The 41032-nt window shown below is 51.8% G+C and carries 28 protein-coding genes and 1 pseudogene (1 of these 29 only partly in view); 20 read left to right on the forward strand and 9 right to left on the reverse strand.

Annotation, left to right across the window (positions count from 1 at the left end; genetic code table 11):
* Nucleotides 1-1656, reverse strand: the 5' portion of a protein-coding gene (locus V4U88_RS21910; RefSeq protein ID WP_334075389.1) for a serine hydrolase domain-containing protein. 240 nt of this gene lie to the left of the window's left edge; the window shows 1656 of its 1896 coding nt (coding positions 1-1656); the start codon lies at nt 1654-1656; its stop codon lies off the left edge, out of view.
* Between the two features lie 181 nt (nt 1657-1837).
* Between V4U88_RS21910 and V4U88_RS21915 the strand changes: the two genes are divergently transcribed.
* The gene (locus V4U88_RS21915; RefSeq protein WP_334075390.1) at nt 1838-2563 is read left to right on the forward strand and encodes a response regulator transcription factor; all 726 of its coding nucleotides are present in this window, start codon (nt 1838-1840) and stop codon (nt 2561-2563) included.
* The gene (locus tag V4U88_RS21920; RefSeq protein ID WP_334075391.1) at nt 2560-3609 is read left to right on the forward strand and encodes a HAMP domain-containing sensor histidine kinase; all 1050 of its coding nucleotides are present in this window, start codon (nt 2560-2562) and stop codon (nt 3607-3609) included. Before V4U88_RS21915 ends, V4U88_RS21920 begins: the two co-directional genes overlap by 4 nt.
* 409 nt (nt 3610-4018) lie before the next feature.
* Here V4U88_RS21920 and V4U88_RS21925 read toward each other — a convergent pair whose 3' ends face one another.
* Nucleotides 4019-6025 (reverse strand): serine hydrolase, encoded by a 2007-nt coding sequence (locus V4U88_RS21925; RefSeq protein ID WP_334075392.1) that lies wholly within the window; start codon nt 6023-6025, stop codon nt 4019-4021.
* A gap of 191 nt (nt 6026-6216) precedes the next feature.
* On the opposite strand from V4U88_RS21925, the gene V4U88_RS21930 reads away from it, so the two are divergent.
* Together V4U88_RS21930 and V4U88_RS21935 are read left to right on the forward strand one after the other, a co-directional pair.
* Nucleotides 6217-7707 carry a serine hydrolase domain-containing protein gene (locus V4U88_RS21930; RefSeq protein ID WP_334075393.1) on the forward strand — a complete coding sequence of 497 codons (1491 nt, stop codon included), beginning with the start codon at nt 6217-6219 and terminating at the stop codon, nt 7705-7707.
* A 61-nt stretch (nt 7708-7768) separates the two neighbouring features.
* Nucleotides 7769-9121, forward strand: coding sequence for a hypothetical protein (locus V4U88_RS21935; protein ID WP_334075394.1), 1353 nt, complete (start codon nt 7769-7771; stop codon nt 9119-9121).
* A gap of 24 nt (nt 9122-9145) precedes the next feature.
* Here the strand turns inward: V4U88_RS21935 and V4U88_RS21940 are convergent, their stop codons facing one another.
* The 4 genes from V4U88_RS21940 to V4U88_RS21955 form a co-directional block, all read right to left on the reverse strand.
* Entirely contained in the window at nt 9146-9829 is a 684-nt protein-coding gene (locus tag V4U88_RS21940; protein ID WP_334075395.1) for a DUF1266 domain-containing protein, read from the reverse strand.
* Nucleotides 9830-9849: 20 nt separating this feature from the next.
* Complete coding sequence (locus V4U88_RS21945; protein ID WP_334075396.1) at nt 9850-11118, reverse strand: tetratricopeptide repeat protein; 1269 nt, start codon at nt 11116-11118, stop codon at nt 9850-9852.
* A gap of 620 nt (nt 11119-11738) precedes the next feature.
* Complete coding sequence (locus tag V4U88_RS21950; protein WP_334075397.1) at nt 11739-13370, reverse strand: M14 family metallopeptidase; 1632 nt, start codon at nt 13368-13370, stop codon at nt 11739-11741.
* Between the two features lie 232 nt (nt 13371-13602).
* Nucleotides 13603-14358 (reverse strand): GTP pyrophosphokinase, encoded by a 756-nt coding sequence (locus tag V4U88_RS21955; protein ID WP_334075398.1) that lies wholly within the window; start codon nt 14356-14358, stop codon nt 13603-13605.
* 212 nt (nt 14359-14570) lie between these two features.
* Between V4U88_RS21955 and V4U88_RS21960 the strand changes: the two genes are divergently transcribed.
* From V4U88_RS21960 to V4U88_RS21995, 8 genes are all read left to right on the forward strand, one after another.
* The gene (locus V4U88_RS21960) at nt 14571-16109 is read left to right on the forward strand and encodes a hypothetical protein (RefSeq protein ID WP_334075399.1); all 1539 of its coding nucleotides are present in this window, start codon (nt 14571-14573) and stop codon (nt 16107-16109) included.
* Between the two features lie 100 nt (nt 16110-16209).
* Nucleotides 16210-16521, forward strand: coding sequence for a DUF1806 family protein (locus V4U88_RS21965; RefSeq protein ID WP_334075400.1), 312 nt, complete (start codon nt 16210-16212; stop codon nt 16519-16521).
* On the forward strand, nt 16518-17228 hold the full coding sequence (locus V4U88_RS21970; RefSeq protein WP_334075401.1) for a PIG-L family deacetylase: 711 nt from the start codon (nt 16518-16520) through the stop codon (nt 17226-17228). The genes V4U88_RS21965 and V4U88_RS21970 overlap by 4 nt, the downstream gene beginning before the upstream one ends.
* A gap of 150 nt (nt 17229-17378) precedes the next feature.
* Nucleotides 17379-22247, forward strand: a complete 4869-nt coding sequence (locus V4U88_RS21975; protein ID WP_334075402.1) for a S8 family serine peptidase — start codon at nt 17379-17381, stop codon at nt 22245-22247.
* A gap of 467 nt (nt 22248-22714) precedes the next feature.
* Nucleotides 22715-23317: an RNA polymerase sigma factor gene (locus V4U88_RS21980; protein ID WP_334075403.1), complete on the forward strand. Its 603-nt coding sequence runs from the start codon at nt 22715-22717 to the stop codon at nt 23315-23317.
* Nucleotides 23280-24449, forward strand: coding sequence for a DUF4179 domain-containing protein (locus tag V4U88_RS21985; protein ID WP_334075404.1), 1170 nt, complete (start codon nt 23280-23282; stop codon nt 24447-24449). Before V4U88_RS21980 ends, V4U88_RS21985 begins: the two co-directional genes overlap by 38 nt.
* Nucleotides 24450-24624: 175 nt before the next feature.
* Complete coding sequence (locus tag V4U88_RS21990) at nt 24625-25503, forward strand: SDR family NAD(P)-dependent oxidoreductase (RefSeq protein ID WP_334075405.1); 879 nt, start codon at nt 24625-24627, stop codon at nt 25501-25503.
* An 18-nt stretch (nt 25504-25521) separates the two neighbouring features.
* Entirely contained in the window at nt 25522-26133 is a 612-nt protein-coding gene (locus V4U88_RS21995) for a TetR/AcrR family transcriptional regulator (protein ID WP_334075406.1), read from the forward strand.
* A 62-nt stretch (nt 26134-26195) separates the two neighbouring features.
* Here V4U88_RS21995 and V4U88_RS22000 read toward each other — a convergent pair whose 3' ends face one another.
* The gene (locus tag V4U88_RS22000) at nt 26196-27242 is read right to left on the reverse strand and encodes a LacI family DNA-binding transcriptional regulator (protein WP_334075407.1); all 1047 of its coding nucleotides are present in this window, start codon (nt 27240-27242) and stop codon (nt 26196-26198) included.
* Nucleotides 27243-27752: 510 nt separating this feature from the next.
* On the opposite strand from V4U88_RS22000, the gene V4U88_RS22005 reads away from it, so the two are divergent.
* The 8 genes from V4U88_RS22005 to V4U88_RS22040 all read left to right on the forward strand — a co-directional run bounded on the left by V4U88_RS22005 (nt 27753) and on the right by V4U88_RS22040 (nt 39445).
* Nucleotides 27753-28646, forward strand: a complete 894-nt coding sequence (locus V4U88_RS22005; protein WP_416367277.1) for an ABC transporter permease — start codon at nt 27753-27755, stop codon at nt 28644-28646.
* 17 nt (nt 28647-28663) lie between these two features.
* Complete coding sequence (locus tag V4U88_RS22010; RefSeq protein WP_334075408.1) at nt 28664-29545, forward strand: carbohydrate ABC transporter permease; 882 nt, start codon at nt 28664-28666, stop codon at nt 29543-29545.
* Between the two features lie 50 nt (nt 29546-29595).
* Nucleotides 29596-31206 carry an ABC transporter substrate-binding protein gene (locus V4U88_RS22015; protein WP_334075409.1) on the forward strand — a complete coding sequence of 537 codons (1611 nt, stop codon included), beginning with the start codon at nt 29596-29598 and terminating at the stop codon, nt 31204-31206.
* 49 nt (nt 31207-31255) lie between these two features.
* Nucleotides 31256-32731: a glycoside hydrolase family 32 protein gene (locus tag V4U88_RS22020; RefSeq protein WP_334075410.1), complete on the forward strand. Its 1476-nt coding sequence runs from the start codon at nt 31256-31258 to the stop codon at nt 32729-32731.
* A 27-nt stretch (nt 32732-32758) separates the two neighbouring features.
* On the forward strand, nt 32759-33640 hold the full coding sequence (locus V4U88_RS22025) for an ROK family protein (protein WP_334075411.1): 882 nt from the start codon (nt 32759-32761) through the stop codon (nt 33638-33640).
* Between the two features lie 95 nt (nt 33641-33735).
* Nucleotides 33736-37572 carry a GH32 C-terminal domain-containing protein gene (locus V4U88_RS22030; RefSeq protein ID WP_334075412.1) on the forward strand — a complete coding sequence of 1279 codons (3837 nt, stop codon included), beginning with the start codon at nt 33736-33738 and terminating at the stop codon, nt 37570-37572.
* Between the two features lie 173 nt (nt 37573-37745).
* Nucleotides 37746-39050 (forward strand): HAMP domain-containing sensor histidine kinase, encoded by a 1305-nt coding sequence (locus V4U88_RS22035; RefSeq protein WP_334075413.1) that lies wholly within the window; start codon nt 37746-37748, stop codon nt 39048-39050.
* A 47-nt stretch (nt 39051-39097) separates the two neighbouring features.
* A complete protein-coding gene (locus V4U88_RS22040; protein WP_334075414.1) occupies nt 39098-39445 on the forward strand; it encodes a hypothetical protein in 348 nt (115 codons plus the stop codon).
* Between the two features lie 457 nt (nt 39446-39902).
* Here V4U88_RS22040 and V4U88_RS22045 read toward each other — a convergent pair whose 3' ends face one another.
* Both V4U88_RS22045 and V4U88_RS22050 read right to left on the reverse strand, forming a co-directional pair.
* Nucleotides 39903-40805 (reverse strand): IS3 family transposase, encoded by a 903-nt coding sequence (locus V4U88_RS22045; RefSeq protein ID WP_334074351.1) that lies wholly within the window; start codon nt 40803-40805, stop codon nt 39903-39905.
* Nucleotides 40806-40843: 38 nt separating this feature from the next.
* Nucleotides 40844-41032, reverse strand: a pseudogene (locus V4U88_RS22050) (hypothetical protein); the annotation flags it as partial.

Raw genomic sequence — 41032 nt, forward strand, 5'->3', positions numbered from 1 at the left:
GACCAGAAAAATGGACATCAGCAGCGTGATAGCGGTAATGTGCAAGGAAATGGGCTTCTTTGTTCTCCGGAATAAGCGGACGACGTAACGCACAAGCCAGATGGCCAGCAGGGCGATGAGCAGCAATCCCGAGCCGGCGTATATGCCAAGCAAGAACACGGGACGGTGCAGGAATCCGGGCTGTTCCGCCAGTGTCGTTTCCTGTGCGAGGGTCATTTGCCATCCGTGATCGCCCTGTTCAAACCATAGCTTTCCGCCGCCCCCTTCCTCTTGAAATAGGCCTTCCGCGATCGGCACATAGCTTAGCTCTTTACGCTCGCCGCTCCCATCCGGGAACACGCCCGTCAGGATAAGCCGGCCTTCGGCCGCTTTGACCTCAAAATCTTTGCCTCCGAGAAAATAAAGCCATTTGCCCCATCCCCGCTTCGGCGCGCCCGAGAAGGAGTAAGTACGCTCATACTGCTGCAATTGCTCCCGGGAATATGACAGCGCTTTGCCCATTTTCTCCGGTCCGGCGATCAGTCCGGTAATGGCATCCTCGATTTTTTGATTCATTTGCGTGGATCCTTCGATAACCGCATTGCTGACTACCAGGACGCCAATCCGCTTCGCGGGGATCAGCAGCATTCTGGCGTTAAAGCCTTCTACGTCTCCGGTGTGAGACAGGGTCTCGATCCCGCCGGCCAAGCGTCCCCGGTAAAAACCGTAGCCCATCCCGGGCAAATCCGGATGTTCGGCGAACTGCTGCTCATGCATCGTTTCAATGGTGGAAGGCTCCAAAATCGACGTGCCTTGATATTGTCCGCCATTCAACTGGGCGATCATAAAATGGGCAAACTCATTCGGCGTGGCACTGAGGCCGCCGGCCCCCGGTATACTCAGGAAAGTGTAGGGGACTTCCTCATAATGACCGCTTGTATAATTGTACGATTTGGCCATGTTCGGGTTATTTTCGGGTACCGTCAGATTTGCGCTGGGCATATCCAGCGGCGTAAATAAATGCTTGGACATATAAGTATTAAGGTCGGCGCCCGAGTTCTGTTCGATCAAATTCCCTACCAGTCCGAGTCCGGCGTTGCTGTAGGCGTATTGTTCCCCGGGCTCCCGCACGGGGGGATGGTCGCGGAAGTATTTACTCAAAAATTGTTCCGCCGACAGATGGTTCGATCTGGAGAGCGAGGTGATTTCGTAAACCGCTTCATCCAATCCGGCGGTATGCGTTAGCAGGTGGTGCAGCGTTATCGGTTTTTTTCCGAAAACCGGCACGTTGTAGCCGACCAGAAACCGGTTCAGGTCGTCGTGAAGGGTCAGCTTCCCTTGCTCGACCAATTGCATGGCGGCGGTGGCGGTCACCGTTTTCGTAATCGAGCCAACCCGCATGATCGTTTGCGCGGGATCAACAGACCGCTTGTTGTCCACATCGGCATAGCCATATCCCTTGCTGAACAAAATGCGTTCTCCTTGGGTTACGACTACCGCCGTCCCATGGATATACCCCTTGCTGGTTTCCTCATCCATCATAGGATCAAGGAGTTGTTCCAGCCGCTCCGCTGTGATGGAGAAATCGGACGAGCCGGCCGCCTGGGCGGACGGAACAAAATAGAACATATTGAAGAAAAGAGGGAGAAGCAGCAGTATAGTGATTGTTTTTTTCATATGGAAAAACCTCCAGCGGTATTGGAATCGAAAATATATGTTCCAGAATACAGCCGCGCTCTTTCGCTGAACTTTCGAAAATCTTAAATCCGTCTTAAAAATACCGGAAATTCGGGCGGAAAGTGCTAAACTAAAGGAACGGACGAAAAATGTCGATGAGATGATAGGGGAGCGTGATTTCATGCAAAAGACCATACTGCTGGCGGATGATGATCCGGATATTGTTGCGCTGCTGAAGCTTTTTTTGGAGAAGGAAGATCTGGTTGTTATAGAAGCTTATAATGGCGCGCAGGCGTGGACATGTATCCGGGAGCGCAGGATTGATCTGGCGGTCATTGACATCATGATGCCCGGACTCGACGGCATTCAACTGCTCAAGCAGTTGCGCACGGAATATAAGCTTCCGGTGATTATGATCTCGGCGAAAAATCAGGACAGCGATAAAATTCTCGGCCTGCAATTGGGAGCCGATGACTTCTTGGCGAAGCCTTTTAATCCGCTGGAAGCGGTAGCCCGAGTACAAGCCATGCTCAGACGGACCTATGAGTTCAATGAGCCGCCGACGGATTCCCTGATCGAGGAGATCCAGTCGGAGTCTGTGGTCATCGGAGAACTGAGGCTGTGCAACCGGAACTGTGTTCTGTATAAGCAGGAGGAGGAAATTCAGTTAACCGCCATTGAATATAAGCTGCTGAAGACATTTATGGATGCTCCGGGCCGGGTTTTTACGAAAAAACAGCTGTTTGAGCAGGCTTGGTCGGACTATTATTATGAAGACGCCAATACGATCATGGTACATATCTCCCGGCTGCGGGAGAAGATTGAGGACAATCCCCGGCAACCGGTCTATATCCGAACGATTCGCGGCTTGGGCTACAAGTTCGCCAGGAAAGAGGAGTTCTCATGAAGAAAAACACACTGTACCGCCGATTGGTGAAGAGCCATATTTTTTCCGCCTGTACTTTAGTTGTGACCCTCCTTGTGTTCCTGGGCTTCGCGATGGATATGGAGCGGGAAACCGTCGAGCTTCGCTTGTCCGGGTTGCTGTTCTTGCTGCTATTGTTCGGCGCCAATGTTGCGGTCTACAGCTTGTGGACGGCGAAGCGGATCACCGGACCGTTGGAGCAAATCGCGGGAGCGATGGGGGAGATGCGGCAAGGGCGGTTTGAGGAACGGCTGGATATTCAGGCAACGGACGAGTTTGCGCGGGTGGAGAGGTATTTTAATGCGTTGGCCGAGTCCTTGCAGCAGGCGGAGGCGGAGAACCGCCATCTGCAGGAGAGCAAGCGCCGGATGCTTGTCGATCTCTCCCATGATTTGAAGACGCCCGTCACCTCTATTCTGGGTTATGCCAAAGCGCTTCAGCTTGAAATGATAGACGATGAGACGGACCGGATGAAGGCTTTGCAATTGATTTACAACAAATCCATCCAGGTCGCATCGATGATCGATGACATCTTTGAGTTGTCCAAGCTGGATAGCCCCGATTTTCCGCTGCGCGCCGCCCCGGGCGATCTGGCCGAACTGTTGAGGGAGACCGTGGCCGATTATTATGATCAATTTGAGGAACGCAAATTTGTGTTAAACCTGGACATTCCCGCCGTTCAGGTCACGGTGGCGTATAATGCCGGGTTGCTGCGGAGAGCGGTTTCCAATCTGTTATCCAATGCGCTCCGCTATAATCCGCCGGGTACGGAAATGACCGTACGCCTAACGGATTTCGGAGCTATGGTAAGGCTTGAGGTGATCGATAACGGAGTCGGGATTTCCGATGCCTTGAAAGCCGTCATCTTTGAACCGTTTGTGCGGGGAGATTCAACCCGGAAAGGGGATGGGGGAACCGGGCTCGGTTTGTCGATTACCAAGCAAATTATGGAGCGGCATGGCGGCGAGCTGCGTCTGGACAACGGGAACGGACAAACCTCATTTGAACTTGTGCTGTACCGCCGCTAGTGCCTCATCAGACATCGTAGTGGGGGAAAATGAGCATACGTCGCTGCTTCAACTATGATTTGGAGCGAGGTGCTCGATATACGCAGTCGATAAGTACGCAGTCTCACATCCACAGACATCCAAATCGTTTCTAGCCCACGGCGATCAAGGTGCCTAGCGCACTTTCCAACACACTTCCAACTCCAAAAAGATGCAAATCTGCAGGTATTTAAGCCGATTCACGAGGGGATACGAAAAAAGATGCAAATCTGCAGGAATTCTCTGTTATCAAGTTGTCTGATGGGGCACTACGTTCTTGCGATCGGAAGCCGAGGCCCGGCACCCAACACCCGGCACCCAACACAAAAGAGCCTGTTACCCACTTGGGGTACCGGGCTCTTTTGTGCTGTTCAGTCGGGAATAAGATTATTTAAAGGGTCAGTTTTTTGCAAAAAAGGTTTAACAAAACGGCGGCTTCCTGCCGCAGCAGGGGTTGCTTGGACCGATAGTCGATGCCGGCGGAGTCCTTGGTGATTTCCGGCCCGTACATGCCATGATTCACAATATACTGCACCGCATCCACGGCCCAAGGGTCCGTCTCCCCAAGCAATTGAATGCCCGGGGAATTCGACGTATTCACGCCGGCTGTCATCGCGGCTCTCCAAATCAGGACCGCGGCTTCCTGCCGTGAAATGATTTGACCAGTATCGTAAACCTGTTTGCTTTTCGCGTTTCCTTGAACAAACCCAAGGTCCATGGCTCTTTGCACAAACCCCAAATAAGGAGCATCTCCCGCATCACCCGTTAGCGTTGTTGTTTTTGCCGGGGCCAATCCTGTCATGCGCATAAGTTCCGCAATAAACTCGGCCCGGGTCATTTCTTGCTCAGGGTGAAAAGCGCCATCCGCCGCAGGGTTTAAAAATCCGAGTTGATCCGCTCCATAAATCCATGGCGCATAGGGATGCTGCTTACTAACATCCGTATATTCTTTAGGCTCGGAGGCTTTTTTCGCCCAACTATCTACTTTGTTATAGTACAAATATTGAGTTCCGTTTGAATTCACTTTAATAGCGGCCTTAATCCCTTGTTCATCCTCAAACAACATCGGCTCGATTTCCCGGAGGGTATGCGATCCATAGGGATCCACGATGGTCAGTTGTCCGTCGTCGGTCACCGTAACTTGAAATACCCAAAAGGGGATTCTTAGATCTTGATAAACCCCCGTCAGTTGGCTGAGCTCCGTTTTGGACGTGTTAAGGTACGATTTCTGTTTCGGCGTTTCGGGATAGAAATGATCCATGAAGGCTGCGAAAAAGTTTTCGCGCAAATTCGTGCCGTCACCGTTAACAACGATAAAACCGCCTACTTTCTGTTCGGGCATAAGCCACATCCAGGAGTGGTAACCCGACAAATCCCCGCCTTTGCCGATGACCGACTGACCATTATAGTTGTTGCTGTAAAAGGTTTCAAACCCGTAAGCCGTGCCGGGGATCTGCGGGTGAATCCGATGATGGATTTGCTGCATGTTCTTCACCGATTCTTTGCTTAAAATTCGGGCGTCCGCCAGTTGTCCGCCATTGAGCTGGGCGATCATGAATTTGGCCATATCTCCCCCTGTAGAGAACATCCCACCGTCCGGCGCCTCGGCCGGGTAGGAAAGGTATTCGGGGATCGGCTCCTTCTTCGCCGTGTAAGGGGTAGCCAGATGCTCCCGCAGTTCGGACGTCATTTGGAAGCTGCTGCTCTCCATGCCAAGCGGTTCCAGGATATGTTTTTGCACATATTGACTAAAGGGAACACCGGACAGCCGCTCCACGATATACCCCTGTAGATTAAAGGCGTAATTGTCATACCGGTAAGCTTCACCCGGATCGCGGACAATCGTCGGTACCTGTTGCTTGATAAACTGGTTGTTCGGAACCTCTTTTTCGGAAAGATTCGGACTATCCGTATAATCAAATCCGGTAGTATGCGTCAACAAATGCTCCATCGTGAGCGTTTTATCGGTTTTGTTGGGAATTTTCAAATCGCCCAAATAAGCTTGGACATCTCCCTGCAAATTTATTTTCCCCTGTTCAACGAGCTGCATGACGGCTGTTGCCGTGAACAATTTGGAGATCGAGGCGATCCGAAAGACGGAGTTCTCCGCATCTACCGGCTTTTTGCTTTTGAGGTCGGCATAACCGTAGCCTTTTTGAAACAGAACCCGGTCTCCCTTGACGAGAACGACCGCTGCGCCTGTTAACTGCTCTTTGTTTTGAGGCTGATTAAAGAACTCGTCCACAAAAGCCTCCACTTGTTTAGCTTCCAATGGCACGGCAGCTTGGCGCTCCGTGGCCGAGGCGGATACTTTCGGCTGAAGAGCCGCGGATGCGATGAGCAACCCGCACATTAAGAGCGGGATCATTTTCCGAGGTTTGGATTTAAATAAAAACAATGCGATGACCTCCTGTTTTGACGATTTCTTGTAGCGAACTTGATTTAATCCGCGCGTTCAATCGGCATTAGTGTAACACCTTTTGGCTGACTTTTAACAAATTCGCGTCGATCTTAAGGTAAATGTAAGACTGGGGGAATTTCTCATTTGATATGCTTAAAGTAATTTGTCAATGAGAAGAGGATAAAAGGATGAAATCGAACCGATCAAGAGTTTTTCCGGTCATCATGATTCTAATCTTTGGGATCGTCAATATCTTTGGGCCTAACGCTAAAGTACAAGCAACTGGAGGGTTCCAAGCCTCCGCGGAGGAGACAACCCAAATCGATAAATTTGTCGAGACGATGATGGACAAGCTCCAGCTCCCCGGGGTAGCCATAGGTATAGTCAGGGGGGATCAGCCCCTTTATTTGAAGGGATATGGCGTCGCAGGCCCGCAGGGGCAGCCTGTTACCGCGCAAACTCCCTTTATTTTAGGCTCAAGTTCCAAGTCGTTTACGGCTCTGGCCATCATGCAGTTGGCAGAACAGGGGAAAGTGGACTTGGAAGCGCCGGTTCGGGACTATTTGCCTCAATTTGAATTGGCCGACCGCAAGGCGTCCGGTACAATTCTGGTCAAGCATTTGCTAAATAATAACAGCGGGTTGTCTACTTATACCGGGCGGATTGGTTTTGTCGGCACCGAGCCAACCATTGAAAAACTGATCCAGGGTTTTAAAGATACCCCTCTAAGTGAGCCGGTAGGGACAAAATATCAATACTCCAATGCCAATTACGATATATTGGGCGGGATTGTCCAGAGTGTCTCGGGGATGTCCTATGCGGATTACGTCCGGAAGAATATCTTCGAACCCCTTGATATGAAGAACAGTTTCACTTCAACGTTAGCGGCCAAGAAGCATGGTCTAGCGCAAGGTTACCAATCCTTTTTTGGGTACATGTTCCCCACAGAGCAGCCGGACAACCCTTCCATGCTTGCCTCCGCCTACCTGATTTCCAGTGCGGATGATATGGCCCATTATCTCATGGCACAGCTGAATGATGGAAAATTCGGTGATAGCTCAGTTGCTTCCACCGAGAGCATCCGTCGCATGCATGAACCAGCGGTTCCCGACCCTACGATTGACGGATATTATGGAATGGGATGGGAAATTGCCGATGGGGTAGTCAGGCATCAGGGCGATGTCGAGAACTTTCACTCTTCGATGGTGCTGGACGGCGACACAGGGATCATCGTATTGATTAACGCGCATGATTATCTGGTCCGCGGCGGCAAATTCGAAATGATTACGGACGGGATTCGTGATATTTTACACGGCCGCCAACCGCAGACAGATGTAGGAAATGTTATGGCGACATACATCGTCATTGATCTTGTCGGTCTAGCCGTGGCTGTACTGCTGGGGATATCCATCATGCGCCTATTCAAACGGAAAGTTAGTATTACGCGTACTCCGCTGCGAAACTTGTCGTCTGTCCTGTTTCTCCTAATGTTTAATTTCGCAGTTCCCGTTACGCTGCTTTTCAGAGCGGGCTGTTTTGTAGCCCCATGGCGCGTGCTGTTCTCCTGGTTACCGGGGATTGGCCATCTCGTCTTTCTGTTATGCATCCTCGCACTAGGCATCGGTGTGGTTAAGTTGGTCCTGTTTATCGGAAACTTGAAAAGGGACATTAGGATCTAGTGCTAATTGCGTTATTGTAATAATATCTCCTTATGCGTTTGTTGCATGGGGAGGGGAAAGGATGAAGAAGTTAACGGTTATGATATGTATTATCGGCTTATTGTTTTCGGGATGTTCGACATCCGCAGACAAGAGAAAAGCCAAAGAAAATGAAATCAGCCGGTTGGCCATAAATTATGTGAAGGAAAAGTACGGGATGACGGACGCCGAAGTCATTGAAGTAGCGCTGGCTTCCTCGCCAAACGGGCCTATTCCCAGTTTTAAACGGAAAGTTCCTAATGAGGGTGTAGTTCGTATGGCACAAAATGGCGAGGTTTTTAATGTGCTGGTCAGTACAAATTGGGGGCAACTCACCGGCCAAACCGACCGGCTCATTGCCGATAACTATCAGGCCGCGGAAATCAAACGCGGTATTGAGGAACATATTATAAGAATATACGGCGTCTCCAAACAATACCATATCCGAAAATTTGACTTGTCCAGCCTGATCGGCGAGGGGGAGAAATTGGGGTACTTCTGGATCTCCCATTATTTCAGCCATTACAATTCCGGCGACCGGCATAACAGTTATTTTACGCTCTCGCAAAAATATGAAGGGGATATCGCGAAGTTTTTGAAAGATCAGGATTACAGCATTCAACTGGAGATCTTTTTCAAAGGGGAAGAAAAGAACAGCCGCAAACATGCGGAGCAAAGCAAAGCGTTTTTGGACAAAATGGTCGAGATCTTCGGCAACGGCGAAAGTGAGATTCAGGTGTACGTAAATAAAGAACACAAATTCATGGACGACAAGATGCAGGACATTTTCAGACAGGCGGATGACTACGGCAAAAATATCGATCCCGTTCTTTACGGGCCGGTATACAATTTCTGCAATAGTTCAGTCAAAACGCACAGCGAGGACTACATCGCTTTTAGGAAAAAGCAGTCGCCGCACACCGAACTGGAGCGAGTGGATTTTCATGGAAACCGCTATAGCTTTATTGCGGCCGATCAGGGAATCAGCCTGGCTTCGCTGGCGGAAGACGTTGATTTTGCCGACGAAACGGACTTTATCTATTCAGCCGTACCGATGGACGAGGACGATCCTTTTCGCACGGCCGACTTTAAAGTATTGGACCGCAGAGAGAAGGGGCGTTACGAATACCGTTTGCTGAATGACCGCATCTACCGGGTCGATTATGCCAAACCCGAGCAACAGGGGGATTACGGGAACGAGGCGATAGCCGTAAAAATCGCCAAAAGCCTGGTTCCGCAGCCTACGGATGACCTCCTTATTGTAGAGAAATTAGAAAACGGAAGCCTGGCCGTGGACTATTACACCGAATATGTTATGGAAAGTGAGGACTCGCTGATCGGCGAAGTGCAGGCGGGGAAAGATTTCGCCCTTGTGCGCAGAACAAAGGTAGAGTAGGGAAGGGCCGGTTTTTATCCGGCCTTATCCAGCCTCCTTATCCGGAAGCAGATCCGTATGCCACAGCGCCTTTTTATACAGCAGGGAACTGTGTCTCATCAGATTATGGAGAGGCAAAAGCGTATAACTGGCTGATATGCCCGGCTTTTTTTTGGAAAAATGGGCCCCGCACATATAACCCACATTAAATTCGTTCCAGCTTCGATAGTTTTTTTGCAGCATGTCGGCTGCTTTCAGCTTGATCTCCCACGCTTCATTCTTCGTCAAAAACGTTAAAGCCAATCCGACACGGGCCAGAAGGATGGCCCAGGCTCCATCATATGCCACGACATTTCCGGAAGGAAGCTGGTGCAGGCATTTATGCACGACCCCCCATTTTTCAAAATCCGCCTCATCTTTCACAGACTCGAGAAACCGGCTTCTTCCTTGTTCCGTCAGCGCGGCCAAACAGGCATGTTTGCGGTTGTACTCGGCCCGGACTCCATCCTGAAGCAGCCAGTCGATTTTTTTCTTTAATTCGGAGGCATTCGTAATTCCCCAATGCTCCAACGTGTGTTTGATCAGACCTTTACGAATATAACGATCGATGACCCCGAATTCGTAGGCCACATAATAGTTATTGAGCATCCATTCCTCGCTGCAGGCGGAAATACAGCGAAAATACAATTCCAGCCGCCTGCGTTTCCTGAAACTATAGTGTTTTAACATGCTTGCCGAATCCTCCTTGGTCAGGTACAAAACAATTTGAGCGTTCGCAAAGTCTTCCAGGCGCTCACGCCAAGTATGAAATAGAGTAAGATCATGAATCCCGGCGGATGGAACAGAAGTTGGACGGCCCAAAAAACGATGAGATACAGCCAGCTTAATCGAAGGAAGATGACGCCGCAGGTAAAGCTAAAGAATTTAATAGCGTTTTTTTTCGACAGCTTGTAATAGGGATTATATTTTTGAGAGAAGAGATGCTTGTTCCACAAACTTTGCCCCAGAGAAGCATCAAAAAGGAAATGAACATAACCCGTGGAGTTTACTTGAGTCTCCGCGTTTTCCTTCCAGATTTCCTCGAGGCGTCCCAATTCCAGCTTGGAGGCAAGAGAAACGCTCCAAATATCTTTATCCAGACCGTGATACTCCCGAAGCAATTCGCATTCCCGGATCGCCTCATCATACATCTGCTCTTCGTAATAAATCTGTGCCCTTAGCAGATGAGCCTCATAATCTTTCGGCTTTAGCGCAAGAAGATCATCCAGGCTGGCGAGAGCCTCTTCCTTATTGCCGACTTTCCGCAAATATTTAGCCCTCATCAACTGCAAATCCGGATCATCCTGAAAGAGTTGATGGGCTTCGGCCAAGACGTCCGCGGCTGCTTCCGTTCGATCTTCCATTAACATCGCTTGGGCCTGTTGCCTCAGCGTGAGATAATGTTCGATATCGAAATGAAGCTCCCTGTTGGCAAAGCACTCGTAATCCAGCGCAGTGGTCCCGTAAATTTGCCTGATCAGAAACTCAATCCAGGGTTCGTCATAAATCTCAAGCAAATATTCCTTGTCTTCAACCAAATGAAAGGATCTATCAAGGATTTGCCATACCTCATGCGGTAAATTTTGATGCTTTTCCAAAAATAACATCAGTACGTTCAAGCGTTCTTCCTGATACTCGACTTTCCACAAAAAATCATCCGCCATCAACGCATTCCATTCTTGAGGATCGATCCGACGCGTGAAATCACAATACAACTCTCTCATTTGCCGAAAAAATAGTTGGACCTCGTTCAACGCCTGATGCGGCGCCACATCTACCCAACGGTATGTACTTCTATATCTAATTCCCTGGTTTATGTCGTCGGCAACAACATCAATATCAGTGTCAGTACCATCATTACATTGATAGTCAGCTTCATTTTCCTCTTCCTCTTCGATGGCTATTTTCATGGCCCGGTCGAAAGCCTCTCTAAGTTTTTGATAGCCCTGCGGGTCATCTTCCGGATGATGAATTTTCAAAAGCTTCGCGTATGCCCGTTTTATCGCGGATTTGTCCCCGGTGGGCTCAATCCCGAGGGTTTGCCAAAAGTTCATGAAGTTTGTAGTCCTCCTGTCTCGTAGTTGCGGGCTAAACCCACGCCTGTATGCCATAATTCGACAACTTTATTGGTTCCTCCTTCTATGGGAGTAAAAATAAACCAGGCTCGATTCACAGGAAATGCTCCCGTGAATCGGGCCTGGCAAGTGAATAAGGGCCTTAAACGCCTATGATGTCCGTTAGAGCAGAAGTGGAAGGGACGGTTCACGATTCCCGCCTGACCTCCTGGTTCTAACGGAAACTATAGCCGCTATTTTGGCATTTCGGAGCGGATCGGAATTCTAACGGAAGCCATAGCTGCTATTTCGGCAAAATGAGGCCGCTTTCGAGGTAAAGGGAGCAAATAGGCGCTCATATTTCCGTTAGAATAGGAAGGAAGCGATTTTTCGCAAAATAGCGGCTATGATGTCCGTTAGAGTAGAAAGTGGAAGGGACGATTCATGATTCCCGACTGACCTCCTGCTTGTAACGGAAGCCATAGCCGCTATTTTTGTCATTTTGGAGCAAGCCGTCAACAGATTGAATTGACCGGCTGCTTCATCTACTGAACGATTTCCCCCTCGACTGTCACTACGCCCCGGACCGGTTCCTGCGGGGGTTGCGGTGCGTGATCCGGCGCTTTTTCCGGCGTTGAATCCGCCGGAGAAGGCGGCTGGACCGGTGTAGGCTCCGCGGGAACCTGATTCTCGGTTGTAGGCTCCGCAGGAGCCTGATTCTCGGGTGGGGTCCCCCCCGCAGGGGCCTGATTCTCCGGCGCGGGAGCGGGCCTAGACTCCGGCTCCGAATTTTGAAGCGGTGCCTTCAACTCCAAGCCCTGGCCACGGATCCAAAGCGGGCCCGTTTCCGCCGCGATTTGCAGCCACTCGCCCGATTGACCGGTAACTTGAATCGTTTGCGGCGATACCGCCGGGCCTTTGGGGGCAAAGGCATCCGGATAGCGGTAGGTCCGGATAACCTCCGGCACATGGGCGGAAGCATCGATCGGTTCGACGACCGTCAGCATCCCCGGCGAGGGGTGAATCCAGCCGGTTCCTTCGGCCGCGCTTACCTGAACCCAGTCCCCTTTGCGGGCGGTGATGGTGAGCTTCTGCGGCGCGAGGGAAGCGGTGGCGGTTGCGGCGCCGCCGATGTTAGGGTACAACGGCGTGCCCGCTAGCAGGTCCATCGGCTCCTCGACGTACTGGACCTTTTGCTTCCCGAGCCAAAGGTCGTAGGATTTCTTGGCCGTGTAGAGACCCACCAGCCGGTTTTCGGACCAGATTCCGCCGAATTTGCTCAGCGGAACGCTTCGTTCTCCGACATAATCGGCGATCTCAATCGTAAAGCCCGGACGGCCAAAGGTTTGGACAAACCAGTCCTTATAGCCTCCACCCGACGGATTTTTCTCCGGCTTCACCAGGGAATATCCGGTTAGATTGGCGAGTACGGTGGCGATCGATTGGTCGCGGGCGACGTTTTGGCTTGGCGTCCGGTAATGCCAGAATATAATTTCACCCGAGCTGTGATAGGAGATCGTGATTTCCGGATCAATTTGTTTGGTAAAAGCCATCATCATCTGCACTTCCGCAGCTTGCGCCGGTTGTTTTCCTTTATAGTTCTGATACCAGGGATACGCTCCTGCATTGCGGATCGTGCTCCAGCCGGCCGGGTACTGGCGGTTCAGGTCGATCCCTTCCATCGTGGCTTTCCAACGTGCGAAATGGCTGCTGTTGCCGTTATATCGGTGCAAGGTGTTGGCCAGATTGGCCGGCAATCCGGCCGTTCCCTGTTGAGCAAGGGTGACGCCGTCCGGATTTACCATAGGGACGATCCAAATCGTCACGCTGTCGAGCAAGCTGCGCACTTCATAATTGGAGATCGGGGTATTGGCGGTGTAGGCCAGAGCGTAGGTCTCTATCATTTTCATCAGCAGCGAGGTGGTCATCCATTCCCTGGCGTGATGCGAACCGTTCAGAAAAAGGACGGATTCGCCGCGCCCCAGTTTAACCGCCCACAAATCGCGGCCATATTTTGTTTTACCGAGAGATTGGTAGGAAATGAGGTCGGGATAGACCTCGGCCAGCCGATCGATATCCCGCTGCATCACCTTGTAGGAATAAACCTGATTGGGGTTTACGATGCCGGTGGAAGCATGGGCTGACGAGGGGATGATAAATAGAGGAAGTAAAAGCAAGAAACTCAGGAACGTAAAAACGCATTTTTCTAGGATCTTCTTAGCCTTGGTGGGTCTCATGATGACGGTGCTCTCCCCTATTCTATGTATAAATATGAAATAACTTTAGGGAAGTATAAAGGGAATCTAGTGACTTCGTCAATTCATTTTTCATAGAAAATAGGAAAATAGACATAGGCGAAAAATAGCCATCCTCCAGGACTATATCCAGCCCTGGAGAGCGGCTCTTTTCTCATTCCTTTTCGTCACCTGACAGCAACTGAAGCAGGTTATCGGGAATTTTTAGCTTCTGATTGTCGAACAGCAGTTGAAATTCACCCTCGCCGGCATTTTGATGAGCGAGCTTGATCTCTTCCATTTCATGGTGCAACTGCTCCATCTTCGTGTCCAACTCGTAGGCGGTGTCCGCCGCTGTTTTTAAATCCGCGAGCAGGCGTTCCGGCACGGATTCATTGTACTTGTAGAAGATTTTATGCTCCAGGCTGGCCCAAAAATCCATGGCGATCGTCCGGATCTGAATTTCCACGCAGACGAGTTCCTCCCGGTCTGACATGAAGACCGGCACTTCCACCAGCATATGCAGGCTTTTGTAACCATTGGGCTTCGGATTTTTGATGTAATCCTTGATCGCAATGATGTTCAAGTCTTTTTGCGCCTGAAGCATCCGACTGATCCGGTAAATATCCGAGATAAAGGAACAGGTGATCCGGATACCGGCGATGTCGTGAATCGTGTGTTTGATATCCTCCAGGGACTGGATTCCGCCCTTGCGGTACAGCTTTTTCATGATGCTTTCGGGCGACTTCAGCCTTGACTTGGTATGCTCGATCGGGTTGTAGTCATGCAGCAGTTGGAATTCCTCCTGCAGAATTTCGATCTTCGTCTCCACTTCGTGAAGCGCGAATTTATACATCATCAAGAACCGGGTCAGCTTCTTTTGAATGGTTTTCACTTGTTCCAGTGGATTAGGATTGGAATGATCAATCATAGATACCGTCCTTCGTACATAAGTTGTCTTGTTGTTTGAATCTTTCATACTTTCATTATACCTTAGGTTGCCGGCTTGCTTCCAGAAACGGGGGTTAGGGGCCATGCATTCGCGCATTATCCTGAGAATTTGATAGGATTAAAGTCTCTGGATTGCTATAATAATCTAGTGCAAATGACATATCAAGTGAATGAAACATCAGGAGGGGCAACATGAAACAACAGCTGAAGACGATAAGTGTTATGCTGCTGGCGGCGGCGGTCATGGCGGGTTGCGGCAAGTCCGCAGCCGAGGAGCGGGCGAAAGCGGACGCCGAGCAACGGCAAGAGACCGGAGCGAAGGGGCAAAGCGGGCAAGCCGGGCAGGTTGACCAAGCTGTTCAAGGACAGGAATTCAGTGCCAAGGACTTGCTGTACGTGAAGAATGCGGTGCATTATCAGGCGGAGCTTCTTAACAAAAGCCTGGAGAAGATCAAATTGCCCAGTCTGGAGAAAGGCTTCCGCAATTCTCCGGTTTCCACGGCAACATGGATCGACCAAAAGATCTCTTTGCAGTTGAGACTGGAAGACCGAAGCGGCGGACAAGGAAAATCGGAGGGAACTCCCTTGAACATCCGGGTCGTCCCTAATGACGGGAAAACCTATAAACAGTTTAAGGATGAGGGGTTTAAGGTACAAACGGTAGACGGTAAAGAGTATTTGGTCGGACCGGATTCGGGAAAGGCGCAGCTGGTTTACATAGACGGAGATTTTATTTATGACCTCGATTCAGTCTCCTATGTTATGAATTTTTCGGGTCGCACCTATTCCGTGGAGGAACTTATCAAAATTGCCCGGGGAATGACGGCGGACTCGGAGTATAAGAAATACTTCCAGTTGGATTTGAGCCGGTACAAGGTTCCATCCTATTTTGTGAACGACGGAAAAGAACCTTATTGGATCATGGTCAGCTATCATCATGATGATCAGCCACAAAACTTTGCTGCGGAGGGACAGTCCCTGCAGATCAGCAATGATTCGGCACGGTTTGAACAATGGACACCGCTGAACGAACTGGCGAAGGAAGTGTACGGTGAGGAAATGACCATCGAAGGCCATAAAGTGGTGAAAGATCCGGACTCCAACGTCATTCACCTTTTTAACGGCGGGAAGTTTTATGATTTCTCTCCCAAAACCGAAGCCGACCAGGAAACGGGGAAAGTGATGTATACGGAAATTCCCAATTGGGATGCGGAAATCGCCAAAACGATCAAAACCTTGGGGTTGTCGACGGAGGAAGACAATATCGGTGCGGCTACGCCGAAAGAGTCAAGCAGTGGCGTATCTTCCGAGCAGATAGATAAGGAAAGCCGGATGAGAAGAGAGGCTGTCAAGGCCATCTATTCCGACGCCCTCCTGGATGAATCGGTATTTACGGAAACTTTGCTCAAGTTTACAGTGATGGGCCCGGATATCGATGTGCCGGGGATGCAGGAAGAATTATATTCCCGCTACGCCGCTTTGAACAAGGATTTGAACGAATTGAAGCTTAGCGAATTGCCCGGACTGCAATTGGAGCCGGAAACGGTAAAGCTCTTTAAGGAGCTTGTTCAATTCGGCGGTTTTGAGGACAGCGGGATCTATTATATGAAGGATGAGATTAAGGGTGGGCCGACGCTCTATTGGGTGCTGGCGATGGTGCAAAGCTATGAAGGTTATCAGGTGTTGAATGTTTACGACCCGGAGAGGGAAGGATTTTTGACCGATCTTTAAGGCGGCTTCGGGCTTTCCCCCAATTACGGCTTCTGTCCGGAAATCCTGCTATAATGATGGGGCTGAGATTTTTAATTTCTGAAAAAAGAAGGTTTGAAGGATGAAAAAAATAGACCAGGCACAGGTGCAAAAGGAGCTTCGCGCATTTGTCGGAGACACTGTTTATGTTCACAGCGAGGCGACATCATACGTCTTTGTCCGCAATTTCAAAATCTGCGTAGACGAGGCTTTTATCGCAGGCGACAATCCCTGCCGCGCTGCTCTTCGGTTTGATGGCCAGGGTTGGCTGCGCATGGAGGCGCTCACCCATTACGAGGTCGATGAACAAGGCCGCCTGCTGCTGGCCGGATTTGACGATCGCGGCCGGATGCATGCCGCACTACACCTGGGAAGGGAGCCGTTTCCGGAATGATAAACCACACAGAGCAACGCCGGGTGGGCAAGCTGCTTGCGGTTTTTGCGCATCCGGACGACGAAACCTTTATTTGCGGCGGGACACTGGCGAAATACGCCGGGGAAGGGGCGGAGATCACGCTCGTCAGCGCGACCCGGGGAGAGATGGGCCGCCGCATGGGCAACCCGCCTTATCTGAACCGGGAAACGATCGCGGCCGCCCGGGAACAGGAATTGCTGGAAGCGTGCCGGATCCTGGGCGTTCGCGACTTGAGATTCCTGGACATCCGGGACAAGACGGTCGAATTTATCGATGAGGAGCTGCTCATCGCACGGATTGAAAAATTGGTCCGCGAGATCGAACCGGACGTGGTCCTCACGTTTCACGCAAAGTGGGGAGGCCATCCCGACCACTGCGCGATCGGCAAAGCCGCAACGGCGGCCTGCAGACGGACCGGGCTGGAGCAACGCCTGTTCTTTATCTCTTTCGGCGATATGATGGAGCGTCCCGAGCTCTTTGGTTATACGCGTACGGATGTCGTGAAAATCGATGTTTCCGCCCAATTGGAGACCAAACTGGCGGCCTTTCGCGCGCACCGCTGCCAATCGGAAATCGATGAATGGGTATGGCTTCCGGATCGGGAGGCTGTCGCGCATTTCGGCAAGCACGAGAATTTTATTAAAGCCGATACGACCTGCACCACCGAAGTTCGGCGTTCATTTTAGGCGATATCCCTTATCCCCCGTACTTCGCTTTAGGGCGAGGATGGGGGATTTTTTATGAAAATCAAAAGGTAATTTAATCCACTTCTAGAATAGATATTGTATTACAGCTTTGAACGTACATAAAAACCAAATAAAAGGAGATGAGAGAGTTTGAGCAGGAGAGTCATTGCAGGAATTTTAAGCTTTCTGTTAACTTTTACGCTGTTATTGCCGGCAGCGGGAGCGCAGGAGGAGTCGCTCCAACAGGCAGAAAGCGCCGTTAAAGTCATCTCCGGTTTGGACCGGAATGCCGTATCGCTGGATGACCTGAAACCCGATCCGAGGTTGAGCAGGGAACAGCGGCAGAGTCAATCCGCCCGGTCATCTTCCCAATCTCTTTTTCATGATGAAGCCCTAAAGATCGAGCAGCAGGCACCTCTTCCCTCTTCTTCACTTCAACCCGAAAATTACGTTCCCCTCACAGACAGCCAAGAACCCGTTTCCGTCATCGTAGAATTGCAGCAGACCCCGGTGAAAGTGTTCGAGGCCGAGGCCGGGCAGGTTCAAAGCAAGTCAAGTCTCAAGGGGCCATCCATTTCATCGCATCTCGCAAAGATTAAACTCGAGAAGAGCATCTTCAAAAAAGCGGCACAGAGTCAGTTGAATGCAAAGATTAAACGTGAGTTTACCCAGGTATTTAACGGATATTCGCTGACCCTGGCGGCCAATCAGGTGGAAGAACTGCTGACGCTGCCCGGAGTCAAAGCCGTGTATCCGAACAAAACGGTCTATGCTACATCCGAGCCGGATACCTTGGTTACCGCGCAAGGAAGCGTTCCTTTTATCGGGAGCGAAGCGCTCTGGAGCGAAGGCGCCAGGGGGGAAGGGATCAAGATCGGCGTTCTCGACACCGGGGCCGCGAAGGATCACCCCGACCTGGAAGGGGCTATCGTCCGGAATCCGGACGGTTATTGGGGATACGACATTATCAATAACGACGGGGAACCGTATGAAACCACGAAGGAGGATTACTATAAAGCCCGGGAGGAAAACCCGAATCTCCCCGAGGTGAACGAGCTGGGGAAAACTTATTACACCTCGCACGGATCCCACGTCACCGGAATTATTGCCGGCCAGGGTGTCGGCGCAGCGGGAATGGAGGGAATCAAAGGTGTAGCCCCTGAAGCGGATATTTACGCCTATAAAGTGCTGGGTCCCTATGGAGGAGGAACGAACGAAGGCGTCATCGCCGGGATTGAGAAGGCCGTCGAGGACGGCATGGACGTCATCAATCTATCCTTGGGTTCGCCAGGAAACAATGAAGCGTCCGCGGATTCCGTCGCCGTCAACAACGCGGTAAGAACGGGCGTCATTGCAATCGTAGCCGGCGGAAACGATGGCCCGGGTGAAGCGACGGTCGGCGATCCGGGATCAGCCGAGCTGGCGGTTACGGTAGGGGCCTCCAAACACCCGATGGAGACACCCATCATCAAGGTGGGCGGCTCGGACGACAGCGCCTTTTTCATGGAGACGTTCGATAAGTCCCAGGGGATTGAAACCTTGACGGAAGAATACGAATTGGTGGACGTCGGTTTCGGCAGAGAGGCGGATTATGCAGGAAAGGACTTGAACGGAAAAATCGCACTGATCAAGCGCGGGGAGCTCTCTTTTGAAGAAAAAGCGAGAAATACCATAGCTTCCGGAGCCATCGGCGCCATTATATTTAACAATGTGCCGGGTGAACTGGAGAGCGGGACACTCGGGGAGATCAACGTGACGATTCCGATCTACGCTTTGTCCGGTGTAGCGGGAGAACGGATCAAGACCGAACTAGAGGCTAATTCTGCACTGAAAGTTACGTTTGACACAACCGTGGAGCAGGATATCATGGGCGATTTTAGTTCCCGGGGACCATCCAAACCCTCGTTTGATATTAAACCGGATATTACCGCACCCGGAGTGAGAGTTCTTTCCAGCGTACCCGAGTACGAGGGATGGTATGCGGCGCAAAACGGCACGAGTATGGCGGCACCGCATATCGCAGGGGCCTCTGCTCTACTTAAAGAAAAATACCCGGATTTGACTCCATCCGAAATCAAGGCCTTGATGATGAATAATACCGTTAAGCTGAATGACCGTCTTGGAGCCCGTTATAAACACATGGAGCAAGGCGCCGGACGCATTTCGCTTGAAAAAATCCTGAAGGCCAAAGCGGTCGCCATGGCCGAGGAAACCACCGCAAATGTGGGCGGCAAGGATTCGCTTACTCACTATACCGGCAGCATTTCTTTTGGTTATGTTTCCTTGGGGTCCGCCGGCGAACGGAAAATTACCGTCAAGGATATCGCGGGACAGAATTCTTCTTACGTCCTGAGTACCGAATGGTACGGCTCATCGCCGGTTCAGCTTGAACTGTCCAACGGTCAGGTCGATGTTCCCGCAGGAGGACAGGGGGATTTCTCCATTGCCGTTAAAGTACCCGAACAAACGGACGCCACGTATTACGAGGGCGAATTGAAGCTGGCGGATCCGGGCAGCGGTCATGAAATTCAAATGCCTATCGCTCTCTATATTGGAGAGACGCCGGAAAACGCCACGGTTTCCGATGTAACGCTGGAACCGGACATTTTTTCTCCAAACGGGGATACGGTATCGGATGTTACGAACATATCATTCAAGTTAAATCAAGGCGTTCCTTACTTCTCCCTGGATGTGCATGCCGCCGATGGCCAATGGTTGGGAATGCTGCTGGACGGGAACGATTTGAATCCGGGCACCTATAAACTTAATGAGCCTTGGAATGGCTCGGGACTGAATGAAGGTTTGTATTATTTAGTGCCTTGGGTAGGGGATGGACGAGAAAATGCAGTTCCTCTTGAGGATCAAGCCGCAGCCTTCATCATTGATACCACGGCGCCTCTTGCGAAGTTCGGAGAACCCGACATTGTCGTGGATAAATCCAGCTTCTCGGGGACCATCTCCGGCATGATTACCCAGGATTTATTAATCGACTTGTTGGTGTCACAGGGGAAATTATCCATTCCGGACGTGATCGGTGTGGCCGTGCTTTATGGCAGTGCAAATGACGGAAAAAAAGTACAAATTGATGGGACCGTGGATAAAAACGGGAATTTCGCCGTTCAGGTTCCCGTAAATCCGGGAGAGAACTCCTATGAAATTTACATCTATGATCTTGCCGGGAACGGCCAGGTTGTCCCGGCCCATGTCGTAAATTACAAATCCGAGGTGAAAAACGCGGTTGTTGTGACGGCATTGCCGAGCCAAGTACCCGCGGATCAACCCTTTACGGTAGGCGTCGATTTTGACGTTACCGCCGCGGTATACTCCGCGAAATTCGATCTGGTGTACAGTAAGCAGCTGACGGTGCCGGAGGTTGTGCCGAGCCCGCAACTGGGCGAACATCAGGCGAAATGGAATCCTGACGCGCAATTGTCCGTAACGGGGGCGGTTTACGAGCTTTCACCGGAAAGCAGCCGGTACGAATACTCCGTTGCATTGAACGGCACCCCGGGATACACCGGAATCGGATCATTGGCGTCTTTCCGATTCGGGGCGGCGCCGCATGGGGAGTACTCTTTTGAATTGGTGAATCTCGTGCTGCTCGACCAGAACGGTCAGGAAATTCAGGCGGATTCCCGGCGTCAAGCCAAAGTCACCGTTTTGGAGAAGCCCGCGCTTCGGGTAGAACCGCAGACGCTTTCCCTTCAGGAGGGTTCTAAAGGGAAGTTGACCGTGATTTACCGGAACGCGGAAGGGAAGGAGACCGACGTAACGGCGGAAGCCGAGTACACGCCGGCCAATCCGGCGCTGATTTCCGTAGATAAGGGACAGGTGACCGGGAAGCGGGATGGCCGCACCACGGTAGAAATCAACTACGGCGCTTTGCGGGTGACCGCGGACATTACCGTTACCGATGCGCCAGGCTCCGGTGGCTCCGGTGGCGGAAGCGGCAAGAGCAGCCGCAATGGCAGCAGTAGCGGTACTTTAACACCGCCACCCGTAACACCGAAGCTGGAGCAGGCACCAGCCGGATCCGTCAGAGTGGCGGTCAAGGACGGAGAGCCGACCGTGGTTTCCCTGGAGGGTGGCTTGACGGTTACCGTGCCGGCGGGGGCTCTTCCCGGGGAGGCCGGGTTTGTTCAAGTGACGCCGGCCACGGATGAGGCGGCAGCGACGCTGCTGGCGGGGTTAAACCCGGAAGCCGTGCTTAGACCGGCAGGGAAGTACTATGACTTCGCCGTGCTGGATAAGAGCGGAAAGGTGCTGAGCAACCCTGCGTTCAGCCAACCTGTGACGGTATCGATCCCGGTCGAAGCGCTCGTCGCAGCCAAGCTGAATCCCGAAAAAATCAGCCTGTTCAAGCTTCCGGAACAGGGGCAGCCGGTCCAACTGCCGACCCTTCTAAAAGACGGCAGCCTTGTGGCCCGATTGAGCAGCTTTAGCCGTTACATGTTCATGGCCAAGGAAATGAAGTTCACGGACGTGACCGAGACAAATTACTCGTGGGCGGTCAACGAGATTGAAGTGCTTGCCGCGAAGGACATCGTGACGGGAAGAAGCGGGAATTTGTTCGGTCCGCAGGAACAGGTTACCCGGGCGGAATTCGTCTCCCTGCTGGCACGGGCGCTCGATTTGAAGCCGAGCGGGCCTGCGGAAGTGCAGTTCGGCGATGTCCCTGCGGGCAGTTGGTATTACGATGCCGTCCAAAGCGTTGTGAAGGCGGGAATCGTGACCGGGTACGACAACCGGACCTTCGCGCCGGATCAAGCGATCACCCGGGCCGAGATGGCGATAATTCTGTCCAGAGCGTTGGAGCATGCGGAAGGGAAGACGGCAGCCCCGGCGGCCTCGTCCTTCTCCGATCAAAAGGAGATTCCATCGTGGGCGAAGGAGGCTGCCGCCAAGGTGGCCGGTCTGGGGCTCCTGCAGGGAAAAAGCGGGAACCGCTTTGAAGGAGAAGCTTTCGCCACGCGGGCGGAAGCGGCTGTGGTGATGTATCGTTTATACAGAAATCTATAAAGGTAACTATGGTTTGGTTCGAATTAAAGGGAATTCTTCCCGTTAATTTGGTACGTATGCGGCTGCAGAGGCGAATTAGCTGGAAAACCTCCCGCTAATTCGCCTGAAATAGTGCATATCGGCAATGGGACCGCGAAATAGATGGAGCTTTTCCAGCTAAATCCGATCCAAGAGCCAAAGAGCGGTACATTAACGGGAAATTTTCCCGTTAAATTTTCCCGTTAATGATGTAGACTCCGAAGGTGGAGTGGGGCTTTATATCTACAATTGTGGATGTTGGCAACGTAACTCCGAAACCCTATCACATCCTTGCCCAACGCCAATCATTTATTTAGTTCAACCTATCTGGGGAAATCATAAGAGTTTTGGCCGCTGGCATCGAGCCGGCGGTTTTTTTTAATTTCATGTCACAAATCGCGAAGAATCGGTTGTCATATATACGAATTCGGAACACGGGAGGTGATGGAGTGGATAAAAGAACAACGGCTGCCGTAAACGGGGAAGAGCTCAGAGCGCTGATCGATGAATGGGCTCGGCAGGCGCAGGTGGGCTCCCAGGAAGCGTTTATCAAGATCACCCGCCATTTTGAAAGACAGTTGTATATCTATTGTTACTATCTCATCAGAGACCCTGAGGAGACGAAGGATGCGCTCCAGGATATTTTTATCCGGGCATATCGAAATATCGGCGACTACCGGGGGGAATCCCTTTTCTCGGCTTGGCTGTACAGAATCGCCTACAATCACAGCATGAATGTGTTGAAGAAGAAAAAACGGGAGCAAAGGTTGGCGGACAAGTATCGGCATGAAGCCCGTTTATATACCCATACCGAACGGGAATCCGCCGTAATGGAGCTGCTGGATCCTTTGACGCCTGACGAGCGAAACCTGGTGCTGTTAAAGGCGGTAGAGCAGTACACTTTTGAGGAGATCGGGCAGATTATGGACTGTACGGCGGCTGCATTGCGAAAAAAATATGAACGCATCCGTAAAAAACTGGTTCAATATGAACGTAATAAGGGAGGCGCCAAAATTGAAACGAACATGGGATCCAGCAGAGCAGGTTATTGAAAATTTGGAGTATATGATCAATCTTACGGAAGTGCCGGAATTAAACCTGGAAGAGAGGATTGTGGAGGAAATGAACAAAACAAATACAGGTATTCGTCATCGTGATCGGAAGAGCAGCATGATGAAAAAAGCGGCGGCGATCTCGGGGATCGCCGCGGCCATGGGACTTGGGGTCATCGGCAGCGGTTTTGTTTCCCCGACCATGGCCAGCGCGTTAAGCCAGGTCCCGTTGATCGGCAACGTATTCCAGCAATACGGTGATGAGGGGCTTCAGGCGGGGGTAAAGCAGGGGCTGTATCAGCCCGTTAACGCCGAAGACAGCCACAGCGGCATCACGCTTAAAAGTACAGGTTATATCTATGACGGGACGCGCATCTCCGTTGCTTTACAGAGAGAAGGCGAAACGGATGACAAACTGCTGGGCGACGTTCTTTCCAACGGCGACAGAGTTACCGGCGGCAAGGGCGTGATCAAGGACATCAGAATGATCGTTAATGGCGAGAACTACTTTGTCGGCCGTTACATTTTGGAAGAAGGGACAACCGGGGATTCGGCGATTCTGAACTTCAATGATTCCCTCCCTTTCGGTACCGGCACATCGGGCCATCCTGGAAACTTGGGACGGCCGGCACTGGGCAAGTCTTTCGATTTGACGCTGCAAGTGAACATGACGGGGGCCGACCAACCTTATGTGCTGAAGTTTCCGGTGAAGAAAAACACCGAAAATCTCGTCTTGAACCCGCAGTCGGTCAAATCCCATGACGGATTCAGCCTCACCTTGGATAAACTGGAACTGACGCCGATCAGTACACGGTTGACCATGACCGGTAAAGGAGAGTTCAAGAGCCTCGGAGAAGAATACAAAATTCCTGACAAATATCTGTATGCCGGTAAGCATGCATTCGGGGTCAGTATCTTCGATGAGAACAACAACCAGGTGGACGATCTTTACGATAACAGAATGAACATCATTGATGGAAAGTATCATATAGACTTCCTCTTCACGCCTTTCAAAGAGAAGCCGAAATCCGTTACGATTAAACCTTATGTACAAAAAGTGGACCGTACCTCAGGCAAATTTGGGGAAAAGAAATATATCAGCGAACTGGAGTTCAAGGTGGATCTGAAATAGCGGAAGTAAAAGAATGGGCCTGCTGTACTTTACCTGAATCAAGGATAGGTTATACTCCCGGACTACTAAAGAAATCTAAGAAAACGCCGCATTGACCGTATGGTCAATGCGGCGTATAATAAGCTCAACATTGACCATGTGGTCAATAACCATGCTGAATTAACGGGTGATCATAATGGAATGGAACATGAAGGGGAAGGTTTCCTTGATTACAGGGGCCAATGCCGGGATTGGCAAGCGGGCGGCCAAGCGTCTGGCCGGCGCGGGTTCCGCGGTGATCATGGTGTGCCGGAATGCGAATGCCGGGGAGAAGGCCGCGGAGGAAATCCGGCAGGAAACAGGCAATGGAGATGTTAAAGTGCTTCAAGCGGACCTTGCGTCACAGGGAAATGTTCGCAGGCTGGCGAAGACCGTACTTGGCGAGTTTGAACGCTTGGATGTGCTGATTCATAATGCCGCCAACTTCGATTTATCCATGAAGCGGCCCGTGTTGACGGAAGACGGTGTGGAGAACATCTTCGCCACCAATCACCTTGCGCCATTCCTCCTGACGAATTTGCTGCTAAGTCGACTTGAACAAAGCGCACCGAGCCGGATTATTACCATTGCTTCGAAAGGTCTTTTGTCTTATCCTCGTATGACGATCGAATTTGATAATTTGAACGGCGAAATGAAATATTCGCCAACGCGAGCCTATTACCATTCCAAGCTTGCCCAATTGATGTTTACCTATGAGCTCGCCGAGCGGTTGAAAGGGACCGGGGTTACGGCGAACGCCATCCGGGTACCTAGTGTCAAAGTGGACGCGGGACGCTATAATCACCTTCCGGCCTGGATGGGCGCGCTCTATCGGATCAAGCGGAGGTTCTCCATCGACCCCGAGCAAATGGCGGAAACTTATTTCTACCTATCAGCAGCCCCTTCTTTGCTTCATGTCTCCGGAAAGTACTTTGATGAGCTAAACCGTGAGGTAGCTTCTTCCCGCAGTTCTTACGATAAGGCGGTATGGGGGAAGCTCTGGGAAGTCAGCGAGAAGCTTACCGGATTGAAATAGACAGGGAGGGGACTATTCATGACGAGCAAGATAGATATCATTCTGCAGTATGCATTGGAAGAATTCAGCGAGCAAGGGTACCGCAAGGCGTCCACCAATCGGATCATCCAAAAGGCGGACACATCCAAAGGCATTCTCTTTCACTATTTCGGAAGTAAAAAAGGGCTGTACCTGCAAATTTTGGATCAATGCTTGGACCAGTTTGAGGCGTTTTTGAATGCGGAACTAAGCGAGATGCCCGAAGATATACTGGAACGTTATGTAACGATAAGCACAGCGAAGGTTAAAATGTTTATGAAATATCCGACTATTTATAAGCTGGTCGTGTCCGCGTTCCAAGATACCCCGGAGGAGCTGCGGGCGGAGCTTGCCGAGCGGGAGCAGCGGATAAAAAAACAAGGAGAAGCATGGTTCAGGACCAAAATAGATACCTCCCGTTTCCGGGAAACGTTTGTGACGGAGCGAGCCTTGGAAATCGTCGCCTCGGTGTTAGAGATGAAAACCCGCAAGTTTATGGAGGAGTTTGGCGGTTTGCCCGATCGTGGGACTTCCAGACTGCTGAAGGTCACTAAAGAATTTGAAGAGATTATAACCATCCTGAAAATCGGCATTTACAAACCGCAACCCTAAATAAACGGCTGGAAAGGGCCTCCCTATCCAGCCGTTTTGCTGCTTGCCCGCTTGGCGGCAGGCTATCCGAGTTCCGGGGTGGATTCCCGGAATATCGGTTTTGTGTAAATATGGGAAACCTGATAAGGCTGGTTCGGATCATGGATCCGAGACAGCAGCATCTCCGCCGCCTTAATCCCCATCTCATTGCTGTAGATATGAACGGTCGTTAAATGAGGCTCGACGATCACGGACTCCGGTCCGTTGTCAAAGCCGCAGATTACGATATCGCGGGGAATCGCCAGGTTTCGGTTCTTAAGCGCCTTGATGACGCTTACGGCAATGTAATCGTTCGCACAAACAAACACGGAAGGCAGCTTCCCCATCTCGTTCAGCCGCTCATCCATCCAGCCGGGCTTGGAGGAGAACAAGCGGTCGTCATCCACAACGCATTGGGATAGCTTAAGCTCAAGACCGGCCTCAGTCAATGCCCGGTTAAATCCCACCCATCGCTCGTTAAAACTCCGGCAATGGTTATAATCCCCGATAAACCCCAATTCCTTGTATCCGCCTTCAATCAGCTTCTTGGTCAACCGGTACGTGCTGTGTTCGTTCTCCATCAACAGGACGTCGGCCTGAAATTCGGGGTAGCAGACATGGGCGGAACAATCGATAAAAATGGTCGGGATTCCGAGGTCGGTAATCAGCTTGCTGTACTCCAGATCAAAAAGCTCGATGCAGACGATGCCGTCGACATTCGACTTGTCAAAATTGTTCGGAAGCGATAAAGATTCCATCTCAATATCCCTGACGATATGGATGGATAAATTGTAGCCCTCCGAGCTGATTCTTTTCTCCAGGCCGCTGATCAGCGTGGACCCGAAATGGGACGTATTGGGCAAGTTTTCGGTCAAAAGCGCGATGTTTCTCGTATTGGAGCTCTTGGTTAAGAGGCTCTCGCTTTCCATAAACGCAAACTGCTTATATTTCAATTCGATAGCTTTCTTGATGACTTTATTCCGGGTCTCATCCGGAATGCTCCCGCTTCCGTTCAGCGCTTTGGAGGCGGTGTTTCGGGAAATTCCCAGAGCGTCGGCGATATGCTGGATCGTTACTTTCTCCTTCGCCATTCTTTCACCTCTGTATCTATACTTAATCTATTCCTACGAAGTGAGAACACGATAACTTCGACTCTTCCAATGTATAACAGTTCGCTGGAAATAGCAATATTAATTTTACATATGCACACATAAGTTTACATTTGGAGACTTGGGATAAATAATTTATCCATAGAGGAAAAAGTGAGGGGAGTAGCTTTTTATTAGAATATCACTTAAAAATGTCGTAATAACATGATAATTCGCAACAATTGTATGCATTTGTAAATATAATAAGGAATTAATATCGAAATAATTTTTACAAATGCACAAAAATATTTTAGCAAAATGTATTGACCTAAACCATTCCGTTTGTTAAATTGTAAGTGCATTCGATACAAAAAGGCACAGGAATCGAAAATTTGAAAGCCTTTACTGTTGACAAATGCAAAGTCAGGAAGAACGGAGGCCACAAATTTGCAAAATCTGATGAATACCACCCAAGGAAAACCGGCGCTTGTTCACTCCGGCAAGCCAAACTGGATGAAATATTTGCGGAAGCATTCCTTTCTCTATTTGCTGCTAGCGCCGGCGCTGATCCTAACTCTTATTTTTAAGTACGGTCCCATGTACGGTGCGATTATCGCATTCAAAGATTTTAGCCCGATCAAGGGCATTCTCGCGAGCGAGTGGGTAGGGTTTAAACACTTCGAGAAGTTTCTGTCATCTCCCAATTTCGAAGTAATTTTTATGAATACGCTTAAATTAAGTTTTTTTGGCCTGATTTTGAGCTTTCCGGTGCCGATTCTTTTGGCCCTGATGCTGAATCAAGTCCGGCGTGCGGGAGTCAAGAAGAACATTCAACTTTTTCTGTACGCCCCCAATTTCATCTCGGTGGTGGTCATCGTCGGGATGCTCTTTATCTTCCTGTCGCCGACGGGGCCGATCAATCAAATGTTCAGTTGGATGACCGGCGAGCCCATCATGTTTATGTCCAGGCCGGAGTACTTCAGGTGGATTTATATTCTGTCGGATATTTGGACGGGAGCGGGCTGGTCCTCGATTATTTATGTGGCCGCATTGGCCAATGTGGACCCCGAGCTGCATGATGCGGCCAACCTCGATGGGGCAAATCTGCTGCAGCGGATTCGAAATATCGATCTGCCGACGATCCGGCCGATTATGGCTATCGTATTTATTCTGGCGGCGGGCGGAATCATGTCCATCGGTTTTGAAAAAGCCTACCTCATGCAGACGGCGATGAATCTGCCGACATCGGAAATCATTCCGACCTATGTTTACAAAATCGGTCTGCAATCGGGCGATTACGCGTACTCGGCAGCCGTCGGCTTATTTAATTCCGTGATCAATGTGGTTCTGCTGGTTACGGTGAACTTTATCGTCAAAAAGCTAAACGAGGGCGATGGTCTTTATTGAGAAAGGAGCAAACAACAATGCCCATTAAACATTCCCGCTTCGACCGCTTTCTGCTGAAATTGAACGGTTTTTTCCTGGCGTTGGCCGTTCTGGTCGTGGTTGTTCCGCTATTGTATATCGTGGTCGCCTCCTTTATGGATCCCTCCGTGTTATTGAGCCGGGGCATATCCTTCCGGGTGTCGGACTGGACGCTGGACGGTTATCAGAAAATTCTGTCCAACCCGGCGATGATCCGCGGCTTCGGCAACGCGGTGCTCTATTCCAGCGCATTTGCGCTCCTCACGGTAACGGTGTCCATCTTTGCCGGCTATGCATTATCGGATGACCGGCTGAAGGGCCGGGGCTGGTTTATGACCTTGTTTCTGATCACTTTGTTCTTCGGCGGGGGGCTCGTTCCGACTTACCTGCTGGTCAAAAATTTGGGGCTGCTCGACACGATCTGGGCGGTGATTATCCCGGGGGCCGTTAACGTGTGGAACATTATTTTATCCCGCACCTTTTTCAAAGGGGTTCCCCGCGAATTGCGCGAGGCCGCGGATGTCGATGGGGCTTCGGAAGCGAGCATCTTTTTCCGGATCGTACTGCCCCTTTCCAAACCGATTATTTTCGTGCTTATCCTGTACGCATTCGTCGGCCAATGGAATTCCTATTTTGACGCGATGATCTATCTGGACAATCCGAATTTGCATCCGCTCCAGCTCGTTCTCCGTTCGATTCTGATTCAGAATCAGGTGGACCCGGGGATGATCAGCGACCAGCTCGCCATGGCGGAAATGAAGCGCTTGTCCGAGATTATCAAATATGCGGCGATCGTCATCTCCAGTCTTCCGCTGGTCATTATGTATCCGTTCTTTCAGAAGTATTTCGAGAAAGGTGTCATGGTCGGTTCCCTGAAATAGGGGGGCGGCAGCACATATATGTACTTTTATAAAATGGGAGGTCATCCACAATGAGAAAAACGAGTACACCGAAAAGCGCCTTGAAATCGATATCCGTAACGCTCTTGGCTTCCGCTATTTTGCTCTCGGCCTGCGGCGGAGGGGGCGGCGGGGCCGCCAGCGAGAAGCAGGATCCGAACGGCAAGGTGACGCTGAACTTCATAACCCAAAGCTCGCCGCTCGCTCCGTCCGACCCGAACGAGAAGCTGATCAACAAGCGGCTTGAGGAAAAGACGAACGTGCATATTAATTGGAAGAATTTCACCAAGGACGTGTTTGTCGAAAAAAGAAATCTCGCCATGGCGAGCGGGGATCTTCCCGATGCGATTTTTGACGCGGGGTACAGCGATTACGAGCTGTTGAAGCTGGCGAAGGACGGGGCGATTATCCCGTTGAACGACCTGATCGAGCAGCATATGCCCAACTTCAAAAAAGTGCTGGAGGATGCTCCGGAATACAAAGCGATGATTACGGCTCCGGACGGGAATATCTATGCTTTTCCTTGGATCGAAGAGCTGGGCAGCGGCAAGGAACGGATTCAGGCGGTGGACGCCGTTCCGTGGATTAATGTGGAATGGCTGAAGAAGCTCGGGCTCGAAATGCCAAAGACCACGGAGGAGCTTAAGAAGGTGCTGATTGCCTTTAAGACGCAGGATCCGAACGGGAACGGCCAAGCGGATGAAATTCCGTTATCTTTTATCAATAAACCGGGAGCCGAGGATCTGGTGTTCCTCTTCGCTTCGTTCGGGCTTGGGGAGAACGCCGACCACGCTGTCGTCACGAATGATGGCAAAGTGGTGTTCGCGCCGGCCGAGGAAGGCTATAAGGAAGCGGTCAAGTTTATCCATGAGCTTTATAAAGAGGGGCTCATTGACGTCGAGGCCTATACGCAGGATTGGAGTACTTATTTGGCCAAAGGCAAGGATCACAAGTACGGACTGTATTTCTCCTGGGACAAGAGCAATATTTCCGGGGCCGATGACAGCTATGACGTGATGCCTCCGCTCGCCGGTCCCGACGGCGAAATCAATGTCACCCAAATCAATGCCCTGGGCTTCCATCGCGGCAGAATGGTGATTACCAGCGCCAACAAAAACCTGGAGACGACGGCGAAATGGGTGGACCAGTTGTACGATCCGGTTCAATCGGTGCAAAACAACTGGGGAACGTATGGGGACGAAACTCAACAGAACATTTTTGAATACGATGCGGAAAAAAATACGCTGAAGCATTTGCCGCTGAACGGAACCGCCCCGGTGGAACTCCGAGAAAAGACCAGTGTCGGCGGGCCGCTGGCCATTCTGGACAGCTACTATGGCAAGTATACGACGCTGCCGGACGATGCCAAGGAACGATTGCGGATCATCAAGGAAATCATGGCGCCCCATATGAAGGCGGAACGATCGATGCCGAGCGTGTTCAACTCGATTGAAGAGCTTGAACGGCTGACGACGATTGAGACGGATCTGTTCGCCTATGTATTGAGAATGCGCACCGAATGGTACCAGAACGGCAAGATCGACGAGCAGTGGGACGAATATTTGAAGGAACTGGACCGGCTTGGCTTGAAGGAATGGATGGAAATCAAACAGTCCGGTTATGACAGAGCAACGAAAAAATAAGTTCAGATATAGAGCCGCCGGATAAATTCGGGGAGAGGGAGAGAAACCTATGTCAACTTTTATCAAACAAAATTACCGAGGAGTCTATCATTTTTCGCCCAGGACGATGTGGATGAATGATCCGAACGGGATGGTTTACTTTGAAGGGGAGTATCACTTGTTCTTTCAGCATCATCCTCATGGCATGACCTGGGGACCGATGTACTGGGGACACGCCGTAAGCAAAGATCTGGTGACCTGGGAGGAGCTCGACATCGCCCTGGCCCCGGACGAGATCGGGATGATTTTTTCGGGAAGCATCGTGGTCGATTGGCATAATACGACCGGCTTTTTCGGCGAAAAACCGGGCCTGGTCGCTATATTCACCCATAGCCGGGAAACGGCAGGCTCGCAACCGGTTCAAACCCAGAGCCTTGCTTACAGTAACGACAAAGGCAGAACCTGGACCAAGTTTGAAGGAAATCCGGTGCTTCAGGACGAGAGCTTGGTCGATTTCCGCGATCCCAAAGTGTTCTGGCATCAGGACACCGGGCGGTGGATCATGATCTTGGCTTGCGGTCAAACGGTTCGCCTGTATCACTCAACGGATTTGAAAAGTTGGACCTTCGGCAGCGAGTTCGGCGACGGCATCGGATTCCACGGCGGAGTCTGGGAATGCCCGGACCTGTTTTCGCTCTCCATTAACGGGGATCCTTCCAGACAGAAATGGGTGATGCTGGTCAGCATCGGGGATAACCCGGAGTATCCGGAGGGCTCGCGCACGCAGTATTTCACCGGGGATTTCGATGGTTTGACGTTTGTGCCCGACGCGGAATCCGGCCAGATTCGCTGGCTGGATTACGGCAGGGACAATTATGCCGGGGTCAGTTGGTCCGACGTGCCCGCGGAGGACGGCAGACGCCTGTTCATCGGCTGGATGAGCAATTGGAAATACGCTAATCTGACGCCGACGGACAGCTTCCGCGGCGCGATGACGGTACCGAGGGAACTATCGCTGGAAGAAAGAAACGGCGCGGTTTATTTGCTGCAAAAGCCAGCCCGGGAGCTGGAGGGCGCCCGTGTCCCCGTGCTGCGCCTTCAAGGCATATCCGCGGCTGAAGCGGAAACGGCGCTGCGTTCCCTGCAGCTTGAGAGTTTCGAGCTGAGAGCCGTAGCTCCCGCAGGCCGGTCCTTTGCCTTCAAGGTAAGAGCGGGAGACGCCTGTGAAACTGTGGCCGGCGTGAATGCGGCGGAGCTTGAGGTGTTCGTGGACCGCAAAAAATCGGGCATACACGATTTTCATGAACAATTCCCGGGTACCCATCACGCCAAGTTGTACGCGGCCGGCGATAAGGTGGAGCTGCGGCTTCTGGTGGACCGCTCCTCGATCGAGTTGTTCGCGAATGGCGGGCAGGCCGTGATCACCGATTTGATTTATCCGAAAGGCGAAGCGGGCGGCATCTCCTTTGTTGCCGAGGATGACACCATGATGCTGGACGTTCTTGAGGTGTATACTCTGAAGCCGTCCGCCCGAATCCCGGAATGAGGCCAGCGAAAAGAAGGGAGACTTACGATGCGAATTGGAGCGATTGAGGCCGGCGGCACCAAATTTGTTTGCGGCATTGGGAATGAGCGGGGGGAAATTGCGGAGAGCATCAGCTTTCCGACCGAAGACCCGCAGACGACACTAGACCAAGTTATTGCCTTTTTCAAAGGAAAGCAAACGGATGCGATCGGAGTCGGTTCCTTCGGGCCGATCGATATCCGCCAAGATAGCCTGACTTACGGTTATGTGACAACCACTCCGAAACCGGGCTGGGGGAATTTCGACTTCCTCGGCACGCTGCGGCGGGAATTTCCGGTACCGTTCGGATGGGACACGGACGTCAACGCCGCCGCGTTCGGGGAGGCGACCTGGGGGGCCGCCCGGGGGGTAAACAGCTGCCTGTATTACACGGTAGGCACGGGGGTCGGCATCGGCGTCTATTCGGAAGGCAAGCTGGTTCACGGCCTGGTCCATCCGGAAGGGGGACATGTGCTGATCCGGCGGCACCCGGACGATGATTTTGCGGGAGCCTGCCCTTTCCATGGGGATTGCCTGGAGGGAATGGCCTCCGGCCCGGCCCTGGAAAAGCGCTGGAAGGTGAAAGGGCATGAGCTTCCGGCGGATCACCCGGCTTGGGAGATCGAGGCGTTTTATCTCGCCCAATCGATTGCGGGGGCGATCCTCTTGCTCTCCCCCGAGAAAGTGATTCTCGGCGGGGGAGTGATGCAGCAAGCGCAGCTCTATCCCTTGATCCGGGAGGCGGTGAAGCGAAATCTGAACGGATATTTGAGCGCCGGGGAAATTCTGGAACATATCGACGATTACATTGTGCCTCCGGGGCTGGGGCAGCAAGCGGGTCTTTGCGGCGCGTTGGCCTTGGGCCTGTCCGCATTAAGGGATCAGGCTTAATGCGGCGGTAAAGGGTTGAGGATAGGAAGGGGCTTCTTTGCCTTTCCTGTCCCGCCTCACGCCGCGAACATTCCATTTGGAAAGGAAGAGGGCGGATGTTGAGAAAATCCCACTCCTTGTTGTCTGCGTCGATGTCGGCGCTGCTTGTTTTCAGCGCGATACTGGCTCTGATCGGACAACCGAATACCGGCCGGGCGGAAAGTAACCGTTCTATAAGCCCTGCGGAAAAGGAGGATACGGCGATCAATTTTGAAAGCGCAATCAATTTTATGACCAATTTGACGGGGTGGCGTGTTAAGGGCCAAGGGAAAATGGAGGACACGGAGCAGGGGGCTCTTGTGACCCCGGATGCCGGGAATGAGGTCATGGCGATCGCCGCGGCGAAGGCGGACGATTTTGTTTTGGAGGCCGATGTGATGGTCATGGGCCGGGATGCGGAGCCATCCTTGATTTTCCGCTCCGATACGGAAGGCCGGTCCTTCTATAAGCTGACCCTTGTTCCGAAAACGGGCATGCTCCGTTTGAGCGAGATCGACGGGTCGGGGAAGGGGAGAACGTTGGGAGAACGGCAGGTTACGCTGTCCCAAGGGGAAATCTACCGGCTGAAGATCAAAGCGGAGGGGAAGCGGATTCAGGTGTTTTGGGGCAATCAATACGCCCCGGTTCTTGAGGCGGCGGACGCCAACTACGCTACGGGGTATATGGGACTACACGCCCGGGGCGGATCGGCGCTTTTTCAAAACGTAAAGGTTAGTGAACTTAAGAGCAATTTGGGTTCTTTGGTGAAAGAAACGGGGAGCTGGCAACCGGATCTCCAAGGAATTCGCGGAATGAGTGAGCGCACGAAGGCGGGTTCAAACCGGGCGCTGCAACTATTCGGCGAACTGGGGGATAATTTTGTCCTGGAAGGAAACCTCTCCTTTGGACCGGATGGATCGGAGCGGGGAGACGGTGGGCTGCTGTTTCGGGTGAACGCAAGCGGGACCGAAGGATACGAGGCGGCATTGGTGAAAGAGAAGGGCGAAGTGCGCGTTCAATTGCGGAAGATGGACGGAACTGTGCTTCAGACATCGGACCAGGCATATCCGTCGCCGCCAGCGGCCAGGCATCATCTGGAGATCGCGGCGGTCGGACCTCGCGTTAAAGTGCAGCTCGACGGATACGCCGAACCGGCGATCGAAGTCACCGATCACAGCTTTAGCCGGGGACACGCCGGCTTCTCCGTATCGGACGGTACAGCGTATTTTCAGGATGCTTATCTAACACCGGAAGACGATTATTACGCGGAAAAATACCGGCCGGATTATCACTACTCCCCGGCCAGGGGATCGGCGAGCGACCCGAACGGGCTTGTTTATTTCGAAGGGGAATACCACCTGTTTCATCAGGACGGGGGCACCTGGGCTCATGCGGTAAGCCCGGATCTGGTCCATTGGAAACGGCTCCCCGTCGCGCTTCCCTGGAATGAATACGGTCATGTCTGGTCCGGTTCGGCTGTGGCGGATCTTGAGAACGCTTCCGGGCTGTTCGCCGATTCAGGAGGCAAAGGCCTGGTCGCTTATTATACCTCCTATCATCCGGATGGCCCCAACGGGAATCAGCGCATCGGTTTGGCGTACAGCAAAGATGCCGGCCGGACTTGGGAGTATTCCAAGGAGCGTCCCATCGTGATCGAGAACCCGGGCAAGCAGGGCGAAGAGCCGGGAGGCTGGGATTTCCGGGATCCCAAGGTCGTCAGGGACGAAGCGAATAACCGTTGGGTCATGGTGGTCTCCGGCGGCGACCATATCCGCTTTTTCACCTCGACGAACTTATTGGACTGGACGCTTGCGGACCTGTTCGGATACGGGAATTATGTCCGGGGCGGCGTATGGGAGTGTCCCGACCTCTTTCAACTTAAAGTGGAGGGGACGGACGAGGTGAAATGGGTGCTGATGATCAGTACGGGCGCCAATCCGAAAACACAGGGCTCGGCGGCGGAGTACTTTATCGGGGAGCTCACCCCGGAGGGGAAATTCGTCAACGATAACCCCGCCGGGAAGGTGCTGACGACGGACTTCGGCAAAGAATTCTATGCCTCCATGTCCTTTTCCGATCTGCCGGATTCGCGCAGAATCATGCTGGCCTGGATGACCAACTGGGATTACCCGTTCGCCTTTCCGACGCAAGGGTGGAAGGGGACGCTCTCCATTCCGAGGGAGGTCACCTTGCGGCAAACGGATGAAGGACTCCGCTTGTTTCAGGCTCCGATTCAGGAACTGGATTCGTTGGAGCGGGAAGTGTTCTCTGTCAAAGACAGGCTGGTGACGGCGAAGGAAGCGAATCTTCTGAAAGGTCTTTCCGCCGGAGCCTTTGAAATTGAAGCGGTCATCGAGATTCCCGAAGGCAGCACGGTCAAGGAATTTGGCTTCCGGCTGCGCGAGGGAGGGGAACAAAAAACGGTGGCCGGTTACAAGGTGGCGCAAAAGCAAATGTTTGTGGACCGTTCGGCTTCCGGCAACACGGAATTTTCACCGCTGTTCAGCACCTTCCATACCGCGCCCCTTCAACCGGAGAAGGGAAGGATCCGGCTGCAGGCCTTCGTCGACGATGGCTCGGTTGAAGTCTTCGGCAATGACGGCCGGGCGGTGATTTCCGATGTCATTTTTCCCGATCCGGCTCATCGGGAGATGGGCTTCTATGCCGACGGCGGCAAGGTCAAGTTGGTTTCCTTGAAGGTGAACGCGCTAAAAAACGTATGGAGCATAAGTGATGAACTGGGGCCCAAAGTGATCATGGATACGGACGACCGCGAAATCTCCGTCGGTGACGCGTTACGGTTGGAGGCGGCGGTCGCGGACCTGAAAAACCGGGGTACCGCGCCGATTCGGTGGACGACCAGCGATGCCGCTGTCGCGGCTATAGAGTCCTCTGATAAAGGGCGGGCCGTCATACGGGGCAAAGGAAAAGGCGAGGCCATCCTCACCGCTTCCACCGCCGACGGCAGAGCGTCCGCCTGGGTGCGGGTCAAGGTATTCGCCGGCGAGTTTCGTACGAACTTGACCGGCTGGACATCGGATGTTTCCGGAGCGACGTGGGTCGCCACGGAACAGGGCATCCGCGGCAGGTATGACGGCGATGCGGCTTACATGGCCCGGGAAAAGGCGGGGGACTTTACGCTGGAAGCCGAGATGACGCTGGCCCGTTCGGGTGGAGCGGGTTCCCTTCTGTTCCGGGCCAGCCCGGACGGACGGAGCGGATACTATTTTAACATCGATCCCAATATGAAGGCCTTCCGCCTGTTTTACAAATTGGACGGAGCCTTTGCGGAGAGACAGGTGCTCGCCAAAGTGCCGGCCTTTCTGCAGCCGGGGAAAACCTACCGCATTCGCATCGAAGCAAGCGGACCGCAAATGCGCGTGTTTGTGGACGACGTGAAAATGATGGAGGTTGCCGACGGAACATTCGCCGAGGGACATATAGGCGTTCATGTGTTCGGCGGGCAAGCTTTTTTCCAAAATGTGAATGCGAGCAACATGGAACCCGCGAAATTGCAAAAAGCGATCCTTGTCCATAGCGGAGGGCCTCAAGTGCTTTTTGCCGAGAAATCGCAAAACGGAGAACCGGTGGTTCCGGCCGACTTGGCCGAGGAAGGCGGCAATCGGGTTTGGGTTCTGGTACCTACCGGAGACGAGGCGGGCTCTTATTCGATTCGAACCGAAGAAGGGAAAGCGCTGGACCTCGATACCGGGCAAAACAAGCTTCAATTGTACGATTATCTCGGCTATCCCAATCAGCGCTGGCTGATTTCCGAACATGAGGACGGCACGGTCTCCGTGATCTCGGCTTATCACCAGCAAGCCATTGAAGTTACGGAGGACGGGAGCGGCTTAAGCTTGAAACCTCCGGCCCCGTCCCTGGACAGGCAGAAATGGAAGCTTCAAGAACCGTAAATGAAGGACGACATTGTCGATCCGACCATTCGACACGGTTGGACAGAGTGTGAACTTTGTCTAACCGTGTTTTTTTTACAGTTTATCTGTATACGATTTTCAAAAAAAGAAATATGATGAGAACAGCAGCCGATTAAAACCAAACCAGTAACCTGTGAAGGGTGACACTATGGATGACCGTAGTTAAGGAAATTATTCTTCAGTTATTTTTTGCCCTGATCCCCTTTTTGGCGTTTAACGTATATTACCGGGACAAGCCCCGGAATTTTTCGACCCCGTTCATTATCGTGATCAGCACGATCTGCCTGTTCTTCTCCATGACCTTTGGGGCAAGCGCGGTGAGCGGGTATTTTTACGACATCCGGTATATCATTTTGTTTTTCGGGCTGCTTTTCGGCGGCTATAGAGCAGGTCTCTTTCTTCTGCCGGAATTTGTGCTGTATCGGCTATACCTCGGCGGGGATGGAACCTGGGTCGCCATGCTTATTCTGCTTGTTACGCTTCCGATTTCGCTTCTGCTGTACAAATGGTATCGGAAAACCGACAAAAAGTGGGGCGTTACCTTAACCGCGGGGTCCGTCTTTTCCATCGTTCCGCTTCTGCTCGTCTATTGGTACAATCCCGCTTTGATCGAAAGTCATTTATGGTTCCATATTGTGATTATTCCGGTTCAAAACTTTTTCGGCAGTTGTCTGTTGATCTGGCTTTTCCAGAAAGCTGCCGCGGACAAGGACTTGTTTATCCGATACATGCAGAACAAAAAGGTGGAAGTGGTCAGCCAAGTCGCCGCCTCGCTTGTCCATGAAGTACGGAACCCGTTAACCGCCGTCAAGGGGTTCCTGAAGCTGATTCGGGAGTCCCGGCTGGATCAGGAGAAAGTGCAACGCTATATTGACATTTGCATCAGTGAAATGGAGCGTACGGAGTATATTCTCTCCGAATACCTTGCGATTTCCAAGCCGCTAACGGATCAACAGGAGGCGACCGATCTGGCGCATCAGCTGCGGATTACCGTGGAAGTCATGCGTCCCTACGCCAATATGAACAATGTGATACTTGAGCTGGAGGCGCCGGGAGATCCGGTTCCGATTCTGGCCAATCCGGAAAAAATCAAGCAGATCCTAGTCAATTTAATCAAAAATGCGATTGAAGCCTGCTATGCCGTTACCGACGGAAAGGTGACGCTGGACCTCTGGACCGAGGCGTCAAAAGCCGTTTTAACGATTGCGGATAACGGGATCGGGATGACGGAAGACCAGGTGGAACGGCTGGGGTCCGTTTTTTTCTCGACCAAGTCCCGGGGGACCGGGTTGGGGCTGAATTTCTCCTACCAGGCCGTCCAGGGAATGGGAGGGACGATTTCGCTGAAAAGCGTCCACCGCGCGGGGACCCGCTTTACCATCACGCTGCCTTTGTGTGAACCCGGACAGACCGGGAGCGCGGCCGGGGCCAGGGATCCGGAAGACAAGCTGTCCTAAAACTTCAGCTTACGGCATATCCATGGGATATAAAGGAGTTGAAGGATATGGACATGATCGTGGCGCGCTATTTTGAAGTCAAACAGCGGATGAAGGAGTTGGAGCAGGAACTGGCGGAGCTTCGCGAACGTATTCTGGAGCATTGCCGAGAGCGGCAAATCACCGGTTTGGAGCTCGCACAACATACGGTCCGGGTCATTCATCAGGCCCGACGGGAGTATGACGAGAACAAGCTTTATGAAGCGCTCCCGGACCTGGAACTGTGGCGTCTGCTTTCCAAACCGGACACCGCCAAAATCGCCGGCCTCCTGAAGCTGAACGTCATCACGGAGGAAAAAATCAAGCATACATATCGACTGAAGGATATTGCGCTGCTGCAAGTGGACAAAAGATAGGGAGCCGGCTTCCGGTTATCGGAGCCCCCGCGCATGGCGGATTCGCGCTGCGCTCTGGCCATGCGCCGGGCTGGTCCACGGTCAGAAACGCCGGGAGCAGTCGGAAACGACCAGACACAGGCGGACATGGCTTGGCACAGCCGGAAACAGTCGGTCACAGTACGACGAAGCCATAAATCAGATTGCAACCTAACCGTAAACCTGACCGTAATCTCACGCTATCCAATCGTACCCCACTTCTTCCCAACCGAGCGAAAAAGATGCAAAAGTGCAGGAACTTTGGAGGTATTGGTGGACTTAGAATGAAAAAGATGCGTATGTGCAGGTATTTTCTTAAGTTGGCGGGAAAAGGGTGATTTTGGAAGGAAAAAGATGCAGAATCGGCTAGGCCCCCTTAATCCGGAGTCCTACCCTACAATGTTTATGAATTCACAGGATTGCTCCTTATTCTGCCGTATTACACCGCTCTATGAAAGGCAGAGGTGTCTTCCAGTGTCCTCACCCATATCGAGAACTTCGCTGGAGACATTTTTCTTAAGTTACCGTGAATTTTTCGGTTGTTGTAAAAGTCCATGTATTGGTCCAGCGCCTCATAAGCTTCATCGAGGGTCATAAAGTCCCTTTGGCTAAACAGATGGCGCTCCAGGACGCTGTGAAATGACTCAATGTAGGCGTTCATATTGGGGGACCGAGGTGGTATACGCTCATGAATAAGATCCAAGCTTTCACAGGTATCTCCAAATAGCTTGCTGACGAACTGCGGACCATTGTCTGTACGAACCACCGGCATAGGCTCGCCGGGCTCTATACGGTCTTGCAAGGCATACCATAAGGTTTGGACGACTTGTTTAGCTTCGCATACTGGGCCTCTATACTGCCCTACTACCATTCGGTCAAACACATCTATAATGCTGAGTACAAAAAAGAACCGTTCCTGCCCGATCGCGTATCCATATTTAATGTCCATTTGCCAAAGTTGGTTTGACCCCGTTATAACTCGATTTCTCGGTAATCGGCGAGGGTGGGAACGTACGCGCTTTCTAGGTTTCTGCAATATGTCTAACTCTTGGCAAAGTCGATAAGACTTCTTTTTGTTGAAGATGAGATCATACTTATCTCGAAGGGATTGGGCCAAAAACTTATAACCATAGACAAACTCTTCTCCTTCAAGGAGTTCGAGCAGCCATTCTTTGATTTGTGCGTCGCTAACTTTCTCACCTGTAGCCGTGTAAGAGTATCCAGGCACGGGACGACCTGCACGGCTTTCGGTTGGACGTTCTTCGCCTTTTTCTGCTGACTGGGCCAGTCGCTTTTTACGGTCGTAATACGTTGATTCTGACAACCCAAGAATGCGCAGCACAACAGCTGCCGGTTCCCCCCGCTTAATGAATGGGTCGGCTATTTCAAATTTTTCAGATAAGCGGGGTTTTTCTTTTTTAGCAACTCTCGCAAAATTTCGATTTCGAGTTCTTTTTCACCAAGGACCTTAACGGCCTTTTGGTAGCGTTGCTCTACCTCCTGCAGGCGTTGCAACTCTTGAACATGTTCGTCTGCCGCAGGAATTTCTTCAGGCGAAATAGAGTCCCG

The sequence above is a fragment of the Paenibacillus sp. A14 genome, from assembly GCF_036864815.1.
Taxonomy (GTDB): domain Bacteria; phylum Bacillota; class Bacilli; order Paenibacillales; family Paenibacillaceae; genus Fontibacillus; species Fontibacillus sanfengchensis.

Excerpts from the sequence above, each read along its gene's own strand:
- V4U88_RS21915 (WP_334075390.1), top strand. The coding sequence starts at position 1,838 with ATGCAAAAGACCATACTGCTGGCGGATGATGATCCGGATATTGTTGCG.
- V4U88_RS21920 (WP_334075391.1), top strand. The coding sequence starts at position 2,560 with ATGAAGAAAAACACACTGTACCGCCGATTGGTGAAGAGCCATATTTTT.
- V4U88_RS21930 (WP_334075393.1), top strand. The coding sequence starts at position 6,217 with ATGAAATCGAACCGATCAAGAGTTTTTCCGGTCATCATGATTCTAATC.
- V4U88_RS21935 (WP_334075394.1), top strand. The coding sequence starts at position 7,769 with ATGAAGAAGTTAACGGTTATGATATGTATTATCGGCTTATTGTTTTCG.
- V4U88_RS21940 (WP_334075395.1), bottom strand. The coding sequence starts at position 9,829 with ATGTTAAAACACTATAGTTTCAGGAAACGCAGGCGGCTGGAATTGTAT.
- V4U88_RS21955 (WP_334075398.1), bottom strand. The coding sequence starts at position 14,358 with ATGATTGATCATTCCAATCCTAATCCACTGGAACAAGTGAAAACCATT.
- V4U88_RS21960 (WP_334075399.1), top strand. The coding sequence starts at position 14,571 with ATGAAACAACAGCTGAAGACGATAAGTGTTATGCTGCTGGCGGCGGCG.
- V4U88_RS21965 (WP_334075400.1), top strand. The coding sequence starts at position 16,210 with ATGAAAAAAATAGACCAGGCACAGGTGCAAAAGGAGCTTCGCGCATTT.
- V4U88_RS21970 (WP_334075401.1), top strand. The coding sequence starts at position 16,518 with ATGATAAACCACACAGAGCAACGCCGGGTGGGCAAGCTGCTTGCGGTT.
- V4U88_RS21990 (WP_334075405.1), top strand. The coding sequence starts at position 24,625 with ATGGAATGGAACATGAAGGGGAAGGTTTCCTTGATTACAGGGGCCAAT.
- V4U88_RS21995 (WP_334075406.1), top strand. The coding sequence starts at position 25,522 with ATGACGAGCAAGATAGATATCATTCTGCAGTATGCATTGGAAGAATTC.
- V4U88_RS22000 (WP_334075407.1), bottom strand. The coding sequence starts at position 27,242 with ATGGCGAAGGAGAAAGTAACGATCCAGCATATCGCCGACGCTCTGGGA.
- V4U88_RS22005 (WP_416367277.1), top strand. The coding sequence starts at position 27,753 with ATGAAATATTTGCGGAAGCATTCCTTTCTCTATTTGCTGCTAGCGCCG.
- V4U88_RS22010 (WP_334075408.1), top strand. The coding sequence starts at position 28,664 with ATGCCCATTAAACATTCCCGCTTCGACCGCTTTCTGCTGAAATTGAAC.
- V4U88_RS22015 (WP_334075409.1), top strand. The coding sequence starts at position 29,596 with ATGAGAAAAACGAGTACACCGAAAAGCGCCTTGAAATCGATATCCGTA.
- V4U88_RS22020 (WP_334075410.1), top strand. The coding sequence starts at position 31,256 with ATGTCAACTTTTATCAAACAAAATTACCGAGGAGTCTATCATTTTTCG.
- V4U88_RS22025 (WP_334075411.1), top strand. The coding sequence starts at position 32,759 with ATGCGAATTGGAGCGATTGAGGCCGGCGGCACCAAATTTGTTTGCGGC.
- V4U88_RS22030 (WP_334075412.1), top strand. The coding sequence starts at position 33,736 with ATGTTGAGAAAATCCCACTCCTTGTTGTCTGCGTCGATGTCGGCGCTG.
- V4U88_RS22035 (WP_334075413.1), top strand. The coding sequence starts at position 37,746 with ATGACCGTAGTTAAGGAAATTATTCTTCAGTTATTTTTTGCCCTGATC.
- V4U88_RS22040 (WP_334075414.1), top strand. The coding sequence starts at position 39,098 with ATGGACATGATCGTGGCGCGCTATTTTGAAGTCAAACAGCGGATGAAG.